We start from the raw sequence: 40,470 nt of genomic DNA, 5'->3' as shown, positions 1-40,470 counted from the left end.
CAGTATGGTTTACATAACATATTATCGTAAACCGGATAACGCTTGTTTTTTCTTCTCGTCACCGATATGGGCATAGACTTGCGTCGTCGCCACCGACTCGTGACCGAGAAGTTGTTGGATCGTTAAGACGTCGACCCCGCTCATCGCCAACCGGGAAGCGAACGTGTGGCGAAGTTTGTGTGGCGTGACCTGCTTGTGGGTCAAGAACGGGAGATACGGTTTCAACCGGTCGATGTGTCCTTTGAGCAGATGTTGCACCGTCCTGACCGAGATGCGTCTTCCTTTATCGGAACGGAACAGCGGCCCGGTCCCGTCTTGGCGATGGTCAAGCAGCAACGGCTCGAGCGGGGAGGCGAGCGGGATGACCCGCTCTTTGTTCCCTTTCCCGATGACACGGATCGTCCCGGTCGCGAGGTCGATGTCGCTCCAGTCGAGACCGACGAGTTCGGAGACGCGCATCCCGGTCAGTCCGAGCAGCTGGATGATCAGAAAATCACGGTCGCGGTTCCGTTCGTACCAGCTCGCCTCGCGGTCGGACATGCCGACGTTGCTGCGGACGAGCGTCGAGAAGTCGAGCCACTCGTGTTCCGTCAAATAGACCGGGTTCCGTTTGGCGCGCTTTGGACGCTCGACCGCTTGGAACGGGTTGTGTGACGCGATCCCGGACTCGATCAAGAAGTTGAACAACGACTGCATCGTCGACAACTTTCGGTTGATGACGCTCGGGGCGTTATCGAGCTCGAGCGCGAGATAGGACGCGTAGGCATCCGCGCCCGCATAATCGAGTTCGACGAACGAGGCGAGGTCGACCGTGGTTGGGTCGACCTCGGATGCGCTCGCGGCCTCGACCCACCGGAAGAAGTCGAAGAAATCGTATAAGTACCGCTGCGCGGTCTGTTCTGAATAGTGTTTCGCGGCCAAATGGTTCAAGAAACGTTGGATGAAGCCGGGCATGCGCTCGTATCCGTTCAGCTTGAAACGCTGCGTCGTGACACGTGCCGGCGCTTGCCCGAGCTGGCGGAATATACTCAAAAAATCTCTCCTTTTTAACTGATCGATGTGACGATCCGGTCCTTGCCGGCCTGTTTTCCGGCCCTGAGGCGGTCGTCTGCTTCTTTGACGAGTGTGTCGACGGCCTCTAACCCGTCGCGGCACGAGACGCCGAACGTCATCGTGACGCTGAGGCGACGCCCGTCATAGATCGTCTCGGTCGTCTTGATCCGTTCCCGGAGGCAGTCGAGCGTCTCTGCGACCTCATCTGCTGTCTGATTGCTCATGAACAGCAAAAACTCTTCTCCACCCCAACGGACACAGATCCCGTCGGTCCGCTCGAGGGCGGCGGCGACTTGTTTGAGGACGAGATCGCCACAATCATGGCCGTGGCGCTCGTTGAACGCTTTGAAGTGGTCGATATCGGCGAGTGCGACGGCGTAAGGTCTACCGTCTTCCACTGCCTCTTTGATGGCTTGTTCGATTCGTTGATAGCCGGTCATTCGGTTATACAGCCCGGTCAATCCGTCCCGTGAAGCGAGGACGTTCAATCGTTCGTTCGACCGTTCTAACTCGGTCGTCACCTCGACGACCGAACTCTCGAACACGAACGTCAGCCCGGCGATGAGTGCGATCGTCGACAGCAGACAAGTCAGCCCGATCACTTGCTCGAACACGGGGGCGAGCGGCTGTGTCCCGACCGTGACGTTCAAGTAAAGGAACCCGTAGATCGCCATCGCGAGCCCGGTCGACATGACGCGGACCAAGCGACTGACGTTCGGCATGAAGAACACACCGTACGCCACCATGATGATGAAGTAATGAACGTTCGCGCCCCACCCGAGGACAATCGTCGAGATGATGGCGTTATAGACGACTTCGACGAACAGTCCGATAAAGAACGTCCGGTAGTACCGTTTATGTACGAAATAAAATGAGAGCGTGTAATAAAGAACGCTGAACACGTTCGACCAGGCGAGCACCGTGACGTCGAGACGCCAAAACGTGACCAAGAACACGACATGGATGAGCCAGGCGAGCGCGTTCCCGTAAAAAGTGATGCGGTAATTATACAGTGTACCGCGACGTTCCTCATAGGCAGTCCCCACGTGAACACCTCCTCGTTCCAGTATACCGAAACTGTAAGGATTTGCCTACGCCTGTTCGAGAATCGAGTCAATCCACTCTCTGTAAACGTTGATTTCAGGACGTTATAATTGCGTGAAATAGATATTTCACGCAATGTTTATAGAAGCGTCATTTGATTCGTTAAAACAGACACGGTGGCATCGTTCGATTTAAAAGCGAGTCAACAGGGTGACAATACATTATTATGTAAACCGCTATGAGGGATATAAACTTTTGTTTCGACAGCCGTTCATCCGTTAAGCGAAAATAAAGCTTGAAACGGGGAACGAGGTAACGTTACACTGAGAACGTAAACAAAAGGGGGATTTCAGGATGGACGACCAACGTTTGAAACAACATCTCGCTGAAGCGAAGACGATCGCTGTCGTCGGTGTGTCATCGAACCCGAACAAGACCGCCAACCAGATTGCGGAGTATTTGCTCCTGCAAGGGTATACGGTCATCCCTGTCAATCCGACGCTCGAGACGTGGAACGGCCGCAAGGTGTATCCGACGGTCGAGAGCATCCCGGGACGAATCGATATCGTCGACGTGTTTCGCCGGAACGAATATTTGGCCGGCGTCGCCGAGGACGCGGTCCGTCATGGGGATGTCGGACTCGTCTTTAACCAGCTCGGTCTGTCGAGCAAGGACGCCGAACGAATCGTTCACGCTGCCGGACTTGACTACATCGAGAACCGGTGTATTTACGTCGAGCACGCTCGACTCCTCGGCTGAGACCTGCCCCTGCGGCAGGTCTACTTTTTTTCACGCGTCAACGGCGCGGAGAGGAAGGCTTGCCAGAATCCCGAAACAGCTATACAATTAGGTATGAAAAACGAACATGTGTTCGAAGATGAGGTGACTGACATGTCAACAAAACTATTTAATTATAATGAAGATGCCATCCAAGTGCTCGAAGGGCTCGCTGCCGTTCGGAAACGACCAGGGATGTATATCGGCTCGACCGACCATCGCGGGCTGCACCATCTCGTCTACGAGATCGTCGACAACGCGATCGACGAGGCGCTCGGTGGGTTCGGCGACCAGATCGATGTGACAATCCATAAAGACGATGCCATCACGGTCCGTGACCACGGGCGTGGTATGCCGACCGGGATGCACGCCTCGGGAAAACCGACGCCGGAGGTCATCTTCACGGTCCTCCATGCCGGCGGAAAGTTCGGCCAAGGCGGCTACAAGACGTCAGGCGGACTGCACGGGGTCGGTGCCTCGGTCGTCAACGCGCTCTCGAGCAAACTACTCGTCACGATCTATCGCGATGGCAAAGTGTTCGAGCAGACGTTCGCTGACGGCGGTGTGCCACAGACGACGCTCCTCGAGACGGGGAAAGCCCGCCAGACCGGGACGAGCGTCTACTTCAAGCCGGACACGACCATCTTCTCGACGACGACGTATAACTACGACACGCTCGCCGAACGGCTCCGGGAGTCGGCTTTCCTATTGAAAGGGTTGACGATCACGTTGACCGACGAACGCTCGGACAAGCAAGAGACGTTCCATTACGAGAACGGGATCGCCGAGTTCGTCCACTATTTGAATGACGACAAGGCGACGCTCCACCCGACCGTCTACTTCGAAGGGACCGAGAACGACATCGAGCTCGAACTCGCCTTCCAGTTCACGGACGCCTACTCGGAGAACGTGTTGTCGTTCGTCAACAACGTCCGCACCCGGGACGGCGGGACGCATGAAGTCGGCGCCAAGACGGCGATGACCCGGATCATGAACGAGTACGCCCGCAAAAACGGCTTGTTGAAAGAAAAAGACAAGAACCTCGACGGCGGCGACGTCCGCGAAGGCTTGACGCTCATCGTCTCGGTCCGGATCCCGGAGGAGTTCCTCCAGTTCGAGGGACAGACGAAGTCGAAACTCGGCTCGCCTGAAGCCCGTGCCAGCGCAGACGCCGTCATGGCCAAGCAGCTGACGATCTTCCTCGAGGAGAACCCGCAGATGGCGACAATGCTAATCAAGAAAGCAATCCGCGCGGCCCAGGCCCGTGAAGCGGCCCGAAAAGCGCGTGAAGAGGCGCGTAACGGCAAGAAAAAGAAACGTTCGAGCATTCTGAACGGGAAACTGACGCCGGCGACATCAAAAAACGCCGCCAAGAACGAGCTATTCCTCGTCGAGGGGGACTCGGCCGGCGGTTCGGCCAAACAAGGCCGTGACCGGACGATCCAGGCGATCTTGCCGCTCCGCGGGAAGGTCATCAACTCGGAGAAGTCGAAACTCAATGACATCATGAAAAATGAGGAGATCAACACGATCATCCACGCGATTGGCGCCGGGGTCGGACACGATTTCGATCTCAGTGACTGCAACTTCGACAAAGTCATCATCATGACCGATGCCGATACGGACGGGGCCCACATCCAAGTGCTCTTGTTGACGTTCTTCTTCCGTTACATGCGACCGCTCGTCGAAGCAGGCAAAGTGTTCGTCGCCTTGCCGCCGCTCTATCGCATCTCGAAAGGGAAAGGCAAGTCGGAGCAGTTCGAATACGCCTGGGACGAGGAAGCGCTCGAGAAACTCGTCAAAGTGTACAAAAAAGGCTATATCATCCAGCGCTACAAAGGTCTCGGTGAGATGAACGCCGATCAACTGTGGGAGACGACGATGAACCCGGACACACGGACACTTATCCGTGTGACGATCGATGACGCTGCCGTCGCTGACAAGCGCGTCTCGGTGCTCATGGGGGACAACGTTGCCCACCGCCGCGAATGGATCGAGGAGAACGTCGCCTTCGGGCTCCAAGAAGATGATTCGATCATCGCCAATGAACATGTGACTAAAGCGATTGAGGAAGTGATGTAACGATGTCGACGATTCAACATATTTTAAACTTGTCGCTCGAACAGGTCGTCGGAGACCGTTTCGGGCGTTACTCGAAATATATCATTCAAGACCGGGCGCTCCCGGACGCGCGCGACGGGCTCAAGCCCGTTCAGCGCCGGATTTTGTATGCGATGCACCATGAAGGCAACACGAACGACAAGGCGTACCGGAAATCGGCCAAGACGGTCGGGAACGTCATCGGGAACTACCACCCGCACGGTGACTCTTCTGTCTATGAGGCGATGGTGCGTCTGTCGCAAGACTGGAAGCTCCGCTACCCGCTCATCGACATGCACGGGAACAACGGCTCGATGGACGGCGACTCGGCTGCCGCGATGCGGTATACCGAGGCACGGCTGTCGAAGATCGCCGGTGTCATGCTGACGTCGATCGCCAAGAACACGGTCGACTACACGCCGAACTTTGACGATTCGACCGAGGAACCGCTCGTCTTGCCGTCACTCCTACCGAACCTGCTTATGAACGGGACGACCGGGATCTCGGCGGGGTATGCGACCGAGATCCCACCGCACAACTTGACCGAGGTGCTCAATCTCGCCATCGCCCGACTCGCCGGCGAAGTCGAGACACCGAATGACGCCTTCCGTTATATGCAAGGTCCCGACTTCCCGTCCGGTGGCACGGTCATGGGCAAAGACGGCATCCTGAAGGCGTTCGAGACCGGTAAAGGCAAGATCATCATCCGCGCCAAATCGGTCATCGAGCCGCTCAAGGGCGGCCGTGAACAGATCACGATCACCGAGCTCCCGTATGAGGTGAACAAGGCCAACCTCGTCAAGAAGATGGAAGAGCTCCGCCTCGACAAGAAAGTCGAAGGCGTCGCCGAAGTCCGTGACGAGACCGACCGGACCGGGGTCCGCGTCGTCATCGAATTGAAGAAAGAAGCGGACGCGGAAGGTGTGCTCCACTTCTTCTTGAAGCATACCGACCTGCAGCTCGCCTATAACTACAACATGGTCGCGATCGTGCAGCGGACACCGAAACAGCTCGGTCTGTTACCGATCATCGATGCCTATTTGAAACACGTCGAGGAAGTCGTCACCCGCCGGACGACGTTCGAGCTCGAACAGGCGAAGAAACGCGCCGAGATCGTCGACGCGCTCGAGCAAGCCATCTCAGTGCTTGACGAGACGCTTGAACTGATCCGTTCGGCCAAGGACAAGTCCGAGGCGAAGCAGAAGCTCATGGATCGCTTCTCGTTCACGGACCGTCAAGCCGAAGCGGTCGTCATGCTTCAATTGTATCGTTTGACGAACACGGACATCGTCGAGCTCCAAAGAGAAGCGAAAGTGTTGCAAAAAGAGATCGCGCGCCTCGCCAACATCTTGAACGTCGACGCGACGAAGCGGAAACTCATCTCAAAAGAGTTGACGGCGCTCCGTGACGAGTTCGGTGATGAGCGGCGTTCGGTCATCGAGGCCGAAGTCGAAGAATTGAAACTGAAGACCGAGGTCATGATCGCCGTCGAAGAGACGATGGTGTTCGTCAGCCGCGACGGCTACGTCAAGCGGTCGTCGATGCGCTCATACGGCGCCTCGAGCGAGGATATGCCGGAGATGAAACAAAAAGACCGGCCCGTCCTCCTCACACAGGCGATGACGACCGACCACTTGCTCGTCTGGACGAACAAAGGCAGCTACCTGCTCATCCCGGTCCACCAGATCCCGGAGACGAAATGGAAAGACGCGGGCCAACACGTGGCCAACCTTGTGCCGATCGAAGGCGAGCAAGTCGTCTCGGCCGACGTCGTCTCGACGTTCGAGACGGACGCGCACTGCCTGTTCGTCACGAAAGACGGCATGGTCAAACGGACACCGCTCCGTGACTATGACGCCCAGCGCAAGTCGAAGGCGCTCATGGCGCTGAAACTGAAAGGGGACGACGAGGTCGTCTTCGCCGGCATCAGTGACGGTCCAGGCCAACTCTTCCTCGTCTCTGAGCGTGGATACGGGCTTTGGTTCAAAGAAGACGACGTCCCGGTCGTCGGACAGCGTGCCGCCGGTGTCAAAGCGATGAATTTGAAAGACGGTGACGTCGTCGCCGACGCGTTCGCCTTCTTCACACCGCCGCTGTTCGTCCTCGTGACGCAACGCGGAGCGGTCAAGAAGATGAAGCTCGAGGACCAGTTCGACTGCACGAACCGCAACTTGCGTGGCACGATGCTCATCCGTGAGGTCAAATCAAAACCGCACCAGATCCGCCGCGTCCTGCCGGTGCATGGGGATGAGACGATCCACATCGTCGGCAAAGAGACCGCGAAGACGGTCAACGCGAAACAACTGACACTGCTCGACCGCTACGCCAACGGCTCATTCGTCTTCGACGAGGAGACGTTCGGTGACATCGAGGACGTCTATCTCGATTGATTCAGCAAAAGCCTGCACACATGACATGTACTGTCGCGTGTGCAGGCTTTTTTTGTCTCTATTCGTCTTTGTCAGTCATGGAACGCTCTAAGATACTGTTCCAAGTCCGTCTGTTGCCGTAGATGATGGCGCGTGTGCATCTCGATGAGCGTGTACCACTCTTGCGCGTTCAACCAGCCGAAGCCGCCATGTAGCGCTTTACAGTTCGGGTCGGCCGCGTGAATCATCGGCTCACACTTCTCCAACCGTGTGATGAGGTCGTCAAGACGGCGTTTCAAAGCTTCACGGCTATCGGTATTGTCGGGCGGGCCGTTCATTTCGTCCGGTAGTTTGATTTTAATAGGGGGGAATCCACCGTCGCTAAACAACAGCTCCCCAAACTCGGTCTTCCCGAGCGGTTGGTGCTCAGCATTCGTCAGACATGCTTCCATCTCGTCTAGATACTCATGGGCGACGACGATGATATGGTCATACATCTGCCCGATCGACCAAACATCCGTCTTCTCCTTATAGCGGAGTTGATTAGATGAGTATTGGTCGAGGTCTTGCTTGAACCGGGACAACAATTCGATAGCGGTCATATGCCTCCTCCTTCTACTGCTACGGATGTTTCCGTCGAGTATACCATGAGCCGGGTGTCGTAAACTCCAGACTGGCGCGACAAATACTTTCTTGTGGGAGCGGGTATTATGAAAAGGAACAATCAAGCCCGATGGCGAATGGGATAAGCAGGACAAACGATGGAGGGATTTCTATGTCAGACTGGCTCACATGGGCCAAACGGCTACAAGCATTATCGCAAGCGGGCTTGACGTTCACGAAGGACGAGTTCGACCGCGAGCGTTATCTCGAGCTCCAGGAGATTGCGACCGATATGTTCGAACGACAGTCGAACCTCGCCTTGCATGAGATCACTGAACTGACACACGTCAACGGCTATCCGACACCGAAGCTCGACGTACGCGGTGTCGTCTTCCGAGACGACGAGTTGCTGCTCGTGCGTGAGCGGTCGGACGGGCTGTGGACGCTGCCAGGCGGCTTCTGTGAGGTCGGGCTGTCACCGTCAGACAATATCATCAAGGAAATCGGGGAAGAGGCAGGCTTTGATGTCGCCCCGATGCGCCTCGTCGCCTTGTTCGATATGCACCGTCACCCGCACCCGCCGTTGTCACAACATTATTATAAACTGTTCATCGAGTGTGAGCTGATCGGCGGGGAAGCTCAAGTCAGCCATGAGACGAGCGAAATCGGCTTCTTCTCGCGTGACGCCTTGCCGCCGTTGTCGCTCGCCCGCAACACGCTCGAACAGCTCCATATGTGCTTTGACGCCCGGTGGCAGGACGATTGGGTCACACTGTTCGACTAGGAAAGGGGAGGTCTTATGAAAGTCACACGGATTGAAGATGTCCACCAGCTGACGTTCTATTCACCCGTCTTGCCGATCAACGTCCAATTGATCGAGAAAGAGCTCGGCTTCGTCTTGATCGATGCCGGGTTGAAGCAGAACGCCGCTGACATTTTAACGTATATCGAGGCACAAGACCGCCCCCTCCTCGCGATTCTGCTCACCCACGCCCACGGGGACCACGTCGGTGGGGTCGATACGATCCTGAAGGCGCATCCGCACGCCGAGCTTTACGTCTCACGGCGTGACGCCCGCTTGTTAGCAGGGGACCGGACGACGGACTCAGGTGAGCGGCCGCTCAACATAAAGGGCTCGTTGCCGACGATCCGGTCGCTACCGGACAAGCTGCTCGACCCGGGTGAGCGGCTGTTCGGTCTTCGCGTCTATGCCGCCGCCGGCCACACCCCGGGCTCGATCGCTTATTTCGATGAACAGCATCGCCTGTTGTTCGCCGGTGACGCGTTCCAATCACATGGGGGAGTCGCAGTGGCAGGGGACACGCGTCCGTTGTTCCCGCTCCCGGGTCTGGCGACATGGGACAAGCGGGCCGCGGTCGACCATGCCGAGCGGTTGCTTGACTTGGCGCCGCGTCATACGTTCGTCGGCCACGGCAAAGCGCTTGAAGGCACACATCGGCTCTATTTGGCACTGAAACGGGCTAAGCGTAAGCAAGCCCGTCGCTTTTCACGATAATCTTTGGGGGTATGACAGATGGAGTTACGGGAGATTCGGACGACGGATTACCGGCAAGCCGAGCAAATGCTCGAGATTCAACGGAACGCCTATGCGGTCGAGGCCGAACTGATCGGATTTGACGAGATCCCGGCCCGATATGAGACGGTCGAGGTCATTCAAAACTTGCCGGGTCTGAGCTACGGCTTATACAACGAGGAGCGGATGATCGGGTTTGTGACGATCGAGGCGGCCGAGAACACGGTCGAGATCACGAAGCTGTGCATCGATCCGACATACTTCAGGGCGCGGCTCGCGACGACGTTGTTAGAACACGTGCTCAGTCTACACGAGGACAAACTCGTCTACGTGCATACCGGCAAACATAACGGTCCGGCCAAACGATTGTATTCAAAACTTGGCTTCGAGCCGAGCGCCGAGTTTGAACCGGAACCAGGTGTCACATTGATCCGGTTTACGCGAATTTGATCCCGATCTCATAATTCTAGATTCCGTCTCACTACTTTAAGTATACTAAAGAATTGAGACGGAGTTTTATTTTTACTGATAATATATGTTATGTAAACTAAAAGAAAAAGAGAAAATCGATGTCAGATTTGACGTCTCTCCTCTCAAGTAAAATCAGAATATCTTGTACCAATACAATGTCATGTCGATGTTCGGGTTTCCAGTTTGCATGATTGTATCCACACCGCCGAGCGCAAACCCTTCCTTCGCATAAAAACGACAAGCAATCACATTGTCGTTCTGCGCTTCTAGAGATAAACCGAGCAACGAGCGCTCTTTTGCCCACGTTTCCGCAACTTCCATCAACAAGTGGCCAATCCCGCTGTTTCGATACGCTTTCTGCACAGCGATGTTTTCAATATACGCAAAACGGTTCCAATCTTTCACTACACGGATCTGTCCAATACAGTTTTCTTCGTCGAAAACCAAAAACACAGCCTTCGTCTCACTACCGATATATTCATACCAGTCCAACGAGTCGTCCGGAAAGCTGGTCTCATGTGCTTTCTCGTATAACTGCTCTTCATACGTCCAAACCTCGTTACAAAAGTTCGGCACAATCTTTCCGATGACTGAAAACGGTTCGTTTGCTTCGTTTACGACGTTGAGGGAGTACTCATCCAACGCTTTAATCGAGATATTTGGGGCTCCCTCCATTGCATCTTTCTCCTTTCCATATGTAATGACCGCTCCATCCTAGAACTATATAGTCTCATCAAACTAACCATACAGTGACGGTCAGGAGATCAGACTCGGTGGATCTGTCGACAACACTTCGATTACATCATTTGATGTCAGGAATACATAATGGTGAATATCATAAATCTCTTCGTAAATGTTTGTCGACTCTTCAGCTAGCCATTTTACATAGTTTGAATCGGTCACATTAAAGAGTGTCCAGTTTCTAAAAAAATCAGGGCCATAATTTTTGTATAACTGTTCTAGCGTTTTGAAAAGCGTTCCTTCGTCTGTATTTCGATACGAAAGCACAAGTCCATCAAACAAGAATGTATAGTTGTTTTCATCCGCATCAGTAAACACGAGCGTCAATCCGTCTTTATCGTCAATTAGAGCCTGCAGATATAGTTTAGCCGGTATCTCTTGATTGACGGTCCACCTTTCCCATTTTTCCATTTGCATCCCCTTCTTCTTTTATTATCGTCTCCCGAATAAATTACATACCCATAGTGAATAGGACCATGAAGTTCCAAAACGACAACCCGAGCGGAATGAGGGATAAGATAGTAACCCATCTTTTCTTCATGAACAGTCCAATCAAAAGTGTGGTTAGTCCGATTACTAAAACGACGATTATTGTCGTAAATGTCATGGTTGGTCCATCTCCGGTAGCTAGATTATTGTAACTGGTTTCAAAGGTAGCTGCATACCGTTCATAAAGCATATTTTACATTATTTGCTATATCCATGAGGAAATCCTTTTTCTTAGTTTCCTTTAAATAAGTCATAGCCAACATTAACGGTTTGGTGATTCAATTTCACTCATTGTGCACGTAGTTCTTCCCCCGCTCGCTCGAATCCTTTTTATACTGGTTCATATCTGTTTCGCTGCAATTGATTAACTGTATCATTCAATTGAATCCTTCATTCATCAACATGTTAGCGCTTCATGGACTTATGTTTCAAATATAACGTATCTGCTGTTTACGTGTTCTTAGTAGTTGCCTGTAGGCGTTCATCATGCTATTTTTAGACAGATGATACTTTAAGGAGGAACATGAATGAAACGTATGACAAAAGGTTTAGCAGCAGTTATCTTGCTCGCTGTCCCGCTCGCGGCGTGTGGTGATTCTAGCACCGATCAGGCCGATACGACACGTTGGGATGAGATCAAAGAAGAAGGTACGCTCACGGTCGGTACGGCTGGGACACTCTATCCCGCCTCGTTCCGTGAAGAAGAAAGTGACGATTTGACGGGGTTTGACGTCGAGGTCATGAAAGAGATCGGAAAACGTCTCGACCTCGAGGTCCAGTTCAAAGAAATGGCGTTCGACAACATGTTGACGAGCGTCCAGAACGGACAAGTCGATGTCGTGGCGAACGATATCTCGGTGACGGACGACCGCAAAGAGAAGTTTGCTTTCTCCGTACCGTATAAGCACACGTACGGGACGGCGATCGTCCGGAAGAGCGATCTTTCAGGCATCAAGTCGCTCGAAGACTTGAAAGGTAAAAAGGCAGCTGGTGAAGCGACGACCGTCTTCATGGACGTGGCGCGCCAGTATGGGGCTGAAGAAGTCATCTACGACAACGCGACGAACGATCAGTATCTTCGCGACGTGTCGACAGGTCGGACCGACGTCATCTTGAACGACTACTACCTCCAGACGCTCGCCCTCGCCTTCTTCCCGGAATTCGATATCGCGATCCACCCGGATATCGCCTATAACCCGCAAGACGTCGCACTCTTGATGAATCAAGACAACGTCGACTTGCAAGAGAACATCGACCGCGTTCTTGAAGAGATGCTTGAGGATGGCACGGTGAAGCAGCTGTCCGAACAGTTCTATAACGGTGCTGACGTATCCGTCGAACCGGACGTCGACGCGACAATCGTCGAATTGGACTAAGGCGATATGTTCGAAGGTGTGAAGTGGGAAGCGATCTTTGACGCCGACCTCGCCATCCGCTCGTTCCCATACTTGCTAGGTGGGCTACCGAACACGCTCTGGATTTCCTTCCTCAGCATGTTCTTCGGTTTAGTGTTAGGGCTCGTGCTCGCGCTCGGGAAGCTGTCTCCGTCAAAGCTAGTGCGTTATCCGTCGACGTTTTACGTCTCGTTCATGCGCGGCGTCCCAATCTTGATTATCTTGTTCATTCTCTACTCAGGATTCCCGTTCATCGGCATCGAGTTCGCGGCGCTGACGGCAGCGATCATCGGCTTCAGCTTGAATTCGGCGGCCTACATCGCGGAGATCATCCGCGCCTCGATCCGTGCCGTCGACAGAGGTCAGCTTGAAGCGGCCCGCTCGCTCGGCATGAATAAGTGGCTGACGTTGAAAGGGGTCACGTTGCCTCAAGCGACGAGGATCGCCCTGCCCCCGCTTTCGAACGTGTTCCTTGATCTGATCAAGGCGAGCTCGCTCGCCGCGATGATCACCGTCCCTGAGATCTTCAACAAGGCGAAGATCGTCGGCGGTCGTGAGTTCGACTATATGACCGTCTACTTGGTCGTCGCTCTCATCTACTGGGGCATCTGTACGTTCATGTCGTTCTTCCAAGATTGGCTCGAGCGGCATTTCGAACGCTATTTGGATACACCGAAACGATGACTTTGCGGTCATCGTTTTTTGTTTTCCTTTTTGTGTAAGCGTCGAGTGTGCTATGATTTTCTTAATTATCAGAAAAAAGACGGGGGAATTTTATTATGGTGCAACAATGGACGACACATTTAAACGGTTTAGTGATCGGGCAATCGAAAGCGATCAAGCTGTCGACGATCGCCTTGCTTTCAGGGGGACATGTCTTACTCGAGGACCGGCCGGGGACGGGCAAGACGACGCTCGCCCGGAGCCTTGCCTCCTCCGTATCGGCCGCTTTCCAGCGCGTGCAATGTACGCCGGACACGTTGCCGAGTGACATTTTAGGGATGGAACTGTTCAATCCGACGACAGGTGCGTTCGAACGTCGGACCGGACCGATCTTCACATCGATCTTACTCGTCGATGAGATCAACCGGACGACACCGCGGACACAGTCGGCGCTCTTAGAGGCGATGCAAGAGCGTCAAGTGACGCTCGGTGAGGTGTCGCTCCGTTTGCCGGACCCGTTCTTCGTCATCGCGACGCAGAACCCGTTCGATGGACAAGGGACGTTCCCGCTTCCGCAGGCACAGCTCGACCGGTTCCTGTTCAAGCTCTCGCTCGCCCCGCTGTCACGGGAGTCAGAGCGCCGACTGCTCCGGAACGAGCATTTGAGCGCAGCGCCGTTCACGTTGAAACATGAAGAGCTCGCCGTGATGCAGCAAGCCGTCCGTGACGTGACGCTGCACGAGGCGATGGAAGACTATCTGCTCGACTTCGTCGAGGCGCTCCGGCACCACCGGGACATCGAGGTCGGGCCGAGCCCGCGGGCGACGCTCGCCTACACGATGGCGGCCCGGGCCCACGCCTACATGGACGGACGGGACTACGTCGCACCGGAAGACATCCGGGCGCTCGCCTTGCCGATTCTCGGGCACCGCATCGTCTTGACGGTCGAGGCATCGCTCAAGACGAAACCGTCGAAACTGATCAAATCTGTGTTAGAGACCATCGCGGTCCCATCCGAGGTGTGACATGCAACTCGTCAGCCCGCGCTATCTAGAATCCGGCTACATGTGGCTCTTGTTCGTCGTCGGGGTCTTCACGGCGCTTTACGGGAACGTGTTCCTCGCGAGCGCCTTGCTCGGCGTCAGCATCTACGCGCTCATCATGCCCGAGCTGTTGTTCCGCCTGGCCGAACACGTCCGTGTCGAAGTGACAGACGAACTGAAACTGTTCCCGGGTGACGAAGAGTCGTACGTCATCCGCCTCATCTCGACTGCGAAAGTCCCGCTCGGTGTCGTCCGCTTGTCGGGTTATCTCCACCCGACCGTCGAAGTGGAAAACCACGCCTTCTGGCGCCAGGAGAATTATGTCGGCGGCGAGGCGGTCGTCTCTTACGACCTACCGCTCAAAGCCATCAAGCGAGGTCCGATCCGTGTCGAGGCGATCGGCATGGAGATCCGTGACCCGCTCCGCATGTTCTCGCTCTATAAAGAGGAACCGCTCGCAAGGATCGGGTACGTCTTCCCAGAGTTTCTGCCTTATCCGATCCCGAAACGCCCGCCGACGCTACCGGGCGAGGAGATGGTGCGTCATAGCGCCTACCGGGACCCGGAGACGTTCCAGTCGGTCGCCCCGTATCACGGTCAACCGATGCGTCAACTGTACTGGTCGGCTTACGCGAAGACGGGCGAACTGCTGGCCCGGACCGAACAGCCCGTCCAGGCGAACGAGTACGTCGTCGTCTTGGACCTGTTGACGAAAGACGGGCGCTCCCTCACCCATCAGATGGAACGGGTGATCTCGCAAGCGGCGGCGCTGTGCCGTGACTTCGAGAAAGAGAACGCGAGCTATGGGCTGATCGTCCCGACGCTGACGAAAGACGGGATCACGTACGACCTCGCACCTGGGAGCGGCGAGACCCATTTCCGCAAGGTCATGACGACGCTCGCTTGTCTGTCGGAACGAGACTTCCCGATGGCCCGGTCATTGTTCGAAAGGAAAGTCGCCAAATACGGCGGCAGCCAATCGATTCTTCGGCTCGGAGGTGACGGCAAATGAACTGGCTCTGGTGGTTGTTCGCGGCATTTTATGTCGGTCACGTCTATCCGCTCGTCTTCCTGTTGACGCTCCGTCTGCCGCGGAACTGGCAGCTCGGCGTCCAGACTTTGCTCAGTATCGGTGCGCTCTGGTTCTCGTATGAGATGAGCATCACGTTGCTGTTGTTCACGTATGTGCACGCCTTCATCCGCACGCTCGATTGGACCGACCGTTACGCGATCGCGAGCGTGTTGTTCTTGATCACGGATTGGCTGTTCCCACCGGCCGAGCAACCGCTCCTCATGATCGTGTTCCCGTTCCTGTTTTTGTTTTGGCAACGGAGCCTATATTACCGTCGCGACTATAAACGGATGTTGTCGACGCTCGTCGTCGGCCTAGCGGTCGGTCTCGGACTGGCTTTTGTCATCCGGACGGTCAAAGAGCTGTTGTTCGGCGACCTCATCACTTGGATCCGACCGTTCTTGCTTTGGATCGGCGGCTGGTTCGATGGGATCACGCTCGACCCGTCCGACCGGGTCAACCGATTCATGATACCGGACAACCCGAACCTCGATGCCGAGACGATCGCGAACGAGACGTTGCTCGAATCGGCGAAGAATCAGTCTTCCGCGCTAGTCATCTTCTTCATCGTCCTGCTCATCGGCGGTGTCCTGTTGTTCTTCTATTTACAAAAGCGAAAAGAGATCCACGAAGTGCTGTCGGTCCCGAAAAAGGCCCATCAGACGGCACGGACGGAACGTCGCTTGACGCGGACGCCACGTGATGTCCGCTTGCTCGAGGCCGGACGCCGGCTCGAACAGGTGCACCCTCGCCATCGCGAGGAGACCGCGCACGAGTGGTTGGAACGGATCGACTTTACCGATGGAAGCTTGTTCGCAAGTTGGCTCGAGGCGGCCGAGTACGGTGAGAAAGAAGCGCCGACCACGGTCGTCGAGGCGTTTGAACGACACGTCAAACACGTGTTGAAAAAATAAAACCAGCCAAGATGTTCGGGATTGAACCCGGGCGTCTTGACTGGTTTTATTATAGGATTGGACTCAACAGACGCGACACGCTCTCTTTGAAACGGATCCATTTCGTCCGTGTCTCATAACGTTCGAGCGTCAACAGCTCAGCGCACGATTTGTCGCGGTCGAATGCGTCGATGACGGACCGGGCGACAGCCTCATCATAGACGAGGGCTGAAATCTCGAAGTTGAGGTGGAAGCTGCGGGCGTCGATGTTCGTCGTCCCGATCGAAGCGACCTCGCCGTCGATGACGAGCGTCTTCGCATGCAAGAAACCGCCCTCGTACGTATACACCTCGGCCCCGTACCGGACGAGTTCGGCCGCATTGGCGTATGTCGCCCAGTAGACAAACATGTGGTCCGGTTTGTTCGGGATCATCAGTTGAATCTTCGTCCCTGACATGAGGGCGATCCGGCAGGCGTCAAGGAAACTCGCGTCCGGGATGAAGTATGGCGTCTGAATGTAGATCGTCTCTTTCGCTTCCCCGATCATCTTGACGAGCATGTTCTTTAAATGCTCCGTCGTCGAGTTCGGACCGGAGGTGACGATCTGGACGGGTGACTTGAACGCCTCGAGTGTCTTGCCTGGCCAAATGAACTCTTCTTTCAACGCTTTTCGTTTCGTCGGTACGGAACGGTTCCAATCGAGCAAGAACCGTTCAAGCAACTCTTGGACCGCCTCCCCGTTCATCCGCAGATGGACGTCACGCCAATAGCCGAAATGCTGGTTCGTCCCCATGTACTCGTCGCCGACGTTGAAGCCGCCGATATAGCCGATGTCCCCGTCGATGACACACAGCTTGCGGTGATTGCGATTGTTGACTCGGAAGTTGATGCCGAGGCTCGACGGGAAGAACGACTTGACCTCGCCTCCGCTTTCAAGCAGCTCTTTGAAATGTTTACGTCTCAGCCCTCTCGAGCCGACGGCGTCATAGAGCAACCGGACCCGGACACCGGCTTGGGCCCGTTTGGTCAGCGCCGCAATCAACGCCTGGCCGAGCGAATCGTTCTGGATGATGTAGTATTGGATATTGATTTCTTGTTTGGCCGCCTCGATATCGTCGAACAAGGCCGCGAACTTCTGTTTCCCGTCATGGATGACTTGGATGTCGTTATGATACGTGACGAGCGCGTTCGTCGACGACAGGTTCAACCGGGCGAGACGCCGGTATTTTGCTAACAGCGGATCTTGCTTGAAGATCAGCTGGTTCCCATCCAACTCATCGAGCTGTTGTTGGACGTGCAACGCATACTCACTACGCCGCTCTTCATCGACTTGATAGAAGTTGTTCGACTTGATCAAACGACCGAAGAAGATATAGATGAAGAAGCCGATGAGCGGCAAAAAGAAGAGGACGAGCAGCCAGGCCCATGTCGAGCCGATGTCGCGCCGTTCAAAGAAGATGATCGTGATGGCGAACGTCATGTTCAAGATGACGAGCAGGATGCCGAACACGCTGATGATGATTTCTGTCGTGAGCATCAGGTTCTCCCCCCTTTTACGATTTGGTACATACCCGGTTTTTCTGACCAGACAAGACCTGATATATCTAGTTTGCCTGATTTCGAAGGAGAAAGGTATACGAGCTTGCAGGTTTGAGTGAATAGAACGCAAAAAAACACCGCGCCTGCGGTGTTTTTGGGGTCGATCGATTAGTTTAAGACTTTGATTGTGATTGATTTACGACCGAAGTTGAGCGCTTGCTGTTGTGTCGGCATCAAGAGGTCAATTTTGTTCCCTTTGATTGCGCCGCCAGTGTCTCCAGCGATTGCTTCGCCGTAGCCTTCAACCCATACTTTAGAGCCGAGCGGGATGACTGAAGGGTCAACCGCAATGACTTTTTGGTTCGGGTTCGAACGAACGTCGATACCTGTTGCCGTGATACCAGAGCAACCTGCACAATATGGCGTGTACGCCGTTGCTTCAACTGTCATCGTCTTACCCGAAGCCGGAGCTTGAGTTTGCGTTGTAGACGTAGACTGTTTTGTCACCGGTGCAGACGTTGATGCTTTTGGTTTAGCTGCTGGTGCACTGTTCGCAACCGATGCTGCTTTGGCACCTTTCACAGCGAATTGTTGACCAGGGAAAATGAGATCTGATTTAAGACCGTTCCATGTCATCAATTGATTGACAGAGACACCGTTGTTTGTCGCGATCCGATACAACGTGTCGCCTGATTTAACTGTGTAAGTGTTTGAAGAAGCTGTCGCTTTTGCTTCCGACTTCGCAAGCTTCAACACTTGGTTAGGATAAATCATATTCGAGTTTAAGCTATTTGCTTGTTTGATGTCGTTCACAGATACACCGTTGTTCACGGCGATACGGTACAAAGTATCTCCAGACTGAACCGTGTGTGTTGATGCTGCCGAAGCTGGAGCAGCGACTCCTAAACTAAGGCCAGCGAGTGCCGTTAGTGTCAATAGTGGTTTTTTCATAAGAATATTCCTCCCTTTTCTAACGCTCCCTTACTGTAACACCTCTATATTTCACTGCCGTTACAGGCTGATATGAGAGTGATATCAGTTCAGTTACAGAAGCTTTCAGGGAGATGAGAGGAGTCTGAATTCTTACAATCTAGATAAAAATGGCTTTGTTGAGCCGTTTTCAGCTATACTGATAAGGTGAGAAAGGAGGTTTTAGTCTTTGGAACTATTACTGCTGTATTACATTGTGACTAATTTACTAGCGTTTATGTCATTTTTCCTCGATAAACGACGTGCAAAATCCGGGGCTTGGCGTATTTCGGAACAAACGTTGCTCATTCTCGTCTGGATCGGGGGAGCGTTTGGGGCTTATGTCGCGATGCGCCTCTTCCGTCACAAGACGTTGAAGCCGAAGTTTCGGATCGGGGTCCCGGTCGCGATTCTCGTTCACGCCGGGATCACGTCACTTTTCATCTTCTGAATTGATCCGGCTATCTTTTCTGCTCCATTATATAGAAGGAACGTGATAAGACGTCTCGTGACAATAAGTATATAAATGTCGGATTAATCATGAATTCATCGGGTTCAAGACTGTCAGCCCGGTGCAATCCCGAAACAAATGTTCAAATATTGAGGTGGGATGAAGATGTTGGAACAAAGTTCACTTCAGAGCGTGGAATCGTCAACAGGCGCGGTCATGACAGCTATGATCCACGTGACCGATCACTTCCACGCCTTTATAGTGAGGGCAGGTCGCGTCAACTTGATGGTCAACGGGGACCGTCATAGTCTCCGCACCGGGTCGGGCCTTTTGTTAGCGCCGGGGCAACTGTATCAAGTCGTTTCGTCCGAAGAAGCGACTCGGTTCGTCGACGTCCGTGTCGATCCATACGACTTGTTCGCACCGTTGCTTGCCGAAAGGTTCGTCACGCCGTTCATGACGGGGGCGACGTTGCCCCTAAAACTCCTCACGCCGACCGAGCGCGCGGAGAAGGCCGTGTTAGATACGATCGACAAGGTATCCCGAAGTTTACATGGCGACTCATCGTTCGCCCTCTTAGATGCCACGCTCCAGATGGCGGTCGTCTGGCGTTACTGGATTCAACAGACAAACGAGCAACCGCGATTGGTCGGTCAAGACCGGATGAAGGCGATGCTCGCTTATATCCATGAACATGTGACGGAGCGCGTGACGCTCGAACAGATTGCCGAGGCCGGTGGCTTGAGCCGGGCGGAATGTTGCCGTTATTTCACGAAGTGGACCGCCACGAGCCCGCTCGCCTATGCGTGTGACGTCCGCATGGAAGCGGCGGCGCATCAGTTACAAGAGACGACGGAGTCGGTCGCCGCAATAGCGAGTCACTACGGCTACACGAGCGTCAGTCACTTCGTCCAGACGTTCAAGAAAGTACATAAGGTCACCCCGCTCGTCTACCGCAAGGGCAAGAAGACCAAGTGAAGAGGAAATGAAAACAGGAGTCTGGCCGCCGAGTTTCGATGGCTAGACCCCTTCTTTTTGCGTTCTCGATGGACGAGAGACGATTTCATTCCTCATGCACGACCGACACGATGACATTTCCAACTTTCTGACCGGCGTCCACATAGCGGTGCGCTGCGACGATTTCCTCCATCGGATAGATCGAATCGATGACGGCCTTCAGGTCTCCGGCTTCAAACATCTGATTCAACAGGCTCAGATCTTCTTTCCGTTCGCTTGCTACTCCCTGTCCGGCAACCGAACTGAACCGGCCTTTTTCCCCGACATGTTTACGAGCCATCCGCTTATCGATTTTTCCTGCCGCGTCAAACACAGCGTCGTACGTTGTCAGTTCGCTGTCATAGCCCTCTTTTGTATAATCGATGACTACGTCTGCGCCAAGGCTTTTGACCAATTCGAAGTTTCGTTCCCGACAGACACCTGTCACGTGAGCACCGAAATGTTTGGCAATCTGTACCGCGATGGAACCGACCGCCCCGGAAGCTCCGTAAATCAATACGGACTTCGCTTGTTCGATGTTCACCTTACGCAAAAAATGAAGGGCTGTCGTTCCACCGAACGGAAGACTGGCTGCTTCTGCAAAGCTTGCGTGTTTAGGCATGATCTCGACACATTTCGTCTCTTTGATACACGCATATTCGGCGTAGCCGCCAAATCGCATCCCGGTCAGCGCATAGACACGATCTCCCACTTTAAAGTTCTCCACGCGACGACCCGTCTCCACCACTTCACCTGCTAGGACGACACCTAAGACAGGCTGTCTCGGGGCGTTAAAGCCGACGACGACCCGCATCGGCAACTTACCTGCTGCCGGTACATCTAACGCACGAAGCCGGCGGTCCCCGGATTGAACGGCTGATGCGTGTACTCTAATCAGCAGTTCGGTTGCTTTCGGTACAGGCTTTTTAATTTCCTGAAGCTGTAACACATCCGGCGGACCATATGCGGTACAAATCACTGCTCTCATCGTGTACCTCCTCACAAGTCGCTTGTCTTTTAGCGGGCGGTCCAACCACCGTCTGCTTTCAAGACGTCCCCGTTGACGAAGCTCGAGTCACTCGAAGCGAGGAACAGCGCGGCGTTTGCGATTTGATCCGGTTCGCCAATCGGTGCTTCTCCTGCCCCTTGAATGGCGCGCATCCCGAGCTCGCTCGGCGCCGTGATCGTCGCCCCGATGTTCGTATTGACCCCGCCTGGTGCGATGGCGTTGGCCCGAATCTTGCCGAACGTGCCATACGTCGCGGCGATGTTTTTCGTAAGGCCGATGAGCGCGTGTTTTGATGCGACATACGCGGCCCCGCCTCGTGTCCCGAACAAGCCGCCGACCGAGGCGATATTGATGATGACCCCGCCCGACTCCTGTTTCTCCATCACGTTGATGGCGGCCCGGGCGATCTTCATCGGACCGGTCAAGTTGACCGCGATGACACGGTCCCACACGTCGTCGGTCACTTCACCGACCGTCATGAAGTTGTCCATGATGCCGGCGTTGTTCACTAAAATATCGAGTGAGCCGAACTGCCCCGTCGCCGTCGCGACCATGTTGTCGATGTCCGCTTGCTTCGTCACGTTCGCGGCGATACCGACCGCTTCCCCGCCGGACGACTTGATCTCACTTGCGACCGCCTCGACCGTATCCCCGTTCATATCGACGGCGACGATGCGAGCACCTTCCGCGGCGTATAGCTTGGCGATGGCCCGCCCCATTCCAGAACCGGCACCGGTCACGAGCGCTGTCTTGCCTGATAGTTTCACACAGCATTCCTCCTTGGCTAAGTAGAAGACGACACAGCAAAACGACAAGTGCGGACTGAACACGTGTCAGTACTCTATACCCGAATTTTTAAGTGACCTGCATGCTGTTATGGAAGAATGTTCTTCTTTTCGTACGATATCTCCTTTACAATGAAAGGAATACATATATTGGGATTTGAGGAAGGATTGATGACTTGGGACGATATGATACTGAAGTGATCGGTAGCGGGTCTCCGCTGTTGTTCCTACCGGCTGGGGGATTCTCAGGAAACGAGGGACTGACGCTCGCCGAGGCGCTTGCCGACGACTTCGAGGTCCATCTGCTCGATCTGCCAGGGTTCGGTCGCAGCGAAGGACTCAAAGGGAGAGTCACTTCTTTGGAATTAGCGGATTGGGTGAACGGCTATATCGTGGAAGCAGGACTCGGCCTTGTCCATGTGAGCGGTCACTCGCTCGGGGGCGCGGTCGCACTCGCGTTTGCCGCCCATTACCCTGAAAAGCTGGAACGGCTCGTCTTGCTCGATGCCGGACATAAGCCGTTCCCGCGTGTCCCACTGCAAGAATATGGCGCGTTTGGACTCGTCGTACCGCTCTTGAACGTGATCTACCGCATACTTGGGCCGGCAGCCGTCCGGAAAATCGAGGCGAAATTCATAACGGACAAAGCGGCAGAACCGATTTCAGAGGAACAGTTCAAAGCGTTCTGCACGCAGACGGGTTTACCTGAGCGGGACGAAGTATGCCGGGCCTTGGACGCTCCTGCCAAACTAGGTCCCGGTGGAATGAACTTACTGTTCGGCTACTATAACTTGGACATGAGCCGACTCATGAGTATGCTCCGCGTACCGACGCTTCTCGTCTACGCTGACTTTATCGGCGTGGACACGAAAGAAGCTGAATTGACGAAGTCTGCCGTTGCGAGTCTTCAGCAAGACCGACTTCCGGTCACCTTTCAGTCCGTTCCCGGAGGTCACTTCGTTCATTGGAGTCCGGAGTTCCCGCTCGAGCGGGTGCGTCAGTTTTTATTATCAACACAAGGAGCGAGTTCTTATGAAGCGTAATCAACAGATTGTGCTCATCATCGTCGTTGTGTTGCTACTCTCTGCCGGGATTGTCTGGCAAGTGGAATCGACCGAGCAACCCGAATTATCAGCGACGGCCGAGCCCATCCTGGTCCATCAGGTCGCTGACCCTGAGATGACAATCCGTTTCTTCACAGAACGCTACTCAACGGACGAGCTGAGCGATGAACTGTTCATCGAAGGCATCGGCTTAGAGATTACCATCGACGACCGTGTCGAATCGGTCACGTCCCGCTCGCTGTCAGATGATGGTCTCACCTGGTCGGTCGACGGACGGACGTGCGGGGATGAGCCAGACTGTGTTCCGTTTGATATCTTATATGGGATGAATCATGGGACGACGACACGTGTCGTCGTCGAGTTGGACGGGGACCGGTTCGAGCCGGAATTAATGAAGACGAAAGCCGGGAATGACGTTTGGTTCGTCGTCGTCGACCAAATCGAATCGATTGACGCCATCACGGGTTATGACGCCTCGGGTGACGTCGTGTATCGCTATCCTCAATGAAAAAAGAGATTCGGGGAGTAGTCCCCAAATCTCTTAACGTTCACAGGCGATTCCGTCTCTATCACGGTCTTTCCCAATGTTTGCTTGGTAGAGTGCCGCGTTGACGAGCGGCTTATACTGCGTCTTGCCGCCTTTGTTTTTGATGGTCTTGTTTTTCGCGACACCACCCTTGTAGGTTTTGTTGAGCTCGGTACAGTTTTTAAACTTTTTGGCAGCGGCATCAGCCGGATTCGCAGGAGCGAGGCTCAGCGTAAACAAAGCGAGACAGGCCACAGTTGCACGAAGCAGTTTCTTCATTCTTATTTCCTCCAAATTAGCAGACGATACGTCTAGCAGTTTTCATCATTATACGGTTGATTACGAGAAATATACCTCTTTTGCAAATATGATAAAGACAGAAAGGAACGTGTTTTATTATGGATTTGTTTATTTTAATGCAAGAGCGCGCGGTACCTCTGCTCGTGCTCACATTTTTCTTGGTACTGAATCTTGCATTCCTAATAGGGGTTTGGAAGAAACGGATCAACTTCTCAAAACTTTTTTTGCTGTTCGCCAGCTCACTCGCTGTGGTTCTCATGATTTCATCCGTCATGCTCATCACATTTACGTTATTCGTCGGCTATAATCAGTGACTTTTGCAAATTCCTATTGCCGCAACATCTGTAGAAGGAATAAACCCACCTCTTTTTTTGAAAGAGGTGGGTTTATTCATGGAAAATTATTTTGTCGCTTCGTATTCCAACGCTTCCCCGTTCGTCTCGATGACGTGCTTATACCAATCGAACGAGTCTTTCTTCATCCGCTCCATCGAGCCGTTGCCTTCATTATCACGGTCGACGTAAATCATGCCATACCGCTTCTTCATCTCGCCCGTCGTGAACGAGACGATGTCGATGATGCCCCATGGCGTGTAGCCGATCAAGTCGACGCCGTCATAGACGACCGCTTGTTTCAGCTGCTCGATGTGGGCCTTCAAGTAATCGATGCGGGCCGCGTCGTGAATCTTTCCATCGACGATCTCATCGACGGCGCCAAAACCGTTCTCGACGATGAAGAGCGGGATCTGATAGCGGTCGTACAACCGATTCAGCACGTAGCGAAGACCGACCGGATCGATCGCCCAACCCCAGTCGCTCGACTTGATATATGGGTTCTCGACACCGTTCGGCAGGCCACCGTTGACGATGTCGCCGCTGTTGTCAGCGACGACGTCGCTCTTCACGGTCGTCGACATGTAGTAGCTGAAACCGAGGTAGTCGACAGTCCCGTTCTTCAAGATGTCGTCGTCCCCGTCTAGAATCGGGATGTTGTAGCCTTCACGCTCGAACTCGTTCAAAGCGTAGCTCGGATAGAACCCGCGTACTTGCACGTCCGGGAAGAAGTAGCGCTGGCGCATCATCTCCTCGGCGAGCATGACGTCGTCCGGGTTCGACGAATACGGATAGATCGGCACGTGCGATACCATCGCCCCGATCTCGAAGTCCGGGTTGATCGCTTTCCCTTTGGCGACGGCGAGCGCACTCGCAATCAACTCATGGTGCCCCGTCTGATACATGACCTCACGGGCGTTCTCGCCTTCCTCGACGATGACGCCTGAGTTCGTCCAGAGGAAGAGCGGATTGTTGACGTCCATCTTGTTATTGATCTCGTTGAACGTCATCCAATATTTGACCTTGTCTTTGTAACGGTCGAAACAGACCTCGGCGAAGCGGACGAAATGGTCGACGACGGCCCGGTTGCGGAACCCGCCGTACTCACGGGCGAGGTGGAGCGGCATCTCGAAGTGGGACAACGTGATGATCGGCTCGATGCCGTGCTTCAACAGCTCATCGAACAAGTCATCGTAAAACTTGAGCCCGGCCTCGTTCGGTTCGGCGTCGTCACCGTTCGGGAAGATGCGGCTCCAGCCGATCGACGTCCGGAGACACTTCAAACCCATCTCGGCGAACAAGGCGACGTCTTCTTTATAGCGGTGGTAGAAGTCGATTGCCTCATGGTTCGGATAAAACTCGTCCGGCTCGACCTTGTCCGTGATCCGGCGTGCGACGCCATGGGCGCCTGCTGTCAAGACGTCGACGACGCTCGGGCCTTTGCCGTCGGCGTCCCAGCCGCCTTCAAATTGATGGGCGGCGAGGGCGCCACCCCATAGAAAATCTTTCGGTAATGTCTTCATGTTTATTCCTCCTTATTGATGAACAATCGTGAGCATCGGTGTCGTCGTGTCAGTCTCATCGCTCGGTTGAACGAGCACATCAGCATAAGTCGAGCTGTTCGTCACGATGACTGGTGTGATACTTGATAAGTTATGGGCGGCAATCATGTCGCGATCGAACGTCATCAATACATCGCCCGCTTTGAAGCTGTCCCCATCTTTGACGTGGACAGTGAACGGTTTCCCGTCAAGTGTCACGGTGTCGAGCCCGACGTGAATCAAGAGCTCGATCCCTGAGTTCGAGCGCAGTCCAATCGCATGTTTTGTCGGTGCGACCATGACGACCGTCCCATCTAATGGCGCCACAATGTTATTCCCGTTTGGTTCGACGGCGTAACCTTTCCCCATTGCCCCAGAGCCGAACACGTCGTCCGGGACATCACTCAAGGCGATGACTTTCCCTGATAGCGGTGCAGAGATCGTTTCTTCTTGGACGACCGTCGCGCTCGCTTCCGCTGTCGCTGGCGTCGCCAATTCTTCATTTGCCTGTTTGGCAGTGTCTTCCCCGAAGCCGAAGATTTGAATCAAGATGACCGGGAGGATGATGGCAATCGCCGTCCCGATTAACAGTCCCCAAATCGATGTCGGCACGTCTTCACTGATTCCGTTCACGAGCGTGAGCGGACCTGGCAGACCGGCGTAGGCAAAGTAGTATGGGGTGAAGAAACTTGCGACGATGGCACCGGTCGCACCCGAAATGCATCCGAAGATGAATGGTTTCTTGAAGCGTAGCGTCACACCGTAGATGGCAGGCTCGGTGATCCCGAACAGACCGGTGATTCCTGCCGACACTCCAACTTTTTTGATTTCCTGACTTTTCGCTTTCAAGATGACACCGAGGACGGCGCCGACTTGGGCGATGACGGCGATCGTCTGATAGGCTTGGAACGAATCACGGCCGTATAGGTCGAAGTTGGCGAGCACCATCGGCGTCACACCCCAATGGACGCCGAAGATGACGACGACTTGCCAAAGTCCCCCGATGATGGCACCTGCGAGCATCGGTGCGTTCTCCGCTAAGAAGTTATACCCGTTCGCGATCCCGACCGCACCCATCGTCGTGATTGGTCCGATGACGAGGATCGTGAGCGGCACCATGAGCACTAAACTGAAGAATGGGACGAACAAAGGACGAATGACTTCATTCATATGCCGGTTCAAGAACCGCTCGACGTAAGATAAGATCCAGACGAGGAAGAGCGGTGGCAAGACGGAAGACGTGTACGTCGTACCGGACAAGGCAATCCCAAGGAAGCTTATCGCCTCCCCTGACGTGATGCGTGCCGCCATCTCGGACCATGTCGGACTGACCAAGGCCGCACTTGCCGCGACGGAAATGAACGTGTTCGTCTTGAAGTGTTTTGATGCCGTGATGGCGATAAAGATCGGTAAGAACGTGAACGGTGCCCATGAGATGAAGCTGAACACTTCGTACGTCCCCGTCTCGGCGAAACCTTCAAATACCAATGTCGTTAGAATGAGTACACCTTGCAAAATCCCGGCTGCCGCTAAAATATAGATGAACGGCGCGAACACCGCGGACATCGTCGCGATGATCCGGTTGAGTATCGTTCCTTTTTGGTCCGCCTCCGTTTCAGTGCCTTCGATTTTTACGAGCTGCGTGAACTCCTCGAACACTTCTCCGACGTGCTGTCCGATGACGACTTGGAACTGTCCGCCCGTCTCGACGACCGTGATGACGCCTGGCATCGCCATGACACGCTCTTTCGCCTGCGGGTTTGACCGCTTCAAGACGAGACGAAGCCGTGTCGCACACCGGGCTGCGTTGATGATGTTGTCTTCCCCGCCGACAGCCTCCAAGATGTCCTTGGCGAGTTTTGAATAATCCCGAACTTTACTCAAGTGAATACCCTCCTTTTTTCATAACGCTTACATTTTGTACACCCTTACTATAATTGTACCGGTACAATTAATCAATAGCGATACAATAAAAAAGTTTGTGAACGTTTAGCAAACATGTGTGTGGTATAATGAAGGCAACATTTTCAAGTAGATGAGGGATGAACGTGCTAAAATACCAACAGATTGCAGCAGAGATCGAACAGTACATCAATCAACATGATTTGAAACAAGGCGATAAACTTCCCGTGCTCGAACAGTTGATGAGCCAATATGCCGTCAGTAAGAGCACGGTGACGAAAGCGCTCGAACTGCTCGAACGGCGTGGGGTAGTCTTCCAACTTCGCGGGAGCGGCATCTTCGTCCGGCGTCATAACCGCCCGGGCTACATGAGCCTGTTCTCGACGCAAGGGTTCAAGAGCAATCTCGGCGACCGCGTCTTGACGTCGGACGTGCTCGACGTCTCGGTCACAAAACCTGACGAGACAGTTGCGCAGAACCTCGGGATCGACGTGACGGACGACGTCTATCACGTCGAACGGGTCCGCTTCGTCGATGGCGAGGTGCTTTGTCACGAGGAGTCGTATTACGTGAAGCAAATCGTCCCGTATTTGAACCGGGAGATCGTTGCCGACTCGATCTTCGATTATGTCCAGAGCGCGCTCGGCGTCACGATCGGCTTCTCCGACATGTACATGCAGGTCGGTCGGTTGAACGCGTCGGAAGCCGGATACCTCGGCCTGCAGGAAGACGACCCGACGCTTCGGATCGAGACGATCTTTCACCTTACGAACGGGAAGCCGTTCGATTACTCACGTATCACGTACCATTACGAACACTCCCAGTTCGTCGTACAGGCGAACGGGCCGTACATGTGAAAACACCGCTCTACGCGATTTGCGTGGAGCGGTGTTTTTGTGTGGTTCAGATGAGCGGTTTACGTTTCAAATCCAGTAACGTATCATCCGTTTTGTGAAGCAATTCGTTGAATCGTTCTGCACCATGCGCTTCGATGAACGCTTCTTCGGATGGGAAGATTGGAATGAACCAGATTGGGATAACGGTTTGTTCGTCCCCTTCATATACATGAAACGATTCATCAAAATAAAACGGCGTCGCCACATAAATCGAGGAGAATTTTAATCGTTTGAAGACGTTAGGTGGGAGTTCAAAATATTCGCCGAGTTTGAAAGCGTGATGTGTCTCGAGTGCATGCATCGTTAATTGCCACAACAACTCAAGCACGTCCTCATACGAACGTTTTTGTTTAAAACTCAACAGTAACTCTTGATGTGTATGTGTCCCGTCCTCGTTTTGTAGCGTATGCCAATGAAGGCCTAGCGTCGAAATCGTGAACGTATCGGTTATAGGGCTATCATTAAACTGTAAAAACTGGACGGTCTGTTCTAACAATTCCTCTGTCTCGAATTGATTCGTGAATTCTCCACAATGGGATTCGAGGTGCTCTAAATAATTCAATGGTTGCTCCTACTTTCTTTTAAGTGGTAGTGATGCGCATTCGACTCTATTGAGTCAAATAGTTATACGCATCAGAATCGACTGCGCATATTTTTCGAATATAGTTTAAACGATCAGATTCGCTAGGGAAAGTTTGAGGCGTGAGTATGATGTCACACGAGGCCTGGGCCACGTGATGCAGTAGCTGTTCGACGACTTTAAACACCTCTGCCAAGTGCTCTGGACTTAATCGAACGTTCGGAGTGACGAGATAACTGGCATGAATCACATTTTCCTTTGACTCAAATTCAGAAGCTTCATGTTCAGAAAACCACGGATAATCGGTGAGCTCACTCCGCCTTCTCTCATCTTTAATCAAGAGGAATGCATCACTCTCGTCAAGTCGTATTCGCCAAACCTCACTATCGACTGATTTGAATTCTCTAAGTGTATTCAAAGTTCATCCCCTTTGTATGGATTGGTTTTGAGAGAATTAACAATAACAACTTTTGTTTTATTCTAGATGCATGCCAATGTCTAAAAGCTTCTCTTCTAAATGTCTGAGATTTATATTTGTATGAATCCCCATCAGATAGTCAAACCCAACAAAAACTTTGAGCGATTGTTCTTTCTTATTTGAAGGATACGGTTCTAAGTGTAAATAAAGCTCTTCTCTCAACAATAACCGAATCACACAATCGACTCTCCACCCCGTCAAAATCGTTCCTTTTTTCACAGCTTTGTACAAAGCTGTCGTTTTTAAATCATATAGGTTCTTTGGGAAATTAGGTGGATTATATTCGTGAACTGAGAGAACTCCTCTCTTCTCAATATAAGTAACCTTGAGCGCGGTCACCTTGCAATAATTCATAATCATTTTCACCGATTTCACATATGCGTCTTCAATTCTCATGTATTCCTCGAAATTAAGTATATCGCCATCAAACGACTTTCCAACATCGGATATTGATGTCCACTCATTTTTTTCGTAGCCACCGAACTCATCTCGGTATTCTGGATTGTATTTGCTTAATCTATATCGATACATCACTTCACCTGATTTCTGTATGCTTTCTTACTTTAAGTGCCAAATAAGATCAGCGAGGCATACCCTTATGGTTTGATACGTTGTGTAGTTTTCAAAACAGTCTCTTATTCTTCAGATTGAACAAACTCTCCGCCAAACGTCCATCCATTTTGTTTCAACATTTTTTCAAATTGTTCATTGAACCGGTTGATATCAATATTCTTGTTTTTTTTCTTACAGAAGACATTACCATCAATTAAAATTAACGGCGATTGAGAGTTTTCTGTTTCCCATATGGGTTTCCACATCACATTTTTTTGATATTCCTTCGTACTATACTCGTTGACGTAACATTCATCGGATACGCCAAATCGAATCACATTTCGCTGCGCCGTTCGCAATGAAATGCCATTAGCTCCTCCCCATGAATCAGGACTCGCACTATCATCTTCCCAAAAACATTTTGGACAAATCGAAAACGTCCCTGGTGGTTCTTCATCCATCGTCTTATAACCACAACAGGTGCATGTATACAGCTCCATTTATGTAACTCCAATCCGTTATTTTCACTGACTTTTCAAGGGTCTATATGCATGAAATATGATTTCAAAACCGCTTAATCGAACCGTTCACATGATCGAGAAAATAATACACATCGTCCGCATCATGAGCCAGTACGAAGTTTCCAAAGAGGTTAGGATGAAATTCTCCGATGAATATCTCGAATGTCTGTACAGGTGTAGTTGAGGAAAACGACTTCCAAAACCCTTTTGCTTTCGGAATCTCTAGTTGAGGTAACAACCTGTCTTCAATCAACTTCTCCCACTCTGCGTCATGTAGCGTCAATCGATAGACCGTCTCGCTTAGAGCAATTGTACCACCGAAACAGAACGTCAATTCAATCGGGTACGCACCACGTGTCACGTGACGAAAAAACGTCTCGTAATCCGCTGTATCGATCGATTTAACGGATTCAATATTCGTCCCTTGGAGTGTCAGACCCTCACGGTAATAGCTTACCAACCAATCCGTTTCATTTGAGAACGTGACGACGTCTTCACGCTGGTCGTCACAGGAAAGTATCAGCCATGGGGCGATTTCCTCGCGATTGCGAATGGTCGCGGATGTGACAGACTCCTCTTCTAAGCGTTCAAACGAGAAACGATGTCTCTTCGGCAACAGTACCTTTGTTTTCCGCTCCACGCGTAACGTGAACTCTGCGTCGGCGAGATGTCGGTAAATTAGGCGATTTGCTTCTCCCTCTTTGAATGCATGGCTCGGTAAAATCAGCATCTCTTTCTGATGATAGAGGATTCGACAAAGTTTCAAGTCCGGCTCGTTCGCATAATCCGTAAAATAAGTCGCGAGCATGTATGCCTCCTCAGGCAAACGTCGCTCTAACTCCGTCCATCCGTATAGCTCCACGATGTCCGGTAACCCGTTTTCATCGGTGATAGCGTCCCAAAATGCGTTCCAGTTCATCCCATAATGCGAAGGGAAATGGAACCGTTCTTTTAACAAATTATGCAACTCGGTTTCCGTCGCGATGTCCGAGACGTCTAGCGTCACACGAGTGATTCGGTCTCTCTGTTTACACACCTCAATCGGATGCATCCAGACATACACCGTCTCAACGACCCCAGATGATGCGGCATCGACATAGACGTCTCGCGTGAACGGATGCAAGATGAGGTAACGTAGTATCGTTACATCGGTAAAACCCTTATCGATCTGTATGTCATCCGAATGAAATGAAAAGATGTCAGCATCTTGTCGACGAATCGAGCGATACACCTCATCAAGCCTTTGATCATAGACTTGGTCGAATTCATAACGGTCGATTTTCCATAACGTCCCATCGTTCGAACGTGATAATCTTTCCGTCTTTTGTTCAAATTTATCCGTGTCCACTGCGTGTCGACGCACAAATAAAGCCGTGGTCGCGTCAACTTCACGTAACCACGGACGTTTCACATTCATCTTTTCCATCGCCTCCGGTAAAAAAGATAACCGAGCGGGAGTCCCGTCAACAACGCGAGTCCAATCATCCGAAAAGATTTCGGCTCTATCGTCTGAACGTCACCTGAACCAACAGTAAGGGCATCCTCCACAGAACCTTGATCGTTTGAATGTGTTTCGACCAAGAGTTTCTGATACATTTCGAGCGTGATCGTGTCTCCGCTGATGAACCGTTTCGCATCGGTCGTCATGGCGGTCAACGTCTCCCCGTTTAAGTCAAACCAGGCATTCTCTTGAGCAGAATGGACGAGTGAGCCGGACACATCAGCTAAGGCAATGGCCAACTCGTCGCCATACCCGAACGTGGAGAAGGCGAAAATGCCCGGTTCTTGCTCCCACGTACCGATGACGTTTCTCGGCTCCCCATCTTGTAGGACAGCTGATACGTACTCCTTGCTCGAGACGAACGTACACATTTCGTCCAACGAATAACAGGATTGCGCGGCAATCAATACTTCATGGGGCGGACCGAACGAGACGGTGCGACTTTCCGTCAAGTGATAGTTACTCGGGTCGTCTCCTTCGATATGGTCGAGGACGATTGACTCGAAATGTTCTTCAGCGAAACGCTCCGCGGATCGTTCTGTCGGCGCCGCAGCTGCCGACGTAGCACCGAGCGTGAAGACCCCGGCTAAAGCGAATGTTGTGATCAGGCGGAACATGTTTCTTTCTCCTTTCAACCGACAGACATTTGTTTTAGGAATGACGCATCAATCCGAATCAGTTCCGCATGTGGATGTTTTTGGCGCTCGATGATTCGGCCAAACCGTTTTGAGGCGACGAATCGATTCGACTCGTGAATCCACGCCAGGCGCACGAGTGCGAGGCGCAACTGCTTACGACCGTCACTCATCCGAAGGTGATCGACTTTATTATCAGCATCTAGGCGATTGATGAACAGCTCGACTTTACACTCTTCCTTCACCAAATAGGATACCAGATAAGCGGCCTGTTGAGTCAACTCTTCGTAACGGGCGTGGAGACCATTCCCGAGCGGACCGCTCAAGTCAAGCATCAATGTGAACGTATCGAGGTTTTGGCGCTCATATACTTTCGCCTGTAGCTTCCCTGTCTTGGCTGTAGCGACCCAGTCAATTTGTTTCACCGGCTCTTGCTCATATTGTTTTGAGCTTTGGATCATCAACGGGTCGTGGAGCGGTGAATGTTTGACGAGTCGATCCCCCATCCTTACCAGGCGTGAATCGGAAGTAGATAGGTCGCTTCGTCACGAAGTTGTAGGGAATGCACGCGCTGATTTTCGTCAAACATCACCCTTCATAATCACAGCTCAGTAATCCTTCCTTTAAACAAAAGCCCCCAATCAATAGAGCGAACTGATTGGGGACCGGGTATCACGACTGCGATACTGGAAAATCATGTGACTTGTTCTCTAGAGATGCCTCCAAATACTTTTGATACTGTGTGTAAAGTGGCACGATTTTTAATTCACTATCGTCGCTTATTTTTATAGTCTTAGGCTGCACGTTAACGTTCTCTTTTATAGCTTCGACATTTTCTTTGTCACCAATGCATGCCGATAACAGAATCAAAGGAATACAAAGTAGAAGAAGTGTGAATCTTTTCAACTGAACGACCTCCGTCTCTTTTTAAACCATCAAGCATTTATCGTGAGCTTTTATCATGATGATGTTTTTTCTCTTCGAAAGACTGTGTAGTAAAGATTATGAGTCACCTTCCTTTTACATGTTAAATTGTACCATATTTTCTATCAAATTACCTTTCGACATTTTAATCAACTTGTAAATATCACTGTTGTTTTTTGGGTTTACGTTGAGACGTTGTGCTTAACTTCCTATTATTCGTCATACAAAAAAATTGCCCGTTCATTGAACGAGCAACCAGACTTCTCCTGTATAAATATCATCCTCATCTTGAATCCGCTCGTGGAACCGATGCACCTCGACATCCGCTGAGGCTACGAGCTTTTGTTGAAACACATCATCTAAGGGCAAGGGCGTCCATGTCTGATCCGGTGAGTCACGTTTCATAAACACCTTCAATCGTGCATCATTTTCAAACACGAGGAGTTCGGACTGCCAAAGCGTCGGAAGGTCCAACAAGACGACGACCCGGTTCCGCTCCTCTTCTCGGAGACGCACGAGACGGGAGGCCCCTCCATCATCGCCTCGATGACCGCATATTGAATCCGGCTGTTCTCCTGCACCGACAGTAAGAACGATTGATCAATTGGGATTTTGTTGTGCCAATACCCGTCATGGAACGTCGTCGGGAACGAATAGGTCTGTTCGTCGATATACGTGCGCAATCGTTTCAATCTTCGTCTGATACCGCGCACTTTCGCTCGTCTCTTCAAGATGTTCTTCCCAATATGGCGTCGACTTGCTGCTGGTGATGCCGGTCATGTCCGATGAACTCGGTGACGATATAAGTAAGCGTATACGGAACACCCTGATGCGGGCAATGGGTCACCCCGTTCGCCGTCGTGTGCGAAGTCAGCGTCTCTTGACGCAATGACCGCAGCACTTCTATGAGTGAACTTCGACTCTTTTTGGCTAATTGGAGAACGTTTTCTCCCGAGAGACGTTTCGCTTTTTGGGTCGCCCGCGCGTTAAACGAGTCGAACTCAGGGAAGATCATCCCTTCCCCGTTCTTCACGGCTGGGATGATGACGTTCAACAGATGGTTGTCCCAATGGGCGATGTGAAGGACGACTGCTTTGATTGACCATTTGTCGGTCGCAATTGGCTTTTCCCACATCGATTCATCCAATCTCTCTAGCGTGTTTAGCCAATCTGTATAGGATGCAAATTCGTCGATGACGTTTGAACGATTAGTCATGAATCTGTCCCTCCTCAATTCATAAGGTAAGGAAATTGTATCATGTTCGATTACTTCTGTTCCGGTCATATTTTTCTATCCTTGGTCAATCAAGGAACGCTTGACGGAAGCGATTGATTCTCACAATGATGACTTATACATCTAGCGAGATGGACACTTTCTTTTTGAATTGTGGAGTTATCCCGTCGATTGAAATCGAACCGTAAGTGACCGTTAAGCCTTCTGGCGTCGGGACAATAGAAAGGGAAAACGCATTTAGCCAGTCCGCTGACGTCGGAAATACCCCAGGGGCCCAATCCAGTTCAAGTTCGTGCCCAGCAATCGCGTAGGAGAATGGCACATGACGATACACGTCGACGAGCAGTCGTTCGATTAGCTGTGTGAACGCGGATCTCGATGCAGGATGTGAAACGACATCCCCCCAGTTCAAATCGATGAGAATCCCGACATAAGTGTCCATCACTTGAAGGGACACGGTCATCACCATATCCACGCCTCCAAAATAGTTGCTTCGTAAATGGATAGATCCGTAATGCCCGATCCGAGCAAAGTCGGTATCTGTCGTTGTCATCCAATCGTTCCCCGCTTCATCCTGACTGAATGTCACGTTTATGATTTCTCCACCGCTACTTAACAGTTCCTCACATACATTTTGAGCAAGTTTAGGTAACGGATAATGGCTCGGATAAGCCATCCCGATGGAAATGAATCCGCCTGCTTGATCCATTCGAACACCTCCTTTTTCAATCATACAAAAAACGGCACCGTTAGGAACGGTACCGCGCTATGTTTGAGCCTCAGATGTTTATGCTAATGACGCCCTATTCATTCACTGCTTCGATCCATCCTGCATCATTCGCATCATACGAGTGATTCGTTTACGCGACAGCAGTCGGGGCAGGAAGGCAACGAGCCGATTCCGTCTCCCTGGGATGATCAAGGTCTCTCCGTTCATGAAACCGCGATACCCGATATCCGCGACCCGTCCTGCTTCCATGATCGTGCCCGTTTGAAACAGTTTTGACGCCTGCATCCCGGAGCGGTCGACGAAACCGGTCGATGTTAACCCTGGACATAAAGCGGTCACCGTCACGTTCGTCCCGCTCACTTCATTTTCGAGCGCTTCTGAGAACGACAACACGTATGACTTCGTCGCGTGGTACACCGACATCAATGGTCCCGGGAAAAAACCGACCATGGAAGACACATTCATGACGCCCCCTTGATTCCGTTCAACCATACCGGGTAAAAACAATTTGGTCATCACCGTCAACGCCTTGATGTTGACGTCAATCATATTCACCTCTTGGTTCATGTCTGTCTCTAAGAACGTCCCGTACAGACCGAACCCGGCATTGTTGACCAAGTAGTCCACGTGGATCCCCTTCTCCTGGAGCTCCTTGTAAATCGCTTCTGGCACTCCAGGTGACGCGATGTCTTTGGCGATGACGGTGACGCCGACACCATGATTGATCCGATAATCTTTAGCGATTTCTAACAGTTTCGCTTCATTCCGTGACACGAGTACCATCTCATGTCCATCCCGGGCAAAGCGATCGGCCAATTCTTTGCCGATCCCACCTGACACGCCTGTGATGAGAACCGTTTTTTTCATGGCAGTCTCTCCCTCTTTTTCTGCTACAAGCAGTAGTCTCACATACTTCAGAACGTAATGATGACCTTTCCTTTCGGCCGACCCGTCGCAACTAACTGTAGTGCTTCGTTCACTTCATCAATCGTAAATCGTTTCGGATGAAGGGCAGGAACGACTTGGTTCGCCTCCACGACGCTCGTGATTTCTTTGAGTTGTGACCCATTCGCACGTACGAAGATGAAGCGGTATTCGACGTCATGTTTTTTGGCCATCCGGTCATATTTCGCACCCGCCATCGAAAATAACGTTTGTTTCCAGAACGGGAGCTGTCGGTCTTTTGCGAAACGTTTATTCGGTCCTGTCCGCAAAGACAGGAGTCGTCCGCCTCGTTTGAGGATGCTCAGCTCTTTCTTGAATTCTGTCGGCCCTAACGTATCGATGACATAATCCACGTTTTTCAGGACGTCCTCATAGTTTTGCGTCGTATAATCCAAATATTGATCGGCACCGAGCTTCAGCGTCCGTTCGCGTGACTCCGCATTTCCACTGACGATCACTGTCAGACCTAACGACTTCGCGAGCGGAACGGCCATTTGACCGAAACTACCCGATCCCCCCGGAATGAACACAGATTGTCCGGACTGGACGTTTAACTCTTCATGTAGTCCTTGGTAGGCTGTGAGTCCCGTTAAAGCGACAGCTGCTGCCTCTTCGTAAGATAAGTTTTTGGGCATCCTTGCGATGGCAGATGCATCGACTGCTACATATTCAGCGATGGCCCCGATTTTTTCGATCGGCAGACGCGTGTAGACGTCATCCCCGACGGAATAACCGGTCACATGTTTCCCGACCTGTTCGACGACACCCGCCAGTTCGTTCCCGATTGTCAGCGGGAAAGCATAATCTTGAATCAGTTTTACGCTACCGGTCATGATCAACATCTCGAGTGGATTGATGGCGGCGGCCTTTACCATGATCAACACATCATTGTCCCCGATGTCCGGAACACGTACCTCGTTCACTTGCGCTTCGATTACTTTCGAATATCGACTGATTTGAGCTGCTTTCATCATTTTGTTCATGATTGACTCTCCTTTGTTTGTCTCGACAGATGATCAAATCGCATCTGAATCGAGGAATAGGTTGACGTGTGCGGCAAATCGTTCGGGGAACTGGAACAGATGACCGTGTCCAGAATCCGGATAGACGATCAATTGTGCGTTCGGTATTTTTTCGGCCAAAATGTAACTGTTCTCAGTCGGCACCATGACATCTTTAATCCCATTCGTCACAAGGACCGGTTGTTCGATCGCATGTAGCCATGCATAGTCTTCGTCCGGCTTTTGTTGCGCCCATTTCGCAACGGCTTGTAACTGTGCACCCTAAGTATGATAAAAACCTGTTGACGTTTTTTAGAATGAACGTTCTAAAACAGGTAAAAAAAGAAAGTCAGTCCAACACGCTGAGTGCCAGCGCGATGATGCTTTCTAATTCTTTTTGCGTGTAGTTCGTTTTGATCAAGACACGAAGACCGATCAAGTTGTTGTGCAAGAAACGCGCCGTCTGTTCCGAATCGATGTCGGTTGACAGCTCGCCACTGATTTTTCCTTGTTGAATCAACTCTTGGAACATGTCCTCGGTCCGATGGAACATCGTCGTCGCCATCCGGTCTACCTCTTGGTCCAAGAGCGACAATTCGACGGCTGCATTGACGGATAGGCACCCTTTTGGATAGGTTTCAGAAGACCGCAGGATGAAGCGGAACACGTCCTCGATGGCTGATTTGATGGACTCATGTTGATGAATAATCGTCTCCATCTCATGCGTGATGAATTTTTCATACTCGCCGAGCGATGCTAAGAACAACGAGCGTTTGTCGCCGAACGTGTCGTAAATGCTTCTTCGATGAATCCCCATATGGTCGACCAAGTCTTGCATCGATGTTTTCTCATACCCTTGTTCCCAAAACAATTCCATCGCTTTCTTTAATACAATCGTTTCGTCAAACTCTTTACTTCTAGCCATCTCGATCCTCCTTCGGTCACCACACAGTTTTAGAATGAACGTTCTAACTACACCCTCACTATATCCTTTCTAGAACGATTAGTAAAGAATGAAGTTGATTACACGAAAGAAGAGGAGCATCATCCTCCCGGGACGACGCTCCTCTTCTCGTGATTATCTCTCCAATCGTTAGGAATAAGTTTCTACTGTCGATTGGAGAGCACATGCTGAACGGGACCGTTCAGCATGTTTACAGCCAGACTGGTAAAGAAAAGAAAACCAAGAACAATACGGTCAAGACACCGACGACCGGACTGAGCGAGCGATAGCCCTTCTTGAACAAGACGATCATCGTGTAGGCGATGAAGCCGAGCCCGATGCCATCGACGATGGAGTACGTGAACGGGATCATGATAATGACGAGGATCGCCGGGAAGGCCTGCTCCCAATTGTCGAGTGGCAGATGCTTCACGTTCTGGAACATCATCATGCCGATGATGATCAAGACCGGTGCGATCGCCGTCACCGGAATGATCGCGAACAGCGGCAACAGCAAGAGCGAGACGACGTAAAGACCTGACGTCACGAACGACGAGATGCCGCCGCGTGCGCCGACCGAGATGCCGGCCGCGACCTCGACCGTCGAGACGGTCGGGCTCGAGCCGAACATGGCACCGGCCATCGTCGACAACCCTTGGGCGATCAAGCCTTTCGGGGCTTGATCGTCCTTGCCGATCGCCCGCGTCTGATTCTGGATCAGGCTGATGTTCTCGATCAACAAGACGAGCGTCAACACGCCGACCGCGATCAGGAAGATCGGTGATGTCGACTGCGCGAACGACACGTTGCCGAACACGGTACCGAACGACTCGAAGAACGGTGTGAGCGCGAACTCACCTGTCCAGTCGAGCGTGCCCGTGACAGCGCTCAAGCCGACACCGAACGCGATCGTCCAGAGGAAGCTGCTCGGTCCCATCTTCAAGAACAAAAGAATCGCAACGAATAGCGTCAGGAACGCGACCTGCACCGGTCGCTCCCCAAGGTCTCCGATGTGGAGCAGTGCCCCACCACCGCCCGAGACGATCCCTGCCGCTTCGAGCCCGATCAAGATGAGGAACAGGCCGAGTCCGACCGTCAGTCCGTCATGAATAATCGGCGGGAACGCGTTCGCGAGTTTCCTCGCCACTTTCGTCACCGTCATGAGGACGACAAGCGCCCCCGAGACGAGCGAGACGGCGAGCGCACTCTGCCAGCTCAGCCCCATCTGCAAGACGAGCGTGTACGTGAACAACGCATTGATGCCCATACCAGGTAGGAGCAACAACGGTAAGTTGAACAGTCCCGCGATGAACGTCCCGATGATGCTTGTCAAAATCGCTCCGACGAGCGCTCCCTCGAACGGGAGTCCGGCTTGTGTCAAGATTGCCGCATGTACGGCCGGGATGTATGCTGTCGCCAGAAAGTTCAGCACGCCCCCGTATGTTTCTGTTTTCCATTCTGTTTGTTTTGCCATAGGAATCAATCCTTTGTTGGCACCCTCACCCACCCATGTGGTTACACACGAGACTCATTATATCCTGTCTGACTTCAGACATGCAACACTATCGTAGTTCAATTCCACCTTTGGACCCAGTGTTGAGACGACTCCATCTAAAGGTTCATTTTATAAAATAAGAACAAGCGTTCTTATTTTCAGCATCTATTTTAGTCGGAATCTGCTATAATGAAGAGGCAGGTTAACACAGCAATAGTGGGGTCAGCCGCCAATTCCGCAATGGAGGAAGGCGGTGGTGCGGATGGAACAACTATGGACCTGGGTCGGCGATTACGTAATCGTCCCGATCCTCGCTCCGATCATTGTTCACTTGGTAATCTACCAATCATCCGATCGTGCAAAGTCTGAACGCAC

General features: G+C 52.2%; 40 protein-coding genes and 2 pseudogenes. 16 read left to right on the top strand and 26 right to left on the bottom strand.

Features of this window, described 5'->3' with window-relative positions; translation table 11 throughout:
* Positions 1–21: 21 nt before the first annotated feature.
* Both A6395_RS01180 and A6395_RS01175 read right to left on the bottom strand, forming a co-directional pair.
* Entirely contained in the window at positions 22–1,032 is a 1,011-nt protein-coding gene (locus A6395_RS01180) for a tyrosine-type recombinase/integrase (RefSeq protein WP_071397537.1), read from the bottom strand.
* A gap of 14 nt (positions 1,033–1,046) precedes the next feature.
* On the bottom strand, positions 1,047–2,099 hold the full coding sequence (locus tag A6395_RS01175; RefSeq protein ID WP_071397536.1) for a GGDEF domain-containing protein: 1,053 nt from the start codon (positions 2,097–2,099) through the stop codon (positions 1,047–1,049).
* Between the two features lie 352 nt (positions 2,100–2,451).
* On the opposite strand from A6395_RS01175, the gene A6395_RS01170 reads away from it, so the two are divergent.
* The 3 genes from A6395_RS01170 to parC all read left to right on the top strand — a co-directional run bounded on the left by A6395_RS01170 (position 2,452) and on the right by parC (position 7,364).
* Positions 2,452–2,856 (top strand): CoA-binding protein, encoded by a 405-nt coding sequence (locus tag A6395_RS01170; RefSeq protein ID WP_016508698.1) that lies wholly within the window; start codon positions 2,452–2,454, stop codon positions 2,854–2,856.
* Positions 2,857–2,988: 132 nt separating this feature from the next.
* Complete coding sequence (parE, locus tag A6395_RS01165) at positions 2,989–4,956, top strand: DNA topoisomerase IV subunit B (RefSeq protein ID WP_071397535.1); 1,968 nt, start codon at positions 2,989–2,991, stop codon at positions 4,954–4,956.
* A 2-nt stretch (positions 4,957–4,958) separates the two neighbouring features.
* A complete protein-coding gene (gene parC / locus A6395_RS01160; RefSeq protein ID WP_071397534.1) occupies positions 4,959–7,364 on the top strand; it encodes a DNA topoisomerase IV subunit A in 2,406 nt (801 codons plus the stop codon).
* A gap of 71 nt (positions 7,365–7,435) precedes the next feature.
* Here parC and A6395_RS01155 read toward each other — a convergent pair whose 3' ends face one another.
* Positions 7,436–7,945 carry a DinB family protein gene (locus tag A6395_RS01155; RefSeq protein ID WP_071397533.1) on the bottom strand — a complete coding sequence of 170 codons (510 nt, stop codon included), beginning with the start codon at positions 7,943–7,945 and terminating at the stop codon, positions 7,436–7,438.
* 173 nt (positions 7,946–8,118) lie between these two features.
* Between A6395_RS01155 and A6395_RS01150 the strand changes: the two genes are divergently transcribed.
* Genes A6395_RS01150 through A6395_RS01140 form a run of 3 tightly spaced genes read left to right on the top strand, consistent with a single transcriptional unit; the run spans position 8,119 to position 9,930 of the window.
* Positions 8,119–8,730 carry an NUDIX hydrolase gene (locus A6395_RS01150; protein ID WP_071397532.1) on the top strand — a complete coding sequence of 204 codons (612 nt, stop codon included), beginning with the start codon at positions 8,119–8,121 and terminating at the stop codon, positions 8,728–8,730.
* A gap of 15 nt (positions 8,731–8,745) precedes the next feature.
* Positions 8,746–9,462 (top strand): MBL fold metallo-hydrolase, encoded by a 717-nt coding sequence (locus A6395_RS01145; protein ID WP_071397531.1) that lies wholly within the window; start codon positions 8,746–8,748, stop codon positions 9,460–9,462.
* A gap of 18 nt (positions 9,463–9,480) precedes the next feature.
* Complete coding sequence (locus A6395_RS01140; protein WP_016508735.1) at positions 9,481–9,930, top strand: GNAT family N-acetyltransferase; 450 nt, start codon at positions 9,481–9,483, stop codon at positions 9,928–9,930.
* A gap of 153 nt (positions 9,931–10,083) precedes the next feature.
* On the opposite strand, the gene A6395_RS01135 is transcribed toward A6395_RS01140, so the two are convergent.
* Both A6395_RS01135 and A6395_RS01130 read right to left on the bottom strand, forming a co-directional pair.
* Complete coding sequence (locus A6395_RS01135) at positions 10,084–10,626, bottom strand: GNAT family N-acetyltransferase (protein WP_071397530.1); 543 nt, start codon at positions 10,624–10,626, stop codon at positions 10,084–10,086.
* Between the two features lie 81 nt (positions 10,627–10,707).
* Positions 10,708–11,103: a hypothetical protein gene (locus A6395_RS01130; protein WP_084812889.1), complete on the bottom strand. Its 396-nt coding sequence runs from the start codon at positions 11,101–11,103 to the stop codon at positions 10,708–10,710.
* Between the two features lie 605 nt (positions 11,104–11,708).
* On the opposite strand from A6395_RS01130, the gene A6395_RS01125 reads away from it, so the two are divergent.
* The 5 genes from A6395_RS01125 (at position 11,709) to A6395_RS01105 (ending at position 16,267) form a co-directional block, all read left to right on the top strand.
* Entirely contained in the window at positions 11,709–12,557 is an 849-nt protein-coding gene (locus tag A6395_RS01125; RefSeq protein ID WP_071397528.1) for a transporter substrate-binding domain-containing protein, read from the top strand.
* Positions 12,558–12,563: 6 nt separating this feature from the next.
* Complete coding sequence (locus A6395_RS01120) at positions 12,564–13,259, top strand: amino acid ABC transporter permease (RefSeq protein ID WP_071397527.1); 696 nt, start codon at positions 12,564–12,566, stop codon at positions 13,257–13,259.
* 95 nt (positions 13,260–13,354) lie between these two features.
* Positions 13,355–14,263, top strand: a complete 909-nt coding sequence (locus A6395_RS01115; protein ID WP_070327249.1) for an AAA family ATPase — start codon at positions 13,355–13,357, stop codon at positions 14,261–14,263.
* Between the two features lies 1 nt (position 14,264).
* Positions 14,265–15,293: a DUF58 domain-containing protein gene (locus A6395_RS01110; RefSeq protein WP_071397526.1), complete on the top strand. Its 1,029-nt coding sequence runs from the start codon at positions 14,265–14,267 to the stop codon at positions 15,291–15,293.
* Positions 15,290–16,267: a hypothetical protein gene (locus tag A6395_RS01105; RefSeq protein ID WP_071397525.1), complete on the top strand. Its 978-nt coding sequence runs from the start codon at positions 15,290–15,292 to the stop codon at positions 16,265–16,267. The genes A6395_RS01110 and A6395_RS01105 overlap by 4 nt, the downstream gene beginning before the upstream one ends.
* 49 nt (positions 16,268–16,316) lie before the next feature.
* Here A6395_RS01105 and cls read toward each other — a convergent pair whose 3' ends face one another.
* Together cls and A6395_RS01095 are read right to left on the bottom strand one after the other, a co-directional pair.
* The gene (cls, locus tag A6395_RS01100) at positions 16,317–17,783 is read right to left on the bottom strand and encodes a cardiolipin synthase (protein ID WP_071397524.1); all 1,467 of its coding nucleotides are present in this window, start codon (positions 17,781–17,783) and stop codon (positions 16,317–16,319) included.
* 170 nt (positions 17,784–17,953) lie between these two features.
* Positions 17,954–18,736, bottom strand: coding sequence for a LysM peptidoglycan-binding and 3D domain-containing protein (locus tag A6395_RS01095; RefSeq protein WP_035386025.1), 783 nt, complete (start codon positions 18,734–18,736; stop codon positions 17,954–17,956).
* Between the two features lie 208 nt (positions 18,737–18,944).
* Between A6395_RS01095 and A6395_RS01090 the strand changes: the two genes are divergently transcribed.
* Both A6395_RS01090 and A6395_RS01085 read left to right on the top strand, forming a co-directional pair.
* On the top strand, positions 18,945–19,205 hold the full coding sequence (locus A6395_RS01090) for a DUF1294 domain-containing protein (RefSeq protein ID WP_071397523.1): 261 nt from the start codon (positions 18,945–18,947) through the stop codon (positions 19,203–19,205).
* Positions 19,206–19,370: 165 nt separating this feature from the next.
* Complete coding sequence (locus tag A6395_RS01085; protein WP_071397522.1) at positions 19,371–20,183, top strand: helix-turn-helix domain-containing protein; 813 nt, start codon at positions 19,371–19,373, stop codon at positions 20,181–20,183.
* Between the two features lie 85 nt (positions 20,184–20,268).
* Here the strand turns inward: A6395_RS01085 and A6395_RS01080 are convergent, their stop codons facing one another.
* Together A6395_RS01080 and A6395_RS01075 are read right to left on the bottom strand one after the other, a co-directional pair.
* Complete coding sequence (locus A6395_RS01080) at positions 20,269–21,189, bottom strand: NAD(P)-dependent alcohol dehydrogenase (RefSeq protein WP_071397521.1); 921 nt, start codon at positions 21,187–21,189, stop codon at positions 20,269–20,271.
* A 29-nt stretch (positions 21,190–21,218) separates the two neighbouring features.
* Entirely contained in the window at positions 21,219–21,977 is a 759-nt protein-coding gene (locus tag A6395_RS01075) for a glucose 1-dehydrogenase (protein WP_071397520.1), read from the bottom strand.
* Positions 21,978–22,171: 194 nt separating this feature from the next.
* On the opposite strand from A6395_RS01075, the gene A6395_RS01070 reads away from it, so the two are divergent.
* Positions 22,172–23,038, top strand: a complete 867-nt coding sequence (locus A6395_RS01070; RefSeq protein ID WP_159429438.1) for an alpha/beta fold hydrolase — start codon at positions 22,172–22,174, stop codon at positions 23,036–23,038.
* Positions 23,028–23,567 carry a hypothetical protein gene (locus A6395_RS01065; RefSeq protein ID WP_071397518.1) on the top strand — a complete coding sequence of 180 codons (540 nt, stop codon included), beginning with the start codon at positions 23,028–23,030 and terminating at the stop codon, positions 23,565–23,567. The genes A6395_RS01070 and A6395_RS01065 overlap by 11 nt, the downstream gene beginning before the upstream one ends.
* 33 nt (positions 23,568–23,600) lie before the next feature.
* On the opposite strand, the gene A6395_RS01060 is transcribed toward A6395_RS01065, so the two are convergent.
* The 3 genes from A6395_RS01060 to A6395_RS01045 form a co-directional block, all read right to left on the bottom strand.
* Positions 23,601–23,864 (bottom strand): excalibur calcium-binding domain-containing protein, encoded by a 264-nt coding sequence (locus A6395_RS01060; RefSeq protein WP_016508727.1) that lies wholly within the window; start codon positions 23,862–23,864, stop codon positions 23,601–23,603.
* Positions 23,865–24,285: 421 nt separating this feature from the next.
* Positions 24,286–25,740: a 6-phospho-beta-glucosidase BglA gene (gene bglA / locus A6395_RS01050; protein WP_071397517.1), complete on the bottom strand. Its 1,455-nt coding sequence runs from the start codon at positions 25,738–25,740 to the stop codon at positions 24,286–24,288.
* Positions 25,741–25,752: 12 nt separating this feature from the next.
* Complete coding sequence (locus tag A6395_RS01045) at positions 25,753–27,642, bottom strand: beta-glucoside-specific PTS transporter subunit IIABC (protein ID WP_071397516.1); 1,890 nt, start codon at positions 27,640–27,642, stop codon at positions 25,753–25,755.
* Between the two features lie 164 nt (positions 27,643–27,806).
* Here A6395_RS01045 and A6395_RS01040 point away from each other — a divergent pair, with 164 nt between their 5' ends.
* The gene (locus A6395_RS01040) at positions 27,807–28,517 is read left to right on the top strand and encodes a GntR family transcriptional regulator (RefSeq protein ID WP_071397538.1); all 711 of its coding nucleotides are present in this window, start codon (positions 27,807–27,809) and stop codon (positions 28,515–28,517) included.
* 46 nt (positions 28,518–28,563) lie between these two features.
* On the opposite strand, the gene A6395_RS01035 is transcribed toward A6395_RS01040, so the two are convergent.
* The 14 genes and pseudogenes from A6395_RS01035 to A6395_RS00965 form a co-directional block, all read right to left on the bottom strand.
* Complete coding sequence (locus A6395_RS01035) at positions 28,564–29,118, bottom strand: suppressor of fused domain protein (RefSeq protein WP_071397515.1); 555 nt, start codon at positions 29,116–29,118, stop codon at positions 28,564–28,566.
* 493 nt (positions 29,119–29,611) lie between these two features.
* Positions 29,612–30,145 carry a hypothetical protein gene (locus tag A6395_RS01025; RefSeq protein WP_071397513.1) on the bottom strand — a complete coding sequence of 178 codons (534 nt, stop codon included), beginning with the start codon at positions 30,143–30,145 and terminating at the stop codon, positions 29,612–29,614.
* Between the two features lie 272 nt (positions 30,146–30,417).
* A pseudogene (locus tag A6395_RS16155) lies at positions 30,418–30,666 on the bottom strand (CPCC family cysteine-rich protein); the annotation flags it as partial.
* Between the two features lie 64 nt (positions 30,667–30,730).
* Positions 30,731–32,113, bottom strand: coding sequence for a barstar family protein (locus tag A6395_RS01015; protein ID WP_084812887.1), 1,383 nt, complete (start codon positions 32,111–32,113; stop codon positions 30,731–30,733).
* Positions 32,101–32,805: a hypothetical protein gene (locus A6395_RS01010; RefSeq protein ID WP_071397510.1), complete on the bottom strand. Its 705-nt coding sequence runs from the start codon at positions 32,803–32,805 to the stop codon at positions 32,101–32,103. The genes A6395_RS01015 and A6395_RS01010 overlap by 13 nt, the downstream gene beginning before the upstream one ends.
* Positions 32,806–32,819: 14 nt before the next feature.
* Positions 32,820–33,329, bottom strand: a complete 510-nt coding sequence (locus A6395_RS01005) for a DUF58 domain-containing protein (RefSeq protein WP_071397509.1) — start codon at positions 33,327–33,329, stop codon at positions 32,820–32,822.
* A 658-nt stretch (positions 33,330–33,987) separates the two neighbouring features.
* Positions 33,988–34,263: a DUF3916 domain-containing protein gene (locus A6395_RS00995; protein ID WP_071397507.1), complete on the bottom strand. Its 276-nt coding sequence runs from the start codon at positions 34,261–34,263 to the stop codon at positions 33,988–33,990.
* Positions 34,264–34,474: 211 nt separating this feature from the next.
* Positions 34,475–34,963: a DinB family protein gene (locus tag A6395_RS00990; RefSeq protein WP_071397506.1), complete on the bottom strand. Its 489-nt coding sequence runs from the start codon at positions 34,961–34,963 to the stop codon at positions 34,475–34,477.
* Between the two features lie 133 nt (positions 34,964–35,096).
* Positions 35,097–35,690 carry an Imm64 family immunity protein gene (locus tag A6395_RS00985; RefSeq protein ID WP_071397505.1) on the bottom strand — a complete coding sequence of 198 codons (594 nt, stop codon included), beginning with the start codon at positions 35,688–35,690 and terminating at the stop codon, positions 35,097–35,099.
* A gap of 102 nt (positions 35,691–35,792) precedes the next feature.
* Positions 35,793–36,578 carry an SDR family NAD(P)-dependent oxidoreductase gene (locus A6395_RS00980; RefSeq protein WP_071397504.1) on the bottom strand — a complete coding sequence of 262 codons (786 nt, stop codon included), beginning with the start codon at positions 36,576–36,578 and terminating at the stop codon, positions 35,793–35,795.
* 47 nt (positions 36,579–36,625) lie between these two features.
* A complete protein-coding gene (locus tag A6395_RS00975) occupies positions 36,626–37,639 on the bottom strand; it encodes an NADP-dependent oxidoreductase (protein ID WP_071397503.1) in 1,014 nt (337 codons plus the stop codon).
* A gap of 33 nt (positions 37,640–37,672) precedes the next feature.
* Positions 37,673–37,906, bottom strand: a pseudogene (locus A6395_RS15635) (alpha/beta fold hydrolase); the annotation flags it as partial.
* 100 nt (positions 37,907–38,006) lie between these two features.
* Positions 38,007–38,582, bottom strand: coding sequence for a TetR/AcrR family transcriptional regulator (locus A6395_RS00970; protein WP_071397502.1), 576 nt, complete (start codon positions 38,580–38,582; stop codon positions 38,007–38,009).
* 229 nt (positions 38,583–38,811) lie between these two features.
* Positions 38,812–40,074, bottom strand: a complete 1,263-nt coding sequence (locus A6395_RS00965) for an NCS2 family permease (RefSeq protein ID WP_016508713.1) — start codon at positions 40,072–40,074, stop codon at positions 38,812–38,814.
* Between the last annotated feature and the right edge of the window lie 396 nt (positions 40,075–40,470).

The organism is Exiguobacterium sp. SH31 (assembly GCF_001816105.1).
In the GTDB taxonomy this organism is placed as follows: Bacteria; Bacillota; Bacilli; order Exiguobacteriales; family Exiguobacteriaceae; genus Exiguobacterium; species Exiguobacterium aurantiacum_A.
The sequence above is the reverse complement of the archived record's forward strand: the minus strand, read 5'-3'. Positions and strand labels throughout refer to the sequence as shown.

What these genes read in the sequence shown, in the direction of transcription:
- A6395_RS01170 (WP_016508698.1), top strand. Translation starts at nt 2,452, where the DNA reads ATGGACGACCAACGTTTGAAACAACATCTCGCTGAAGCGAAGACGATC.
- parE (WP_071397535.1), top strand. Translation starts at nt 2,989, where the DNA reads ATGTCAACAAAACTATTTAATTATAATGAAGATGCCATCCAAGTGCTC.
- parC (WP_071397534.1), top strand. Translation starts at nt 4,959, where the DNA reads ATGTCGACGATTCAACATATTTTAAACTTGTCGCTCGAACAGGTCGTC.
- A6395_RS01155 (WP_071397533.1), bottom strand. Translation starts at nt 7,945, where the DNA reads ATGACCGCTATCGAATTGTTGTCCCGGTTCAAGCAAGACCTCGACCAA.
- A6395_RS01150 (WP_071397532.1), top strand. Translation starts at nt 8,119, where the DNA reads ATGTCAGACTGGCTCACATGGGCCAAACGGCTACAAGCATTATCGCAA.
- A6395_RS01145 (WP_071397531.1), top strand. Translation starts at nt 8,746, where the DNA reads ATGAAAGTCACACGGATTGAAGATGTCCACCAGCTGACGTTCTATTCA.
- A6395_RS01140 (WP_016508735.1), top strand. Translation starts at nt 9,481, where the DNA reads ATGGAGTTACGGGAGATTCGGACGACGGATTACCGGCAAGCCGAGCAA.
- A6395_RS01135 (WP_071397530.1), bottom strand. Translation starts at nt 10,626, where the DNA reads ATGGAGGGAGCCCCAAATATCTCGATTAAAGCGTTGGATGAGTACTCC.
- A6395_RS01130 (WP_084812889.1), bottom strand. Translation starts at nt 11,103, where the DNA reads ATGGAAAAATGGGAAAGGTGGACCGTCAATCAAGAGATACCGGCTAAA.
- A6395_RS01125 (WP_071397528.1), top strand. Translation starts at nt 11,709, where the DNA reads ATGAAACGTATGACAAAAGGTTTAGCAGCAGTTATCTTGCTCGCTGTC.
- A6395_RS01120 (WP_071397527.1), top strand. Translation starts at nt 12,564, where the DNA reads ATGTTCGAAGGTGTGAAGTGGGAAGCGATCTTTGACGCCGACCTCGCC.
- A6395_RS01115 (WP_070327249.1), top strand. Translation starts at nt 13,355, where the DNA reads ATGGTGCAACAATGGACGACACATTTAAACGGTTTAGTGATCGGGCAA.
- A6395_RS01110 (WP_071397526.1), top strand. Translation starts at nt 14,265, where the DNA reads ATGCAACTCGTCAGCCCGCGCTATCTAGAATCCGGCTACATGTGGCTC.
- A6395_RS01105 (WP_071397525.1), top strand. Translation starts at nt 15,290, where the DNA reads ATGAACTGGCTCTGGTGGTTGTTCGCGGCATTTTATGTCGGTCACGTC.
- cls (WP_071397524.1), bottom strand. Translation starts at nt 17,783, where the DNA reads ATGCTCACGACAGAAATCATCATCAGCGTGTTCGGCATCCTGCTCGTC.
- A6395_RS01095 (WP_035386025.1), bottom strand. Translation starts at nt 18,736, where the DNA reads ATGAAAAAACCACTATTGACACTAACGGCACTCGCTGGCCTTAGTTTA.
- A6395_RS01085 (WP_071397522.1), top strand. Translation starts at nt 19,371, where the DNA reads ATGTTGGAACAAAGTTCACTTCAGAGCGTGGAATCGTCAACAGGCGCG.
- A6395_RS01080 (WP_071397521.1), bottom strand. Translation starts at nt 21,189, where the DNA reads ATGAGAGCAGTGATTTGTACCGCATATGGTCCGCCGGATGTGTTACAG.
- A6395_RS01065 (WP_071397518.1), top strand. Translation starts at nt 23,028, where the DNA reads ATGAAGCGTAATCAACAGATTGTGCTCATCATCGTCGTTGTGTTGCTA.
- A6395_RS01060 (WP_016508727.1), bottom strand. Translation starts at nt 23,864, where the DNA reads ATGAAGAAACTGCTTCGTGCAACTGTGGCCTGTCTCGCTTTGTTTACG.
- bglA (WP_071397517.1), bottom strand. Translation starts at nt 25,740, where the DNA reads ATGAAGACATTACCGAAAGATTTTCTATGGGGTGGCGCCCTCGCCGCC.
- A6395_RS01025 (WP_071397513.1), bottom strand. Translation starts at nt 30,145, where the DNA reads ATGTATCGATATAGATTAAGCAAATACAATCCAGAATACCGAGATGAG.
- A6395_RS01015 (WP_084812887.1), bottom strand. Translation starts at nt 32,113, where the DNA reads ATGGAAAAGATGAATGTGAAACGTCCGTGGTTACGTGAAGTTGACGCG.
- A6395_RS01010 (WP_071397510.1), bottom strand. Translation starts at nt 32,805, where the DNA reads ATGTTCCGCCTGATCACAACATTCGCTTTAGCCGGGGTCTTCACGCTC.
- A6395_RS01005 (WP_071397509.1), bottom strand. Translation starts at nt 33,329, where the DNA reads ATGGGGGATCGACTCGTCAAACATTCACCGCTCCACGACCCGTTGATG.
- A6395_RS00990 (WP_071397506.1), bottom strand. Translation starts at nt 34,963, where the DNA reads ATGACTAATCGTTCAAACGTCATCGACGAATTTGCATCCTATACAGAT.
- A6395_RS00985 (WP_071397505.1), bottom strand. Translation starts at nt 35,690, where the DNA reads ATGGATCAAGCAGGCGGATTCATTTCCATCGGGATGGCTTATCCGAGC.
- A6395_RS00980 (WP_071397504.1), bottom strand. Translation starts at nt 36,578, where the DNA reads ATGAAAAAAACGGTTCTCATCACAGGCGTGTCAGGTGGGATCGGCAAA.
- A6395_RS00975 (WP_071397503.1), bottom strand. Translation starts at nt 37,639, where the DNA reads ATGAACAAAATGATGAAAGCAGCTCAAATCAGTCGATATTCGAAAGTA.
- A6395_RS00970 (WP_071397502.1), bottom strand. Translation starts at nt 38,582, where the DNA reads ATGGCTAGAAGTAAAGAGTTTGACGAAACGATTGTATTAAAGAAAGCG.
- A6395_RS00965 (WP_016508713.1), bottom strand. Translation starts at nt 40,074, where the DNA reads ATGGCAAAACAAACAGAATGGAAAACAGAAACATACGGGGGCGTGCTG.